Raw genomic sequence first — 47758 nt, forward strand, 5'->3', positions numbered from 1 at the left:
TGGATCACCGACCAATACGACCGCTACGTCATGGGCAACACAACCCTAGCCACCCCCCACTGACACCGCCGAGGATTTCTCCTCGCCATGGGCTCCCACCACCGGCGCCCTTCCGGCCGCGGACAGCACGATGCCCTCGGCGGACGACACCGCGAACCTGCCCACCCCACAGCTCAGGTCGGCCCAGATCGTCGTCACCCCCACCGGCGAAGCCTCAGCGAGCATCGACCATCGAAAGGACTCCGATCCCCGATGAGCGATTCGAGGTGCCCCGCCCAGCGCAGTAGGTTGGGAGCATGACCAGCCAGGACGTGACCCCCACTGACCTCGAAGGCAAGTGGCAGCGGCCGGTGCCCGTCATCGGCGACACCAGCACCGCCCGACAGCGCGCCGACGACCCCGCCGGATGGGCTTTCCCTCAGGACGCCGTGGCACACCTGGCGAGCATCATCGCCGGACGACGAGACATCCGGCGGTTCCGCCCCGACCCGGTGCCAGATGATCTCTTGTCCGCCGTTCTGGAATCTGGCCACCTCGGCCCATCAGTGGGGTTCAGCCAACCGTGGCGATTCATCGTGGTCCGCGACCCACGCACGCGAGACCGGGCCGCAGCGCTCGCTGATGCCCTACGGATCGAACAAGCCGCCGCGCTGACTCCCGAACGTGGCCAGCAGCTCCTTGACCTGAAACTTGAAGGGCTACGAGAAGCTCCCGTTGGCATCGTCGTCGCCTGCGACCGTCGTACCCCGGCGCTCGGGGTCCTCGGCCGCGCCACGTTTACCGACGCTGACATGTGGAGTTGCGCCTGCGCCGTCCAAAACATGTGGTTGACCGCCCGAGCCCACGGGCTCGGCATGGGCTGGGTCACTCTATTTCGCCCAGACGACCTGGCCGACCTGCTCGATCTACCTGACGGGGTCGACACCTTGGGATGGTTGTGTGTGGGCTGGCCTGACGAACGCCCCCCAGAACCTGGACTGCAGCGTCTCGCCTGGGGTGCCCGACGTCCCCTCGATGACATCGTGATGCATGAACGTTGGCCCGGTCCCGCCGCCGACCGGTCACCGAGCAGCCCCACCAACCATCTCCGATCCCCTGACCAGCAACACACGGTGGCCGCAACCGACGACGCCGACCAATTACTTTCTCCACCAGGATCGTTGGGCGTCCTCGACCGTGTCCTCGACCGGATCGTGTCCTGCGGTGCCGGCGACGCCAGGACCGGCACCCTCGTCCTCGTCGGCGCCGACCACCCGGTGACCACCCACGGGGTCTCCGCTTACGCCCCCACTGTGACCCGAGAGGTCATGCACGCAGCGGTGGCAGGAACTGCCATGGGCGTGGTCAGCGCTCGCGGAGCCGGACTAGACCACCTGGTCATCGACGCTGGCACTGCCCCCTCACCCGTCGAAGGGGCGGTGACATTGCCCCGCATGAACGGATCAGCCTCTGCCGGTGACCTGGTCACTCACGATGCAATGCCACGTCACCATGTCGACCTGCTGGTCGATGAAGGACGCCACCTGGGGCGGACTGTCGGCAACACAGGAATGGTTGTCCTCGGCGAAGTGGGCGTTGGCAACACCACCGTGGCAGCTGCCCTCGCGGCTGCGCTCCTCCCGATCACCCCGCACGATGCCGTCGGGCTGGGCGCAGGCGCAGATTGCGACATCGTCGACCGCAAAATCTGGGTGGTCACCGAAGCTGTGCAGCGGATGCGAGCTGCCGGTCGGCTCACTCACCCCGACCCCTTGGATGTGCTGGCCGGTGTGGGTGGACCGGAGTTCGCGGTGCTGACTGGGGTGATCCTCGGCGCTGCCGAGGTCGGCGCACCGATCGTGCTGGACGGGCTAGCCACCGGCGTACCAGCGCTGATCGCACGGCGACTCGAACCAGCCGTGCATGCCTACCTCATCGCCGGACAGCGCAGCCGCGAACGAGCCCATTCCTTGGTGCTTCAGGACCTCGGCTTAGAACCCTTGCTGGAGCTGCGACTCCGCGCCGGTGAAGGCGTCGGCGCGAGCCTGGCCTGCTCCTTGGTGTTGCAAGGCCTCCAGATCCGCCGAGATACGGCGCGCACCCACTGAGTGGCCTTCCTCCCGGCGATCAGCCGGTCACATCATCCCGAACTGTCGAGCGGTATCTAGCCCGATCTTCACCACGAAAGCAGCCATCACGAAGACCAACACCATCCGGATGAAACCGTGCCCTCGGGAGACTGCGGTGCGCGCTCCCAGATAACCGCCGAGGACGTTGGCTAGCCCCATCGGAATGGCGACCTGCCACCATACGGCGCCTTGGGGCACGAAGACCAACAACGCTGCGACGTTGGTCGCGAAGTTGGCCCCTTTGGCCAAGGCACTGGCCTGCAGAAAGGCATATCCGAGGATGCCGACAATCAAGAAGACAAAGAATGACCCGGTGCCTGGCCCCAATGCCCCGTCCCAGACCCCCACCAGCAGACCTATGGCGACTGCGCGGACCACCAGGTCCCGCCCCTGATGACGTAGCTGTTCAACCTGACCCAACGTGGGACGAAACACGGTATAACCGCCCACCAGGATCACCACGAGCAGCACTAACGGATTCAATGCCGCGCGCGGGATCCATGAGGCGATGAACGCCCCACCGGCCGCCCCAGCAAATGCCCCTATGACCAGTGGGGTTGCGGTGCGCATGTCTGGGCGTACCCGTCGTAGGTACGTCAGGGCGCTGGCTGTCGTCCCGCAGAAGGACGAGAACTTATTGGTCGCCAACAATAGGACCGGCGCCGCCTGGGGAAACGCCACGACCAGCGCTGGGAGTTGCACCAGCCCCCCGCCCCCCACGACGGCGTCCACCCATCCGGCGAAGAAGGCCGCCGTCACCAACAGCGCCATGGTCAGCACAGGAAGAGAATCCATTCGCCGTACTGTAACGAGCCCATCCTGGCCACCCTGCCCAAGGTAAATTCACATTCGCAGGACGTCGCATCGACTTTGGTGAGAGTCTGCTCAGCATTGACCGTTGCCTGCCCCCAGAGAGCCCCATGACATCCGCCGGCCTTGCCACCACGCCCGCCCCTCACCCCGTCGACGAGGTCCTGCCCGCCCCCCGGCTGGTCGTCTACGGCATCCAACATGTGCTCGCGTTCTACGCAGGCGCCGTCATCGTCCCCATCTTGCTAGCCAACGCCATCAAACTGGACACCGCACAACTCATCCACCTGATCAACGCCGACCTGTTTACCTGTGGAATTGCCTCGATCATCCAGTCTGTGGGGTTCTGGAAGGTCGGCGTACGGCTCCCCCTCATCCAAGGCGTGACTTTCACTGCGGTCTCCCCGATGATCGCGATCGGCCTAGCGGCAGGGGGCGGCACCCAAGGCCTGGTCACCATCTACGGATCGGTGATTGTGGCGGGGCTGTTCACCTTCCTCATCGCCCCCTACTTCAGCAGGTTGATCCGCTACTTCCCCCCAGTTGTCACCGGATCGGTGATCACCATCATCGGGGTGGCCCTCCTGCCAGTCGCCGCAAACGACGCGATCACAGCGATGCCCGACCCAGCCCGCAACTTCGCCCAGATCGGTGTCCCCGCCGCTCAAATCGAACTAAAAAGCTTGCTTTATGCCACCGGGACATTGCTCTCCATCGTGCTGTTGCAGCGGCTATTCAAGGGGTTTATCAGCACCATCGCGGTCCTGCTCGGCCTGGTCGGTGGCACCACGGTGGCCTTCCTGCTCGGCGATGCCCGCTTCGAGGAGGTGTCCGGAGCAGCGTGGGTCGGAGTGACCACTCCCTTCCACTTCGGAGTCCCGGCATTCTCCATCACGGCGATTCTCTCGATGATCCTGGTCATGCTGATCACTGCGGTGGAGACCACCGGCGATGTCTTCGCCACTGGCGAAATCGTTGGTAAGGACATCGAGTCCCAAGACATTGCTCGAGCCCTGCGCGCCGATGGCCTGTCCACCGCTATCGGCGGCGTCCTCAACTCCTTCCCCTACACCTGCTTCGCCGAGAACGTCGGCCTGGTCCGACTCACCAAGGTCAAGTCCCGGTGGGTGGTGGCCAGCGCCGGGGTGGTCATGATCGTGCTGGGTTTGCTCCCCAAAGCTGGCGCCCTGGTCGCCGGGATCCCCCACCCGGTGCTGGGTGGTGCCGCACTGGCCATGTTTGCCACGGTCGCTGTGGTCGGCATTCAGACCCTGACTCGCGTCGACTTCACCGACGACCGCAATATCGTCATCGTGGCAACCAGCCTTGCGCTGGCGATGCTCGTCACGGTCCAGCCGAACATCCAATATCTCTTTCCCGGCTGGGCGCAGATCATCTTCGGTTCTGGCATCACCCTGGGCAGTCTGTGCGCAATCGTGTTGAACCTGGTCTTCCACCACACCGGGCATCCGCATACCCCTGAGGAAGCGATCGCTGATGCCACGGCCCGGTCACATGAGTCAGCCCCTGGAGCCTGACGATGGTCCTCTATCGCGGCACCGTGGTGGACACTCCGCCACCTGGAGAGGGCAGCGCATTGTGGTCGTCCCCTACCACGTTGCGGGTCGAGCAGGACGGGGCGTTGCTCGTGCACGACGGGATGATCGTGGCACGTGGGCCTGCCGACGCCCTGGTCGCCGAGCATCCTGAGGATGAGGTCGTTGACTGTCGTGGCGGGTTACTCCTCCCCGGGTTCATTGACACCCATGTGCATTTCCCTCAGGTGCGGGCCCTGGGTGGGTTGGGAATGCCGTTGCTGGACTGGCTGGAACGGCGAGCGCTGCCGGAGGAAGCTCGGCTCGCTGAGGCCAGTTATGCCAGGGAAGTGGCGGAGGAGTTCTGCGAGGGTTTGGCGCGGGCTGGTACGACGAGCGCGCTGGTGTTTGGGTCACATTTCGCGTCGGCGGTAGATGAGCTGTTCACTGTTGCTGATCGCCGTGGCCTTCGGATCACCTCTGGTCTGGTGCTCGCTGATCGGGAGTTGCGTGATGACCTGTTGACCACGCCTGATCAGGCTGTCACCGATGGGTTGGCGTTGGCGCATCGGTGGGATGGTCATGGCCGGTTACGGTATGCGATTACGCCGCGGTTCGCGTATTCGTGTAGCCCGCACATGTTGGATTCGTGTGCGCAGCTGTGGGAGCAGGTTCCGTCGGCGTACCTGACCACCCATGTCAATGAGAATCCTGCGGAGATCGCTGGGGTGTTGCAGGCGCATCCTGGGTCGCCTGACTACGTCGGGGTGTACGGCGCTCACGGTCTGCTCGGTCCGCGCACGGTGTTGGCCCACGATGTGCATGTCACTGCTCGGGAATTAGATGAGTTGGCGGCGACGGGTACGGCGGTGGCGCATTGCCCGACGAGTAACGGCATGTTGGGCAGCGGGTTGTTTGATTTTCGGGGGCATGTGCAGGCGGGGGTGCCGGTGGCTTTGGGCAGTGATGTCGGCGCTGGGACGGGGTTTTGCCTGTTGAAGGAGGGGTTGCAGGCGTATCAGGTCCAGCAGTTGCGTGACCCTGGAGCTGGGGATCCGTTGACCGGAGCGGATCTGTTGCGGTTAGCCACTGCGGCTGGGGCAGACGTCCTCGGATTGGCAGACATCTGCGGGGACTTTTCGGTGGGGAAGGCGTATGACGCGGTGTGGCTGCGACCAGAGATCGGCTCCACGCTGGATGTGGGTCTGCGGCATGCTGATTCGGCGACGGACGCGTTGGCGTGGGCGTTCACGGTGGGGACCTGCACTGATATCGCTGCGGTCTGGGTGGGCGGAGATCGGTTGCGGTGACCTTACTGGCGGAGGCAGATCCGCTGTACGACCTGCTCGGGATAGACGCCGATGCACCCCCTGAGATCAGTCCCACGACCTTTTGGACCGGCTTCACCGTCGGTACCGGCGGCTTTATCAGCTTCGCCGTCGTTGGCGCTGGGTTCTCCCTATTCGTCGCTGCTAGAGGCTCGCACGATCTGGAGCGGCCCTAGCAGTGCGATCCGTCCTGACACACACCATCAGAGCAGCTTATTGGTACGTCAACACCCCCACCGACAATCAGCTGACCAGCATGTCCTCCATTGATGCCTTGGCTGGGCCCGTGTCGTACTGATTCATCGACACCACTGACGGTGGTTGTCCTATTGTGACGAGCGGGGCGTGCGCCGACCCGACCCGGCGGTGGATGCTCTCCCGGTGGGCAGGTGGTCCGCCGGATGCTGCTGGAAGGACGCCGATGGTGCATTCCTCGTCAATCCCGTACGCCGCTGACTGGGCGAGGATCGCCTGCGACGTCTTGGACACCCCGTTTCCGTACGCTGCGGGTCATGTGTCGAACGGACCGCAGGACTGTGAGGTCACTCCACCACGGTTACACCCGGTGTTTCATGGCTGCTTGGACTGGCACAGTTCGGCACATATGCAGTGGTCGTTGGTGACGCTGCTGACCGTGGCGGCCGACCAGCTCGATGACGATCTGACCGACCGGGTGGTGTCTGAGCTGACCGGCCGGGTGACTGCGGAGCAGGTCACAGTGGAAGTGGAGTATGTGCGCGCGCACCCTGGTTTTGAGCGTCCCTACGGGTGGGCGTGGGCAGCGATGTGGTGGTCGGCGTTGCAGCGTTGTCCGCTGCCGCAGGCCCGGGGATGGGCGCTGGCGGCGGCGCCACTGGCGGAGCTGGTGTGGGAGTCGGTGCCGGCCTGGCTGGACCGGCAAACCTATCCGGTACGTCATGGGGGGCATGCGAATTCAGCGTTTGCGGTGATGTTGTTGTCGCGGGCTGCACGACAGGCTGACCGAGGCGACATCGTGGACCGGTTGGCGCGGGCTGCCCGGGAGTGGTTTGTCGAGGACACCGACTATGACACCCGTTTCGAGCCGAGTGGGCACGATTTCTTGTCCCCAGCGCTGACTGAGGCGGCATGTTTAGCTGAGGTGCTTCCCCGGGATGAATTCACGGCCTGGTTGGCGGCCTTCCTCCCCGGGTTGGGCGCGGACCGGCACCGGAATCTCCTCCAGGCCCCCACGGTGACAGATGGCGCTGACGGGCAGCAGGCCCACTTGTATGGGTTGGCTTTGTCCCGGGCGTGGCAGTTGCGGATGGTGGCGCCGTCGCTGCCGGAGTCTGCCGCGCAGGTGGTGTTGGCTGCGGCGCAGCAGCAGGAGGCGTCGACGGCGCCGGTGATCACTGGTGGTGACTTCATGGCGACACACTGGCTGGTGTCATTTGCGCTGTTGGCGCAGCTGGCGCAGTGATCGGGACACGCCGGTACGGCGACGGGCCGGGCGCCCTCCTGGCAGGAGCGGCGCCCGGCCCAATGAATCGACGGGAAGTACGGCGGTCAGGCGCCGTGAATCTCAGCAATGACCGCGTCGACGAGGCCGTCCACCGCGACCTCGGTGCGCTCGCCGCTGCGGCGGTCTTTGATTTCGGCGACGCCCTTTTCTAGGCCTTTACCGATGACCACGATGGTGGGCACTCCGATGAGTTCGGCGTCTTTGAACTTCACGCCGGGGCTGACCTTGCGGCGGTCGTCGAAGAGCACGTCCACGCCACGGGCTGCCAGGGCGTCGGCGACGTCCTGCGCGGCAAGGAAGACCGCTTCGTCTTTGCCGGTGGCAACAATATGCACGTCAGCAGGGGTGAGGGTGCGCGGCCAGCACAGGCCGATCTCATCGACAGTGTTTTCAGCGACGGCGGCGACCGCCCGCGACACGCCCACACCGTAGGAGCCCATGGTGACGGTGACGAGTTTGCCGTTTTCGTCGAGGACTTTCAGGCCGAGCGCGTCGGCGTACTTGCGGCCGAGCTGGAAGATATGTCCCATCTCGATGCCGCGGGCGGTGCGCAGCACTCCTTGACTGTCGGGGCTGGGGTCGCCGTCCCGGATCTCGGCGGCCTGCACGATGCCGTCGGCGGTGAAGTCGCGCCCCAGGACAACGTTGATGGCGTGGTGGTCGACCTGGTCGCCGCCGGTGACCCAGGCGGAGCCGGGCGCGACGGACGGGTCGAGCAGGTAGCGGATCCGGCGGGGATCGTCGTCGGCGAGGCTGGCGTTGGGGCCGAGGGGGTCGGTGCCGATGTATCCCTTGACCAGCGAGGGGTACGCCGCGAAGTCGGCTTCGGTGAAGTCGTCGAGTTCGAGCGGAGCGACTTGCGCTTCGAGTCGCTTCGGGTCGATCTGGCGGTCACCGGGCAGGCCCACCACCAGCGGCGTGCGGGTGCCGTCGCCGGCGCGCAACATGACCACGACGTGTTTGAGGGTGTCCGCCGCGCTCCAGGGGCGCCCGTCAGTGCGGGGATGGGTGGCGTTGAGGCAGGCGACGAGGGCATCGATGGACGGCGCATTTGGGGTGGACACCAGCTGTCGGGCAGGAGTAGTGGCGACCACCTCCGCGGGCAACGCGGCGGCCTGCGGGATCACTACCGCTTCCACGTTCGCGGCGTAGTCGCTGCCCTCGCAGCGCACGAAGGTGTCTTCACCGTTGGGGTCGACAGCGAGGAACTCCTCGCTGGCTGAACCGCCCATCGCGCCCGACATGGCTCGCACGATGACGTAGTCGAAGCCGAGCCGGTCGAAGATCCGGATGTACGCCGCACGGTGGGCGTCGTAACTGGCTTGGAGCCCCTCATCGGTGACGTCGAAGCTGTAGGAGTCCTTCATGACGAACTCGCGTCCGCGCAGCAGGCCCGCGCGGGGGCGCGCCTCGTCACGGTACTTCGTTTGAATCTGGTAGAGAGAGAGCGGCAGGTCTTTGTAGGAGGAGTAGAGGTCTTTCACCGCGAGGGTGAACATCTCTTCGTGGGTGGGACCGAGCAGCATGTCGGTGCCCTTGCGGTCCTTGAGTCGAAACAGGTTGTCGCCGTAATCGACCCACCTGCCTGTGGCTTCGTAGGGCTCACGGGGCAGCAATGCGGGGAAATGCAACTCCTGGGCGCCGATGGCATCCATCTCTTCGCGCACGATCATTTCGACCTTGCGCAGCACGCGCAGCCCCAACGGCAGCCAGGTGTAAACGCCGGGCGCGACGCGACGAATATACCCAGCACGCACGAGCATCCGGTGCCCGGGGAGTTCAGCGTCGGCCGGGTCCTCGCGCAAGGTCCGCAGGAACAGGCTCGACATGCGCAGGACGGTCACGGGTTCTCCTCGGCAGGTTCGTGGTGTGCGCTCGCCAGGATATCGGCCCGGCCAGCGCGGCAGCCATCGCATTATCCCTTCGGCTCGACGTCAGTGAGGGGTGTGGCCGGGTTCACGTGTGGCGTTACGAGGGTCGCTGCAAACGGGTTTTTACTCTGAGAGGCGTGGGCGGGGGCTGGCTCGGGGTCGTCTCTGGTCGTCGGGAGGGCGGCATGTCAGTACGTCGGAGTGCTCAACGGTGGGGTCCGGGTGGACGTCGTATCGCGGGAGCGGTCATTGTGGCGGTGATCTGGGCGGGAACGAGTGGTTGCGGTCGTGACGAGAACGTCGTGGTGGACCCGGCGACCGAGGCCGCATTGTTGTCCATCTCGACGATTCCCTCGGAGCTGGCTCAAGCGGAGCAGCGAGTGACCGCAGATTGCCTGCGCGATCATGGTTTTTCCGCGGTGGAATCGTTTGAAGTCCCAGGCGGAGACTCCGCGAATCTGGCCGGAATTGTCGGTCTACGGGATGTGGAGGTCGCCCGCACAGAGGGGTACGCCGAGATTGCGGTCCGCCATGACGCCGCTCCGGCCACAACTGGCGAAAGCCCAACAGACTCGGCGTATGAGACGGCATTCGCCGGTCGCCCTGGCCACGATGTCACCATCGAACTTTCTGGGGGTACAACCATCGGCGCTGCCGACGAAGGCTGTCTCGCGGAGGGCAGGAAAAAGATCTACGGCTCAGTCAAGACCTACCTGTGGATCACCAATATCTCCCAGGACATCAGAACAGCTGTCGGTGACATCAGAACCTCGCCGAGGATGATGGCTGCCAACGTGTCATATTTGACATGCATGACCCATAAAGGGGTCAGCACGACCGGGCTAAGCAATACCTTAGATATTGCTCGAGAGAAATTCGCCTCATCGCGAGCAGCCCACGAACCTCCCGGCGCTGAAGAAATTTCCATGGCGATCGCCGACGCCGAATGTCAACAGTCAGCGGAACTGGCGAAAGTGGCTAATGAGGCGATCGTTCATCAGGGCGCCCAGTGGATCCAGGATCACGAGAAACAGATCCTAGATATCGCCGCTGCCCGCAAAGAAGCCCTGGCTCGAGCCAAGTCGACGCTCAACCGCACCTGACGCCGTGAACGGTGACGCACATCACAGCCCTTGGAGCACCACCCCCCCGAAGATGGATATGTTTTCCATGACCATAGTAGTCACATGGTCATGGACAGTCATCCCATGTCACCTTCAGGAGAAAAACATGCCAGCCTCTTTCATTAAGAAAATGAGCGTCACAGCAGCAACTATCGCCATGGGTGCATCCCTGGCAAGTTTTGCGCCATCTGCATTTGCAGGGGAGAACCAGTGTGGCGCAGGCGCATTTTGCGCCTGGGAGCACAAGAACTACGGAGGAACCTTCCTCTTGAGCACCCACGACACATCCGGCAGCAACATCAGCGTCGCCAGAGACATGGCCTCAAGTGGGATCAATAGAGACGATCAATATAAATTCTCAGGGGTTAGTGACGGAACTCCTTGGGACTCGACGGTTTTCACTTGGGGTGCATTGACGAGAGTCTCACTGCTCACAGGTAGCGCCAATGACACGATCGACTGGTTCTATGCCCACCGCTAAACTCCTCTTCTTCCTGGTTGCCGCCGCAGCACTGTGCAGCTGCGGCGGCAACCAGGAACTTCATGTCGATGATGCAACTAAAGCGGCCCTTCTCTCTGTTGCTCAAAAGCCACCTGAATTAGATACTGCCGTGAAAAATGTCACAAAAGAATGCATGAAAAAGAAGGGGTTCAGCTACGACCCTCCCGCCATTCCTCAGGACTCAGCAGATGCGAACCTCGGGGGAATTATCGGACTTAGGGGATTGGATCAGGCACGCCAGAATGGCTTTGGAGACATTGCCATCATCAGGGATCCCCCACCGCCGGAGGACTCACTGAAACCTGAGGATAAAGCCCTCAATGAAGCCCTTGAAGGTGACTATGGCGACTCCGAGAGCATCACTCTCTCCAATGGAATTGTGCTTGATTCTCCGAAAAATGGTTGTGCCGCCGAAGCAAAAAGAGCAGTCTTTGGATCAGTCACAAATCACCTCTGGATGGATAACATAGAACAGGACGTGAAACAGGCAGTCGGTGAGATAAGGAACGATTCTAGGATCTCCCAAGCTAGTATCAAATACGCGTCGTGCATGCGACAAAAAGGCGTCGATGTCAACACCCTGAAAGATACGATGCGGCGCGCCGAGGAAAAGTTCCAGCACAGCAGAAGGCTGGGCGATCCACCCAGCGCTGAGGAGATCTCACTCGCCGTGACGGACGCTGAGTGTCAGCAGCAGGCGGAGCTGGCGAAGGTCACCAATGACCTGGTCATCAGCAAAGGAGCACAGTGGATCAAGGAGCACGAGAAACAGATCATGGAACTCGCGCAGGTCAGGAAGGAATCTTTGGCCCGAGCCAAGACGATCCTAAACCGCAGCTGACGCCACCGCAGCGACACCGCCCGTGGCGGGTCGCGATGATGACAGCGTTGATCACCCTGGTCGTTGTCGCGACGGTGGCGGCTGTGGTGCTCGCCGCCTTGGGAGTCATCGCAGCCGACGAGCAACAAGGAAGCCCGGCGCCTCAGGCCAGACTCACCGAAAAAGTGACTCTGGGACAGGTGCGCCAAACCGTCAACGGCACCGCCACCGTCACCCGGCAACATCGCCTTGAGCTCAACGTCCCTGCGTCTGCCGAGCAGGGAAGCGTGGTCACCGCCACCAGACTGCGTCGCGGCGAAACCTACGGTGCAGGCTCACTGCTGATGGCCATCTCCGACCGGCCGTTGATTGTGCTGCCTGGCTCGTTCCCCATGTACCGTGACCTGACACCTGGCAGTGAAGGCGCCGATGTCGATCAACTCCAGCACGGTCTACAGGGCCTCGGATACGCCATCGCCGATCCCCCTGGCCGGTACGGCACATCCACCCAGCAGGCCGTCGCTGACCTTTACCGCAGCCTCGACCACGCCCCTCACGGCCATCCACGCACCGCTAAAGACGTGCGGGTGCCTCGCGGAGAGATCGTTTTCTCCCCCGCGCTGCCCCTCGTCGTCACCGACCCCTGCCCTGATGTCGGCGCTGCGGTAGCCCCTGGACAACCGATCTGTGCCCTCAGTGCTGGCGCGGCAGCACTCACCGCCGAAATCCCCGCCGAAACGGTCAAAGATCTCCCGGCGCACGCCACTGTCACCATCTGGACCCCTGGCGGCGACCGTCGTACTGGCACAGTGAAAGACCCCTCCCCCGCCGCCAGCAACCTCACCGGCACCCCCGGACCCGGGGCCAGCAAAGGCAGCGCACCCACCGCCACCCCAGCCCCACGGGACCGATCCGACAGCGAACGCCGCGCCGTGGAACTTTCCGGGACGATTCCCACCGCCTGGACGGACGGCCGTCGGCTCCACGCCGAATTTGTCCTGGCTCAATCCCCAGAGAAAGCCCTCGTCATCCCGGCCGGAGCAGTCCGCGATGACCACCGCGTCCTCGTCGTTGGCAAAGACGGCGATCGGGTCGTCGATGTCACTGTCGGAGTGTGTGCCCTGGGACGATGCGCCATCACACCTCGCGGGGACCTCACCGCCACCGACTCCGTCATCCTGGTGGCACCATGACCGCCCCCTCTGTGCTGGACGCGTCATCATCGAGAACGGCCGTCGTCCGGATGCGCGGTGTCAGTCGGTGCTTCCCCCCAGATGTCATGGCGTTGCGGGACATCGACCTGGACATCATCGACGGGGAAACCCTCGCCGTGGTCGGCTCCAGCGGCTCAGGCAAATCGACGCTGCTCAACCTACTTGGGCTCCTCGACGTCCCCACCAGCGGCACCTACCATCTCGCGGGTCAGGACGTGCATGCGCTCCCCGCCGGTCAACGCGCCCGCTACCGGGCCAACACCCTCGGCTTCGTCTTCCAAGCCTTCCACCTGGTCACCCACCTCACCGTCGAAGAGAATGTGCTGCTCGCCGCCAGGATGCAGCCTCGTGACCGCCGTCGATCCGCCGCCGCCCACGGCCGACGTCTGCTGAGCGAGCTCGGCCTCGCCCATCGCGCACACGCCTTCCCAGCCACCTTGTCCGGCGGCGAAAGGCAACGCACCGCCGTCGCCCGCGCCTTATGCACCCGACCAGCACTGCTGCTCTGCGACGAGCCCACCGGCAACCTCGACCAACGCAGCGGCGCCCGCGTCATCGACTGTTTGCTCCACGCCCGCGAGCGCCACGGCACCACTGTGGTCGTCGTGACCCACGACTCGCAGGTCGCGGCCCGCATGGAACGACAGATCCATCTTGAGGACGGGCAGGTGATGGCATGGTGACCGATGCCATCACTGCAGTGGTCCGTCGATTCCGGCATGCCCTGTTTTCGATGATCTCCGTGGCTGTGGGGATCCTCGCTGTGGTCACCACTCTCGGTCTGTCCCAGTCAGCCTCAGACAACATCACCGCCACGCTGCGTGACGTGGAAGGTCACCAAGTGGTCCTGCGGATGCCACCGCGCGCATGGGAGATCCCCGAGACCGAATTGCTCACCCGACTTCACCAGTTGCCCCAGGTGCAGCAGGTGGGCACTTTTACCCCGTTAGAGGCCCGCACCAGCACCTCTGTGGAGGTGCGTAGCCTGCGGGGCCGCGCCGACACCCCCCGGTTTGTCGTCGCCACCGCGGCCGGTTTGCACGCCCAAGGCGTGGTGGTGCGTCACGGCGACCTGTCTGGGCTTGCCGCGGACCGTGGCGATGTCATCGCTGTGGGCCCCCAGGTCGCCCGCGCATTGCGCAGTGACCCCGGAGAGGGCCACGACCGCATCGATATTGGCCCGTTGTCCGCACGGCTCGGCGCGATCATTGAGGACAGCGGACCCCGCTCGATGCTGTCCACGTCGATCGTCCTCAGCCCCTCCTTGGCGGGCCGGTTGGGTCTGCTCGAACGTGGCCAGCGGTCACTCATCGTGCTCAGCGACCTCAATCATCGAGAAGCCGACCTCAAACTCGCTGCGGACCCAGCCCGTCCCGAGGACGTCACCGTCACCATCCCTGCCGCGTTGCGCGGTGTCACCGCCCGTATCGACGCTGACACCACCGCTCTCATCCTCACTCTCGCGGGGGTGTCCCTGTTGGCTTCCGGGATGGGAGTGGCCACCACGATGCTGGCAGCGGTCTGGGAACGACGTTCCGAAATCGGCGTACGCCGGGCGTTGGGGGCCTCCCGGGTCAGAATCGCCGGGCAATTCATGACTGAGGGAATGATCCTGACCACTATCGGGTCAGCGCTGGGATGGACACTCGGGGTGCTGATCACCGCTGCGCTGGCTCGACATCACGGCTGGGTGCTGGGATTTCCGCCATGGGTGTTTGCGCTACCGGTTTTAGGACCCCTCGTCGGTGTGGTCTTTGGTGCCTACCCGGCGTGGCGAGCCGCGCAGGTCGAGCCAGCCGAACTCCTACGTAGCCTGTGACGGCCAGGGCTGGTGGCATCAGGGCCAGGCGAATCCGGTCTGGTCCCTGACAGCTCTCAGAACAGAATCGTCGAATAGGTGCCGACAGTCCGGAAACCTACGCGCGCATACGTCCGCAACGCCGCGGTGTTGTAGTCGTTGACATACAAGCTCACCCAGTCGACTTCCCGCCTGGCTAACTGGACGACCTGGGCCATGGCTGGTGCGGCTAGCCCCTGGCCGCGGTACTGCGGGTCGACCCACACTCCCTGGATCTGGCCGGCGCCCACCCCGACCGATCCCAGGTCAGCTTTGAAGATCACCCGACCTTGCGCGACTAAAACGTAGGAACGGCGTCGCACCACCAGTGAGCGCACCGCATGCCGGTAGCCCACCTCGCCGACCCGGTCGACGTACGGCGCATATCCGATCTCCTCGGTGAACATCGCCGCCGCTGCGGGGACGAGCAGGTCAAGTTCGTGGTCCGTGGCGTGACGCACCCGCAGGTCTGGGGCGATCCCGAGCGGGTCTGTCGGTCCCATCACCTGCAGCGGTTGGCGAGGACGGACCTCTAACGGCGGCCGCCACCATGAGGCCAGCCGCTCCCAGATCGCCGACACCTGCTCAGCCGGACCGAAGATGGAAGAGAACTGGTGCTGATGGCGACGCCACCGGTCGGCGAACGCCGCAGCAGCCTGAGCGTCGCATCCCACCGGGATCAGGTTGGCGGTGGACCAACTCAACGCGCTTAACCGGCCCTCTGGGTAATACCCCCAGAGGGCGCCACGAGTGCGGTCCAGGTCGACCTCGTCCATCCGGGCAGCGACATAACAGTTAGCGACCGGATCTTGGGCGCAAATCTCCAGCGCCGCGACCCGGTCGGCTTCCCCGACCGGGCGGACGACCTTGCTACCGAATGGCCTCATGACCGCCCGGCGTACCTTGTCCAGGTCACCCGCCAACCACGACCGTGGGACCAGATGCGTCTCCATCCACGGGGGTGCCCATCTCTTCAGCCAGCTTCATTGCCTCCTCAATCAGCGTCTCCACGATCGCCGATTCTGGGACCGTCTTGACGACCTCGCCCCGCACAAAAATCTTGCCCTTGCCGTTGCCCGAGGCAACGCCGAGGTCGGCTTCACGGGCCTCGCCCGGACCGTTGACGACGCATCCCATCACCGCCACCCGCAGAGGCACGGTCATGCCCTCCAATCCTGCGGTGACTTGTTCGGCCAAGGTATAGACATCAACTTGAGCCCGACCGCAGCTGGGACACGACACAATCTCCAGCTTGCGTGGTTTCAGCCCCAAGGACTGCAAGATCTGATTGCCGACCTTGACTTCCTCCACTGGCGGCGCTGACAAGGACACCCGAATGGTGTCGCCAATACCCTGCGCGAGCAAATGCCCAAAAGCCACTGAAGACTTAATGGTCCCCTGGAATGCTGGACCCGCCTCGGTCACCCCCAGGTGCAGCGGCCAGTCTCCGCGCGCAGCGAGAAGCTGATACGCCTTCACCATCGTGACCACGTCATGGTGCTTCACCGAAATCTTGATGTCGTGGAACCCGTGCTCCTCGAACAGACCGGCCTCCCAGACCGCCGACTCCACGAGGGCTTCCGGGGTTGGCCCGCCGTACTTGGCGTAGAGACGCTGGTCCAGGCTGCCTGCGTTGACTCCGATCCGGATCGAGGTGCCATGGTCCTTCGCCGCTTGGGCGATTTCCTTGACCTTGTCATCGAACTGGCGGATGTTGCCTGGGTTGACTCGGACTGCCGCGCAGCCCGCTTCGATCGCAGCAAACACATATTTGGGCTGGAAATGAATATCAGCGATGACCGGGATCTGGGAACGCGTGGCAATCTGGGCCAGAGCATCCGCATCATCCTGGCTCGGACAGGCCACCCTGACGATGTCACAGCCAGCGGCGGTGAGTTCAGCGATCTGCTGCAACGTCGCATTCACGTCAGAGGTCACTGTGGTGGTCATCGACTGCACCGAGACAGGGGCGTCACCACCCACCGCGACGGGTCCTACCTGGATCTTGCGGGAGCGGCGCCGCGGCGAGAGCGTGGGTGCTGGCGCGGACGGCATACCGAGAGCGACGGTCATATGTCCAGTATTCCAGCCCTGATGGTGCACCTGCGCCGGGGCGCAGGTGCACGCACGATCACAGCTTGATCGGTTTGACCAGGTCGGCGTAGATCAACAGGACAGACATCCCGATCAGCACCACAGTCATCGCGTAGGACAGCGGCATCCCCTTGGCCACGTCGACATATCCCGGGTCGGGCGCGCCACGCAACCGAGCAAAACCCCGCTTCAAGGCCTCCCAGAGTGCCCCGGCAATCTGGCCGCCATCCAGGGGCATCAACGGGATCAAGTTGAACACGAAAAGAGCGATGTTCAGACTCGCTAGGAGCATCAGCAAGATCACCAGCAGCTCGGCAGGGCCAGACAGCTTGACCCCCATGAACGACATAGTGCTGGCGACGTCCCCAGCAACGCGCCCGACTCCCACGACCGACATGGGGCTGTTAGTGTCCCGTGGCGCCGATCCGAATGCGGCGTCCCACACCTGCACCAGTTTTTGCGGGAGCCGCAAGACCACGCTGGCGGTTTGGACGACACCATCAGCAACGATCTGAGGGGCTTTGGTGATGGATTGCCGCTCCAGAGCAGTGTTCTGCCCCGTGGACGTCCCGATATAGCCGGCAGTAGTCAACACATAACTGCCGTCATCCTTCCGCTTAGCCTGACCCTTCTCGTCGAGTTCAGGGACTTGATTGGCCATGGGAGTGATCGTGAGCTTCAACTCCTGGTCTCCACGTCGTACGACGAAGGGGACCGGCTTGTCGGCCTGCGGGCGGATGAGCCGGGACACGTCAGCAGAGGATCGCACCGTCGTCCCGTCGATGGCGACGATGACGTCTTCCGGGCGGAGCCCCGCTTTGGCGGCGGGAGATTGTGGGTCGCCAGCACCGCAGGTCGAGGTGTCAGTGGCCGACAACGGCTTCACGCATTGCACCACCCCGCCGACCTTCGCGCCGTCCACCGGCACTTGCTGGCCATACAACGTGGTGATCCCGGTGATGATCACCGTCGCGACCACCAGGTTCATCATCGGACCACCCAACATCACCGACAGCTTGCGCCAGGTGGAGAGTTTGTAGAAGACCCGGTTCTCATCCCCAGGACCGATCTCCTCCATGGAATAGGCCCGTGCATCGTCGATCAGCGCTGTCAACCGCCCAGTGCTTGACCCACGCAGCAGTCCATCAGGGTCACCTGGCTTGGGAGGGAGCATGCCGATCATCCGTACGTAGCCTCCCAACGGGATGGCTTTGAAACCGTACTGGGTGTCACCGATCTGGCGGCTCCACAAGGTCGGGCCGAACCCGATCATGTACTGCGAACAACGCACCCCGGCCAGTTTTGCTGGAATGAGGTGACCGAGTTCATGCAGAGCGATGGACAGGCCGATGCCGAAGGCGATGAACAACACGCCGAGGACATACATCAGCACGCTGAGGGTCCTTCCGTGGGGTTACGGGGTCAGAGGTGCCACTCAGGCACCCAGGAGGTGATGGACTCGAGCCCGGGCCCAGTCCTCCGCCGCCAACACCTGGGCAACGTCGAGGCTGGACGTGTCGCTCCCGGTCGAGGTGACCGATGTCGACAAGGTGGGATTGGCCGGCGCCTGCGCCCAGTCGTCAACGACCCGGGCCACAGTTTCGACGATAGCGGTGAAGCGCAACCGCCCGTCATGGAAGGCCTCGACGCACTCTTCGTTGGCGGCGTTGTAGACGGCAGGGAAAGTCCCGCCCTCCTGACCGCAGTGCCGAGCCAACGCCACCGCGGGAAAAGCCACATCGTCCAAGGGGTCGAACTGCCAGGTCTGCGCCTGAGTCCAGTCGCAGCCTGGGGCAGCGCCAGGGACCCGCTCCGGCCAGGCGAGGCCGAGAGCGATCGGGATCAGCATCGACGGCGGGCTGACTTGAGCCACCGTGGACCCGTCGGTGAATTCCACCATCGAATGCACCACCGACTGCGGGTGGACGACGACGTCAATCCGTTCAAACGGGATGTCGAAGAGCAAATGCGCCTCAATGACCTCTAGGCCTTTGTTGACCAGGGTCGCCGAGTTCGTGGTGACCACCTTTCCCATATCCCAGGTGGGGTGAGCCAGCGCCTGGGCGGGGGTGACCTGGTGCAGGTCGTCCCGAGAACAGCCCCGGAAAGGGCCGCCGCTGGCTGTGAGGACCAGACGGCGGACCTCGTGGTCGCTCCCGGCCCGCAGGCACTGGGCAATCGCGGAGTGTTCGGAGTCAACCGGGACGATCTGGCCAGGACGTGCTGCTGCTTTGACCAAAGGACCCCCAACGATGAGGGATTCTTTGTTAGCCAAGGCCAAACTGGACCCTGCTCGCAGGGCGGCCAAGGTGGGAGCGAGCCCGATGGAGCCGGTGATGCCATTGAGGACAACGTCGCAGCTCAATCCGGCGATGACGGTGGCTGCCGTGGGTCCGGTGTGGAGTTCGGGGGTGTAGTCGTCTCGTCCAGCCTCCGCGGCGGCGTGAGCGATGGCTGCTGCGAGGTCGTCGATGTCGGCGCGAGCAGCCCCCACGGCGGAGACATCGAAAGCCACCGCCTGTTGGGCGAGAGTCGTCAGGTCACGGCCGCCCGCGCAGAGCCCGGTCACCCGGAACCGCTGGGGGTTGCGGGTGATGACGTCCAGGGCTTGGGTGCCAATGGAGCCGGTAGAACCGAGAATCACCACATCCCGTCGAGCGGTGGATCGGTGTTGTTCGCTGGGAGTCACCGTCAGATTGTCCCGCACCCTGTGGACGTCTCGGACGGGCGGTACGCCGACGACGGACTCAGCAGGTCGGCCACCCACCTGCCCAGCCCGTCAATCTGTCGACGGCGCAGTATCGCTGAGGCGGCAGATCTCCCTACCTGCATCGCAAACATCTACCCCCGTCGTCGCGTCAGCGAGGCTTCACAGGGCCATACCGACGTACGTCGTCTCGAGATACTCAGCGATCCCTTCAGGCCCGCCTTCTCGGCCCAACCCGGACTGTTTGACCCCACCGAAGGGCGCCGCGGGGTTGGACACCACTCCGGCGTTGATCCCGACCATCCCATACTCCAGCGCTTCGGCGACCCGCAACGCTCGGGACAGATCCTGAGTGAAGACATAGCTCATCAAGCCATACTCCGTGTCGTTGGCGCGGCTGATCGCTTCATCCTCGGTGTCGAAGGCGACGATCGGTGCCACCGGTCCGAAGGTCTCCTCCCGCAAGATACGGGCGTTCTCGGGGACGTCAACGAGAACCGTCGGCGGATAGAAGTGCCCCGGACCGTCCCCGGGAGTCCCGCCGCACAAGATCCGTGCTCCCCCGTCTCGGGCGTCATCAACGAGTTCTTGGACTGTGGACACTGCGGTCGCGTCGATGAGCGGGCCGACGTCAGTGCCCTCCTCAGCTCCCGGACCCACAGTGAGGGCGGACATCTTCTCGGTCAGCCGTTGGGCGAACTCCTCAACAACCGATGTGTGCACGAAGATCCGGTTCGCTGCGGTGCAGGCCTCCCCCATGTTGCGCATCTTGGCCAGGAGGCTCTGTTCGACAGCGCGGTCAAGGTCAGCGTCCGGGAAGACCAGCAACGGCGCGTTGCCACCCAACTCCATCGAGACCCGCAGCACGCTGTCCGCGCTCTGTCGGATCAGGGTGCGTCCCACGTCAGTAGACCCGGTGAAGGTGAGCTTGCGTAGCCGACCATCCTCAAGCAGACCAGTGACCACCTGACGAGTCGTGGAGGTGGGAATGACGTTGAGGACCCCAGCTGGCAAGCCAACCTCGTCGAACACCTGCGCCAGCGCCAACATCGTCAACGGGGTGGCGGACGCAGGTTTGATCACGCAGGTGCATCCAGCGGCCAACGCCGGACCAATTTTGCGGGTGCCCATCGCCAGCGGGAAGTTCCACGGCGTGATCATCAAGGTCGGACCGACCGGTCGACGCAGGGTGAGCAGCCGAGACCCTCCAGCTGGTGCTGGCGAATAGTCCCCCCGGATCCGGACGGCTTCTTCAGCAAACCAGCGAAGGAATTCCGCACCGTAGGCGACCTCACCTCGGGATTCCGCCAAGGGTTTTCCCATCTCCGCGGTCATCAGCGCAGCAAAATCTTCGGTGCGTTCCACCACACGCTCGTAGGCCGCACGCAACAGGTCGCTCCGTTCCCGAGATGAGGTCGCGGCCCACGCAGCTTGGGCGGCGCAAGCGGCATCGAGGGCGGCGCGGGCATCGGACTCGGTGGCGTCGGCCACCCGAGCGATCACGGCACCGGTGGCGGGGTCATACACCGGCAAGGTGCCGCCCTGGGTGGCCTCCCGGAAAGCTCCGTCGACGTACAGTCCGGTGGGGGTGATGGCGAGCAGATCGGTCAGGGTGGCGGCTGTGGTCATGCCCCCCATCTTGGCCCCCTGCTCAATCCCCGGGACAGGCGCCCCTGGGAGTACGCTGAGCGAACGCCCGTCCGGCGTCGGTCGGCGATACAGCCGCGCCACCGGCTTGCGGGCGTCCCGTACCGTCGACTGACAGGGATGGCTCATGAGCAAGGACGGCCTCAGCATCGGCTACCGCATCGGCTGGCGGTTACGCCGGATCGCGATGACCCTGTTTGGGCCAGCCCAGTTAGGTGACGACGACCCCACAGCCAAGCTGTACGCCGAACGCGAGGCAAAGATTGCCGCCGCCCAGGCCAAACGGGTCGAGAAGCACTGACCTGACTAGACAGTCACCGGTCGGCGCGGATCGACGGCAATGGTCGTCGAGCCCGCCACCGACCAGCAGCTCTGAAGAGACCTGCCAGCAACAACGCTGCTAAAGCGAGACTGACTCCAATCACGTTCGCTTCAGCGGGGATCCCCCGCAAGGCCGTGACATAGACGTATCGGGGAAAGGTCATCGCGTCGCCACCGACGAAGGTGGCCAAAACCACATCGTCCATGCTGATCGCAAACGCCAGCAGCGCTGCCCCGGCGATCCCAGGGATCGCCAACGGCAATGTCACATGGCGCATGGTCGCCCACGGTCCGGCATATAAATCCGCAGCAGCTTCTACCAGCCGCGGGTCGAGGGCTTCTAGCCGCGCTCGCACCGCCACCACCACGAATGACAACGCCAACATGACGTGCGCCGTGATGATCGACACGTCACCGAGGCGAATCCCGAAAGTCGACAATCCCTGCACAAACACCGTGAGTAGTCCCGCTCCCAGCACCACATCTGGTGTCGCCATCGGCAAGAGCAGCAGCACATCCCACAGGCCACGCCACCGCACTCGGGAACGGACCAGGGCGAGCGCCATCATGGTGCCCAGGACGGTGGCCATGATGGTGGAGATCAGGCCGATCCGCAGGCTGGTCCCGAGGGCGTCGCAGATCCCTGCCGGACCGCAGGGGTTCGCCCAGTGCGCCAATGTCGGTGACCCTTGTGGATTCCACACCAGGTTGCTGCGGTTGTAGGCGTTGAGCGAAAACACCGCGGTGTAGACCACCGGCACCGCCAGCATCACCAACACCGCACCGGCCAGGATCTGCACGAGGTGGTCTGCGAGGTGGCGGCGGATCTGACGGGCACGTCGCCAGCGAGGAGGGGTGGGGATCATGTCAGCTCCCGGGTGCCGTAGCGTCGCAGGTAGACCGTCACCAGGGCGAGGACGAGCAACAGCAAGACCATGGAGGTCGCAGCGGCAATCGGATAGCCACCGACGACACGCAGCATCTGTGATTCCACGGCATTGCCTGCCATCCGGGTGCCCTCCGACCCGAGGAGCTCTGCGTTGACGTAGTCACCGAGTGCAGGGATGAAGGTCAACAAGATTCCGGCGCTGACGCCGGGGAAAGCCATCGGCAAGGTCACTCGAGTCAAGGTGGCGACCGATCCGCCGTAGAGATCCCGAGATGCTTCGACGACCCGGGGGTCGAGACGCTCGAACGCGGCATAGAGCGGGACAATCATGAACGGCAGATAGTTGTAGGCCAGCCCAGCGATGACAGCGACAGCCGTTTCGGTCAGGTGTCCACCGGGCAGCAATCCGAGAGCAGACAGCGCTCTGGCGACCGGCGCGTCATCGGCGAGGATCTGCCGCCAGGCCAGGGTGCGCAGCAGGAAAGCCACCGCAAACGGAGCGAAGGTGGCCACCATCAACAGTCCCCGATATTGACCGGCGCGAAACGCCAGCACATAGGCGACTGGCAGGGCCGCCACGAAGGCGAGCACCGTAGCCGCTGCGGCGTACACCACTGATCGTCCCAGGTGCGCTGAGAACTGGAACCATGCTGCGCCGTAGTTACTGATGTTGATGTCACGGTAGTAATAGCCAGGAAACCCTGGGTACGGCGATTGCAAGCTCACCGAGGCCAGCTGGATCAGCGGAAACACGAAAAACACCGCCAACCACAGCAGTCCGGGCAGCAGCACGAGATAACCGACCCGCGACGTGAGGTCACGGCTCACGAGGACGCCGCCACGGAGTCCTGCGCGGCCATCCCGGAGTCCAGCCCCTCGGCTGCACTGGCCTCGGTGAGGGCCGCGTCACCGGTGCCCAGCCCGTCGAATGGTTCTGCAGGACGGGCCACTGCGAAAGTGTGCGCAGCGTCAAAGACGAGATGCACCACGTCACCGGGCGCGAAGGCCCGAGTGCGGCCATCGTTCCCGGCGAGGACCTGACACTGCCCCAGACCCTCGACAGTGAGCCGATAGGAGATTCCTGGGCCGGTGTACGTCGCCTCAGCCACCAGGGCTGGTCCGATCAGGTCGATCCCGTACGGCGAATCGCCGTGCCCGGGAACAGCTCCATCGAGGTCGGCGCTCTCTGATGGGTCGGGCAACGGACCGGGACGCACCAGCACCCGTTCGGGGCGGATCCCGATACAGGCGGGCAGACCAGCCCGGGCTTCCGGAGAGACTCGGGACAGTGGGACCCTGGCTTGGCCAGAGGCACCTAGGCTAAACCTGGCCACAGCGCCATTCCCGCTGCCTGTCACTCCGACCAGGTGCGCTGGAGCGAGCAGCGCGCGGCCAAGGAAGGTCGCGACAAATGCGGTCTGTGGCGATTCGTACACCTCCTGGGGTGTGCCGTATTGCTCCATTCGTCCCCCGCGCATCACGGCGACGTGGTCGGCCAGACTCAGGGCTTCTTCCTGGTCGTGGGTGACATGCAGGAACGTCGTACCGGTACGGTGCTGCAGATTTTTCAGCACGTCCTGCATGGCTCGGCGCAGCCGCAGATCCAAGGCACCCAATGGCTCGTCGAGGAGGAGCACTGCTGGGTCGTTGACCAGGGCGCGAGCCAGGGCGACCCGTTGCTGCTCACCCCCGGAGAGCTCCGCAGGCCGACGCCGCGACAGGCTGGCCATCTCTACCAGTTCCAGGGCGGACATCGCTGTGGCGCGGGCGTTTTTGACGCGACGCCGACGCGGACCAAACATCACATTCGCCAGCACATCCAGGTGCGGGAAGAGCGCATAGCTCTGAAAGACCGTGTTGACCGGACGCTCGTGGGGCCGCAATTCGGTCAGGTCATGGCCGCCCAGCAGCACCCGTCCCCCACTGGGGTGTTCAAATCCGGCGACCATCCGCAACGTGCTGGTTTTGCCGCAGCCTGACGGGCCGAGTAGGGCGACATACTTCCCCGCGGGGACATGGAGGTCGAGGGCGTCGACGGCGAGTGTCCCGCCGTACTTTTTGCTGACCTGTTCCAGTCGCAGGTCGGAGTCGATCGGACGCTCCATCAGTTGCCCACCACCTTGGCCCATAGAGCGCTGAACTCGGCATCTTCCGCCGCGCTCAACGCACGGAATTCACGTGCGTTCTTTGCCAAGAACTCCGCATCTGGGAAAACCAGCGGATTCTTGGCCAGCTCCGGATCGGTCCGCTCAGCCACGGCCTGAGCTCCTTGCACCGGGCAGACATAGCCGACGGCAGCGGCGACCTTCGCTGCGACCTCGGGGGTGTAGTAATGGTCGAGCAGTTTCGCTGCGGCCCGTCGGTGCGGGGAGGTGATCGGAATCACCGCGTTATCGCTCCACAGGATGCCTCCCGACTCAGGCATGACGAACTCCCATTCGTCACTGCCGGTCTCGGTGCGCAGGGTCGAGATGTCCCCGCTCCAGACCATGCCGGCAAGGGCGTTGCCTGACTTGAGATCGTCCAGGTAGGAGTTGCCGCGGATTCGACGTACCTGACCGTCAGCAATCTGGCGCCGGACCACATCGGCGGCACGCTCAAGTTGTTCGCGAGTGAAGTCTCGCTGTGGGTTGACTCCTTGGGCGAGCATGATGAGCCCGAGGGTGTCGCGCATTTCGGAGAGGAGCACGACTTTGCCCGCGAGGTCCTTGGACCACAGGTCGTCGACAGTGCGGAGTTCCCGACCGACTTTGCCTTTGTGGTAGCCGATCCCGGCAAACCCGGACTGCCAGACAAGGCTGCGGCGGCGTCCCGGGTCGAAGCTGACGTCTTTTAACGGTTCGAGCAGGTTGGCGGCGTGCGGGATCCGGATCAGATCGAGCGGGGCGAGCAGGTCGTCGCGGATGAGTCGATTGACCATCCAGTCGGAGAAGACAGCGAGGTCACGGTTGATGTCCTGCCCGGCTCGCAATCGGGGCACGATCGCATTGGCATAGGTGTCGTTGTCGTCGATTTCTTCGACGAGTTCGACGGTGATGCCGGTGGCTTTGGTGAAGGCCGCCAAGGTCGCCGAACGGCCGTCAGCATCGTGGTCGATGTACTGCGTCCAGCTGGCGAAGCGCACGATCTTGTCGGTAGCTGAAATATCGGTCGGCAGGGCACGACCAGTGGCGCCTGCCCCCGGAGGCGCCGGTGGAGCACATCCGGCAAGAGCTGCCAGCGAGGCTGCCCCACCCAGCACTGAAGCACCCGATAGGAATCGGCGCCGGCTCAATCCGGTGCGGGAAAGGGCGATGAGGGCCCGCACGACACTGGAGTCGGCGGGCCCGTCGGCAGCCCAGACGGGATCTGTCCCGTCGGGAGGCTGAAGCTCGGGAGATGCAGGCACGAGGAGAATTGTGCCCTGTCATGGGGCCTGTTGTCGTATGCGGCCGGTCACCGATGGCTCCGGTGGCGGCCGGAGGTCCCCAGCACACCGTACGTTGCCTCATGAAAGGTTGGTACGGCGGGCTCAGTGACCAGTGGCTGAACCTCGGGGAAACCCTAGGGTGTTGAGGTGACCACCGGTGTGGTCAGCGGCCTAACGCCCAGGTCAGGATCAGATCTGTCATGGCAAAACTGGGCAGCATCCAGGCAGCCATGATGCTGACCAGGCGAGCTGAGACGCGCTCTGTGGGACGCGGTGCCCGTCCAGGGCGGACGATGACATCGTCAGCTCGAGCGAAGTCCCGGGTCCATCGCACTGCACACAGGATCATCAACGACCAACCCAGCGCCGCCAAAGGGATCGGTGGCGCTGCTGCCAGCAGCGGCCCACCCCACAGCAGCAGCCCAACCTGTACGGCAGTGAAGAGGACAATGATGGCTACTGCCGTGCGGAGGTGAGTGAGGATCCACTCCATGGAGAACACCGCAGCGCACAGCAGCGCCACCAGGGCCAGGGCGATCAGAATCTGAGCCACCCGCACATGGACAGCCCCGTGGACCAGCAGCGCCTTGTCTGACCACAGAGCCAGCTGAAATCCCATGACTGCGCCGATAGCGACAAGCACATCTCGACGTCTCATCTGACGTCGCGGGCCTGGGTGATCCTCGACGCACAACTGGGCGGCATACTCCCGGGGGTCGCCAAAGGCCTGCGCGGCATTCTGCCCGGAGTCAGCGCAATGCGATTCGACCTGCTCAAGATGGTCGCCGATCCGGCTCCCGGGGACCTCTTTCATGCGTAGCGCCAGGAGGAGGGCTTCCATCCATTCCGGGTCGACATGGGGGTAGTTCTCCCGCAGGGATGCGGTGCTACCGATCATCATCGCTGTCCTTCCCCGATGAGACGCCTGGTGACGTCGGTGAATTCATGCCATTGGCCACGCCGGTGGGTGAGTATCGCGTAGCCGGCCTCGTTGAGGAGGTAATACTTGCGTCCCGGGCCCGATTCCCCTGTCCGCCATTGGGCGTCGACCAGGCCGGCTTTTTCCAAGCGGTTGAGCAGGGGGTAGAGGGTGCCGCCCTTGATCTGACCGAGACCGGCAGCTTCCAAGCTCCCCGCGATCGCATAGCCATAGGTAGGTCCGGAGGCCAACGCTGCCAACACACAGACTTCCAGGACGCCTCGAAGCCATTCGGCGGGCCAGGGGTCAATCTGGGAAGTCCTGGGTGCGCCCATAGCTCAGATCGTACGGCGAGCTAGACAGTCTGTCTATCTACTGGGGTGAGAGTCCCACCCTGACAAGCTTTCTCACAGACGTCCTTCGCTCAAGGCCCCCACCCCAGCATCCCCTCGCCGCGAGCGCATCGCCACAGCTCAGCCCGCGACACACAGATGCGCCGGCGCGGGACCCCTACAATCCCGCGCCGGCGCTCCCCTGTGTACGCCGAACCCTTCGTGCTCGGCGTCTCACGGCGCCGCATCGTCGACCCCCTACAGTCGACGGAGACACCGTGGTCCATCGCCGCTCCGTTGCGGCAGTCATCACAGGGGCATCAGCTCGCCAGCACCCGATCCGATCCCCATCGGAGATTCTTGAGTCGCGATGACCCACGCCGCCGTACGACGGACGTCAACTCCGATGGTGAGAGATCAGGGGTGAGCGTTCAGCCCCCAACATCGATCTAGTCTGACAAACCGAGAGGTCTCAAACGGTTACGAATTCGACACAGGACGGACACGACTTCGCATGCACTGCCTGATGGTCCGTTCAGAGCTGATCGCCGGCGCGTCCGGGTCCCATGGAACCCGGACTCTTACGCCGTGCTGGCAGCCAACTGTCCACAGGCACCGTCGATCTCACTTCCCCGAGTGTCTCGCACCGTCGTCGGCACCCCGTGAGCCCGCACTCGCTCGACGAACTGTTGCTCAACCCCCGGACGTGACGCCGTCCACTTCGACCCTGGGGTGGGATTCAGCGGGATCGGGTTGACATGCACCCAGCCTTCTCCGCGCTCGGTCAACTTGCGCCCCAGCAGATCTGCCCGCCATGACTGGTCATTGACCCCGCGGATCAACGCATACTCGATCGAGACCCGGCGACCGGTGGCATCGAAATACCGGCGCGCCGCATCCAACGCCTCGTCGACCTTGTACCGGTTGTTGATCGGGACCAACTCGTCCCGCAGTTCGTCGTCTGGGGCATGCAGTGACAAGGCTAAGGTCACCGGAATCCCCTCCTGCGCCAGGCGATCGATCCCCGGGACCAAGCCCACCGTCGACATGGTGATCCCCCGCGCCGACATCCCCAAACCCTCAGGCACCGGATCGACCAATCGACGAATCGCCGCCACCGCGCGACGGTAATTCACCAGGGCTTCCCCCATCCCCATGAACACCACATTGCTGACTCGCAGAGCGGACGCGGTATCCCCTGCGTTTTCGTCGGCGCCACCCAACTCACCGGCCCGCAACATTCTCGCTCCAGCCACCACCTGCTCGACGATCTCAGCGGTGGATAAGTTGCGAGTGAACCCCTCCTGACCAGTAGCGCAGAACGGACAGTTCATTCCGCATCCCGCCTGACTGGAGATGCACATCGTGACCCGCCCCGGATACCTCATCAGCACCGACTCCACCAACGCCCCGTCATGCAGTCGCCAGACCAGCTTGCGCGTCGCGCCACCGTCAGCCGACAACGACCGCACCGGCGTCATCAATGACGGCAGCATCGCCGCAACGAACTCCGCCCGGCCCGACTGAGGCAGATCTGTCATTTCGGCAGGGTCAGTCACCCAATGACCGAAATAATGCGTCGACAACTGCTTCGCCCGGAATCCCTGGTGACCCAACGCTTTCACTGCTGCCACCCGACCAGCGAGATCCATGTCAGCCAGATGGGTCGGCGGCATCGGGTTGCCGGGCTCCGACATCGTGATCTGCCCCGGCCCTGGACGGCGACGCACCAAGGTCACCGGCCGCGCCGTCGACTGAGCAGCTCCGGCAAGGCCCTGCCCATCCGGCACCGCATTGCCGATGGGAGAAGACACAGGGCCGACCACGTTCTCAGGGTTCTGGGAAGCATTCATGATGCCTTCAGTCTCTCAGTGACCGGCCCGTCCGGCCTATTCTGGCCTGACCCGCAGAAAGGGGACCTGATGGGATGGCGTGAGTTCTTCGACCGCGCCTTCCGCGCCACCACCAGAAAACCACGACCGACGCCGTGGGATAGCCCGTCGCGCCCCAAACCCGCCGTACCACCTGCCACCGAGGACACCGCCGCCCGGCGGGAAGACCCGCCAGAGCAGGAAGTCAACACCTTGGTGGCCCCCCTGGCCACGGCCCATCCCCTGCGCGACCTGGACCCCGCAGCACTGCGGGCAGCGCTGCGGCTGCGGCTTGTCGACCTCGACAGCCTCACCCGCGTCGAAGGGCTCCCCCACCTCCGAGCGATCGCCCCGGGGCTTGTCGAAGTCCTCACCATTGACTTACCCCACGTGGTGATCACTCCCACCGCAGCCGACCTGGCCCGGCTCGGACCTATCCCCGCTCAGATCACCTTGGGGCGAAAGCATCTTCACCGCCTCCTGGATGAAGATCTCAGCGTTCACCATGTCAGCCCCGAAGATGGACTGAGCTTCACTGTCGTCCGCGGTGAGGACTACTGCTTCTCCAGCGTCGCGCTCATCTTGCCCACCCTGATCCACGCCGTCGCCCCCGAACTTGAGCTGTCCCGGGGCTTATTCGTCGCCGTGCCAGATCGCCATCATGTGGCTTTCCGAGAGATCGCTGGGCTCGAATCTGTCATGTCCCTGGGGCCGATGGCCACCTTCACCCGACATGGGTACGACGCCCGAGACGACGCCGTCAGCCCGGAGGTCTACTGGGCACGCAACCCACGACTGGACCAATGGACCCCCCTGACCGTCCAAGTGGAAGACGGCATTCACATCCATGTCCCTGCCGAGGTCACCGCCTACATCGAAGACGATTGACCGGTGAGCTTGATACGGAAGATCATCCCCGGCTAGGCAGCGATGACACTCATCATCCACCACGCGGCTGGAGCCACCACTAGCAAGCTGTCGATACGGTCCATGATGCCGCCATGCCCTGGCAAGATCCGGCCCAAATCCTTGATCCCCAAGTCCCGTTTGATCATCGATTCGACCAAGTCACCCAGTGTGGCCAGCCACACCACCACGAATCCCATCGCAGCCCCAGCCCACCATGGGGCTCCAAATGCCAACGGCACTGACACCGTACCGACACCCACGCAGGCCACCATCGATCCGAGGAAACCCTCCCAGGATTTCTTCGGACTGACCGTCGGTGCCATCGGGTGCCGTCCCGCCACCACGCCCACGGCATATCCCCCGATATCACTGGCGATGCTGATCAGCACAAACACCACAATCCGACGTACCCCGTCCGGTTGAGCGACCATCAAAGCAGTGAAGGCTGCTTGGAACGGTGCATAGCCCACCACGAACGCTCCCGCGCTGACATCTCGGGCAGCTCCGTCCAAACCGTGCGCCGCTCGCCACATCACTAACAGCAGGATCGTGGCGGGCATCGTCAGCAAAAGCGCGCCCGCCCCGCCGATATACGCAGCAGGACCCATGACGGCGGTGGCCACGAGGCAGGGAACGAAAGGAACGTTCACCTGTCCTGCCGCAAAGCCACGTCGTAACTCATCCACGCCGACCATGAGGAACACCGTGCTCAGCAGCACCCACCCCCACGGCACCACCAGCAGACTGGCCACGATTAAGGCGCCCAGGAAAACTCCGACACCGATCGCGGCAGGAAGGTTGCGCCCCGCTGCCGGGGTGGGACCGGTGGACACCACCGGCGTGGGTTCGCTCATTGCTGCTGACTCATCTGTCGTGGTGGGGGCCACCGTCGCGGCCCCCACAGGGACACGCACCATCGACGTGCGAACGCTCAGACTTCGAGCAGTTCGGCTTCTTTACCCTTGAGCAAGGTGTCGACCAGCTCAGTGTGCTTCTTGGTCATGGCCTCGAGATCTTTCTCAGCGCGCGACCCCTCATCTTCGCCGATCTCGCCTTCCTTGACCAGCTTGTCGATCCTGTCCTTCGCATGCCGCCGGACGTTACGGATCGAGATCTTGGCGTCCTCCCCCTTCCGGTGCGCCATCTTGATGTACTCCTTACGACGTTCCTGAGTGAGTTCAGGGAAGACACACCGGATGGATTGGCCGTCGTTGCTGGGGTTCACCCCCAGTTCAGAGTCCCGAATGGCTTTCTCAACCGCCTGCATTGAGCTCTTATCGAACGGGGTGATCAGCATGGTGCGGGCTTCGGGGGTCTGGAAGCTCGCCAGCTGCTGCATCGGGGTAGGGGCGCCGTAGTAGTCGACCAGGAGCTTGGTGAACATCCCCGCGCTGGCGCGGCCGGTCCGAATCCCGGCGAAATCCTCCTTCGCGACCTCGATGGCCTTCTCCATCTTTTCCTCGGCCTCGAACATGATCTCGTCCAGCATCGGCTGCTCCTGTCGTTCATCACACCGGGGACACCGGCGGCCGCGTCTCACGCGGATATGGGCTCATCGTGTCAGACTCCGGAGCGACCGGAGCGACATAGGGACCGGGTGGGCCCCGGGAGGACGACCTGCGTGGCGAGCTCACTCAGCTCGCCTTCGAGGTCCTCAGTCGGCGTACACCCTGGTGCCAATGCCCTCCCCGGACACGGCACGTCTGATGGTCTGTTCGCCCTGCATGCCGAAGACCACCATCGGGAGTTTGTTTTCCATGCACAAACTGAACGCCGCAGCGTCCACGACCTTCAGGCCGTTGGCCAGGGCCTCGGCATAAGACACTGACGACAGCCGTCGGGCCTCCGGATTAATGCGCGGATCGGAGTCATATACACCGTCAACCCCGTTTTTGCTCATCAGTACGGCATCGCAGTGACATTCGAGCGCGCGCTGGGCAGAGACCGTGTCGGTGGAAAAATACGGCATCCCAGCGCCAGCTCCAAAGATCACAATCCGCCCCTTCTCCAGGTGACGCATCGCCCGACGAGGGATGTATGGTTCAGCGACCTGCCCCATGGTGATGGCGGTCTGAACGCGAGTATCGATGCCCTGTTTCTCCAGGAAATCTTGCAGCGCTAGGCAGTTCATGACCGTGCCCAGCATCCCGATGTAGTCCGCCCGAGCACGATCCATTCCGCGTTGCTGAAGTTCAGCGCCGCGGAAGAAGTTGCCACCGCCGACCACGATCGCTACTTCAACACCGGTCCGTGCTGCGTCGGCAATCTGCTTGGCGATGCTCTTGACGATGTCGGGGTCAACGCCCAGTTGTCCTCCGCCGAAAGCCTCCCCGGAAAGCTTGAGCAGGACCCTGCGATAGGGACGGTCAGGGTCGCTCTCCGAACTGGATGTCGTCATCTCAGCATGCCTCCCTCGTGGGGCCAACGCGGTCGCTCGATCCTCCCATAACCGCAGGGCACTGCGCCAAGCGACGCGACCGAGCGGACACCGTTCATCCGAGTCATCACGCCCCGGTGGGCTGTTGCGGGGTGTCCTGACGAGGCTTCCGGGGGATTTACGGTGGAGGTCTGCACCAGTTCTTCAGGAGGATACGTGACCCGCGAGCCCAGTCAGTGGGAGAAGATCGTCGCCGACAACCCACAGCATTCAACGTGGTACGTCGAGCGATTCCGTGAGATGTCCCGTCAGGGCAACGACCTCGACGGGGAGGCCCGTTTCATCGACGCGATGATGCCCCGTGGGGCCCGGATTCTTGATGCTGGGTGCGGCCCTGGCCGAGTGGGAGGTCGATTGCATGAGTTGGGTCATGAGGTCGTCGGCGTCGATGTTGACCCGGTGCTGATCGATGCCGCTCAGCAGGATCATCCTGGGCCGCGATGGCTGGTCGGTGACTTGGCCGCTCTTGACTTGCCTGATCAGGGGATCGACGGCGGTTTCGATGCGATCGTGTGTGCTGGGAACGTGATGACCTTCCTCGCCCCCAGCAGCAGGGTCGAGGTGTTACGACGATTCCGGGCACATCTGGCTCCGCACGGTCGAGCTGCGGTGGGTTTTGGCGCAGGTCGGGGTTATTCGTTTGCTGAATTTCGCTCGGACCTGGCGACAGCAGGCCTGGTGGAGGAGCTATCCCTGTCGACCTGGGATCTGCGACCTGCCCAGGACCAGTCTGGATTCTTGGTCGCGGTGTTACGCCCAGCATGACTCATAGCAACGACGGAGCCCGCCACCTTTGGTGAGGTGGCGGGCTCCGTCGTGTCCGGGTCGGGGATGGTCAGCCCCGACGTCAGATTCAGGCCTGGCCGACGCGCAGTCGGGCGAAGCCCTTGCCTTCAGTGCTGGCCTCGGCGAGGACCTGCTTGACCGTCTTCTTCTGGTCCTTGGCGAACTTCTGCTCGAGCAGAACGTTCTCGGCGAAGAATCCGTTGACCCGGCCTTCGACGATGCGCGGCAGTGCTGCTTCCGGCTTGCCCTCTTCCTTGGCAGTGGCCTCAGCGATACGCCGTTCGTTCTCGACGGTCTCCGCGGGGATCTCTTCCCGGGTGAAGACGGACGGGGAGAAAGCGGCGATGTGCATCGCCACGTCCTTGGCCACGGCCTCGTCACCGTCGAACGCGAAGAGCACACCGATCTGCGCAGGCAGGTCGGGGCTGGTCTTGTGCAGGTAGGAGGCAACCTTGGGGCCTTCGATGCGAGCCATGTGGCGCACCTCGATCTTCTCGCCGATGGTGGCGTTGGCCTCGTCGAGCATCTCCTTGACCGACTTGCCGTCGAGCTCACTGGCCAGCAGGTCGTCCACGGAGGCGGCACCGGTAGCAACGGCCTGGTCGAGCACCTGCTGAGCCAAAGCAATGAACTTCTCACCCTTGGCCACGAAGTCGGTCTCGCAGTTGACCTCGACCATGGTGCCGACGCCGTCAGCAACATGCGCGGTGACCAAACCGTTGCTGGCCGAACGGCCTTCACGCTTGGTCACACCCTTGAGTCCCTTGACGCGCAGGATCTCGGTGGCCTTGGCGGTGTCGCCGCCAGCCTCCTCCAGCGCCTTCTTGACGTCCATCATCCCGGCGCCGGTGGCTTCGCGCAGCGCCTTGATGTCAGCGGCGGTGTAATTCGCCATGCGATATCCCTATCTGTTCGATATCTGATCGATGAGCAGGATGCAGCAGGACCGCTCAGGCCTGAGCCTCGGCGTCTTCCTGGGGGGCCTCGGCAGCGGCTTCGTCGGCGGGAGCGGCTTCGGCAGCGGCGTCACCAGTCTCTTCAGCAGGAGCAGCGTCGGCAGGGGCAGCGTCGCCAGCGAGCAGCTCGCGCTCCCACTCCGCCATCGGCTCAGCTTCGGTGGCGGCACCCTCACCGGTCGCGCCCTGGCTGCGGGCCATCAAACCGTCGGCGACGGCGTCAGCAACGACCCGGGTCAGCAGGGTGACCGAACGGATCGCGTCATCGTTGCCGGGGATCTTGTAGTCGACCTCGTCGGGGTCGCAGTTGGTGTCGAGGATGGCGATCACGGGGAGCTTGAGCTTGCGCGCCTCAGTGACGGCCAGGTGCTCCTTCTTGGTGTCGACGATCCAGACCGCAGAAGGCACCTTCTGCATGTCACGAATACCACCGAGGGTCTTCTCGAGCTTCTCCTTCTCACGACGCAGAACGAGGAGTTCCTTCTTGGTGCGGCCGCTGCCAGCCACATCATCGAAGTCGATCTCCTCAAGTTCCTTCAGGCGCGAGAGGCGCTTGGAGACGGTGTTGAAGTTGGTGAGCATGCCACCAAGCCAGCGCTGGTTGACATAAGGCATCCCGACCCGGGTTGCCTGCTCGGCGATGGGCTCCTGGGCCTGCTTCTTGGTCCCGACGAACAGGATCGTGCCGCCGTGAGCCACGGTCGCCTTGACGAACTCGTAGGCGTCGTTGATGTAGGTCAGAGACTGCTGCAGGTCAATGATGTAGATGCCGTTGCGCTCCGTCATGATGAAGCGCTTCATCTTCGGGTTCCAACGACGGGTCTGGTGTCCGAAGTGGACACCGCTCTCCAGGAGCTGGCGCATTGTGACGACGGCCATGCCGAGGTCCACCTCTCATGAGTTCCAGTTATCCATGCCCCGCAGGATGCGGGATCATGCCTGGCGCCCACGACCCACCACCACCGAACCACCCGTCTAGATCGGGGCGAATCGGACTGCGGCGGTAAGCCCCCAGGTCTCCGTGAATGTTCCGCACCGGCGGACCGATCCACATCGACGCCGGAAATATGGGCGCGCGAATTCCGCCTCGTCTGCACGAGGCGGTGCGTCCATGGTACGGCGGGGCCATACGCTGCAGGAAATCCACCCCCTGGCTTCCATCCATACCCTGGCCGTTGAACAGGAGAGAGACATCTCCTCGCTACAGTTGGCCCCCATGAACAGGCCCTTGGTACGCCGTATGCAGGATTTCGACACGACGGTGTTCGCCGTGATGAGCGCTCTGGCCGCCCAGACCGGAGCCATCAACCTGGGGCAAGGTTTCCCAGACGAAGACGGCCCCGCACCGGTCTTGCGGCGTGCGATGACCGCGATCGAGGACGGAATCAACCAGTACCCGCCGTTGCGCGGCTCCCAGGTGCTGCGAGAAGCGGTAGCTGCCCACCAGCACCGTTTTTATGGCCTGGACTGTGACCCTGACCAGGAAATCATGGTCACCGCTGGCGCCACTGAGGCGATGACCTGTTCGCTTCTGGCTTTGTGCGAGCCTCACGACGAAGTTGTCGTCATTGAGCCGTATTACGACGCCTACGCTGCCGCAATCGCCCTGGCGGGCGCCCAGCGGGTAGGGGTGGCGCTGACGCTGCCTGACCTGACCGTGGACCTTGAGGCGTTACGAGCCGCAGTGGGACCACGCACCCGGGCGATCGTGCTCAACACCCCACACAACCCCACCGGGAAGGTGTTCAGCCAAGCTGAGCTGGCAGGTATCGCCAAGATCGCCTTAGACCACGACTGCTACATCCTGGTCGACGAAGTTTACGAACACCTGGTTTATGACGGCGCCCGTCATCATTGTCTGGCTGCCGTCGTCGCTGCCGATCCCGCGCTGGCGGCGCTCCGCTCGCGGATCCTGACGATTTCCTCTGCGGGGAAAACCTTCTCCGTGACGGGATGGAAGGTGGGATGGCTCAGCGGAGCACCTGAGGTGATCGCTGCTGTCGCCACGGTCAAGCAGTACGTCACGTTTTCCGGTGGAGCACCTTTCCAACCTGCTATCGCTGCTGGGCTAGCCCAGGAAGACTCCGTCTTCGAAGAGTTCGCTGACAGTTTGCGGCGTCGACGCGATCTCCTCGCTGAAGGCCTCGACGCTGCGGGCATGACCGTGCTCGGTGGCCAAGGCACGTATTTCCTCCTTGCTGACGCGACTGACATCGGCGGCGTTGACGCCGACCGGTTCTGCCGGGAGCTTCCCGAGCGCTGCGGAGTGGTGGCGATCCCAGTGTCGGCGTTCTGCGACGATCCGACTACCGCTCCCGGCTTGATCCGGTTTGCCTACTGCAAACGGGAAGAGGTCCTCGTTGAGGCGGTACGCCGGCTGTCGGCCTTGCGTCGTTGAGATGAAGACATGCCCGGTGGAGCTGGTCGAAACCTAGGGCGATCCACAACAGGTGACGGCCTGCCCTGCTGTCCACAGGGCCGAGATTCTGACCGCGATGACTGGTCCTAGGGGACAATCCTGGACCGATGATCGGACTCGCTCGGCGCCATCGCACCGTCCGCATACTCAGCGTGACCGGGCTGATGCTCTCCCTGGCAGTGATTGCCGTTGACGCATCAGCGACGACCGCACGGTATAGCGGTGCAGCGCCATCCCTCGACCCGGCCGTCACGTCGGCACCGGCACCGCCGATGCCGACTGCTGCCTCCACCCAACGAGCGCCGCAGCCAGCGGCTATGGCGCCGAAGACCGGCCGCTGGGCTTGGCCGTTATCTCCTCGTCCCGCAGTGGCTCGCCGCTTCGACCCGCCCGCGCAACGATGGCTTCCCGGGCATCGCGGACTGGACTTGGTGGGTACTCTCGGCGCCCAGGTCCGGGCACCCGCCGATGGCACGGTGGCCTTCGCTGGCTCCGTCGCTGGTCGACTGGTGCTGTCCATCGACCACGACGGCGGGCTCCGGTCGACGTATGAACCGGTGGACAGCACCCTCAGCGTGGGCACACGGGTCTCCCGTGGCGACCCGATTGGAACGCTCACCGGCGAGGATTCTCACTGCCCGCCGCGCAGTTGCCTACACCTGGGAGTGCGACAGGGCGAGGACTACCTTGACCCGCTCCCGTTCTTCGCGGTCGTCCCGGTCTTGCTTCCGTTACGGTGATGGCCCCCACCTGAGTAGGCGCCGCACTCACATCGGTTGCCCTGGCACCGCCCAGGGATAGGCCTGGCAGCCCTGCAAACCCAGGGTCTGCTGCAGCATCACCGGTGCCTGCTGTCCCGCCCCTGGACAGGTCTGGTGACCATGACCGATGGCGTGACCGACCTCGTGGTTGATCATGTAGATGCGGTAATGGGCTACATCATCAGGATAAAACTGGACTCCTTCGGTCCACCGGCGCGTATTCAACGCCACTCGATCCCCGTTCCGGCAGCTGACCTGACCCTCCGTTGTCATCGGCGCACACATCTGGTCCACGGTCTGCGGACTGGCCAGCGTGATCCGGAAATCGATGTGTTCCCCGTCCTCCGCATGCTCCGGAGAGACATTGACGAAATGCACATCGTCCTGGGTCTCCCAGCCACGTCGATCAGTGAGGACCTCCCGCACGATCCGGGTGAATTCCTGCTCGTCGACCCCGGCCTCTTCCTCCGCTTCCACGGTGTACCGGTACGTTTTTCCCCCATGCGAACTGTCTTGTCCTGGCACTGAGAGGATCTTTGTCTTCCCAGTCCCTTTCTCCGGGACCTCTGGGTGATCAGTCCCCCGGGACATCACCTGGCCGCCTGGCGACGGTGCCACCCCGACACGATCCGCTCCCGGGTGATCCTCTGCGGCTTGATGCACCGTGGTGGTGGTGTTGGCCTCCGCAGTTCCGCCGTCGTCAATCAACCGGGGCATGACCAATGTCACCGCCACCAAGGTCGCCGACACCACGGCCAACGTCCGGGCTGCCCGATTCCAGCTCGGCCGCGCCGCCCCCGACGTCGGCTGACCACGGTGATCTTCGACGCGCGGCCCAGACATCACTGGCCGATCAGGCGCGGGGATGTGCTTGCTCATAGGCGCTCCTGAGTCGTTCCGCAGAGACATGCGTGTAGATCTGGGTCGTCCCTAAGCTGCTGTGCCCCAACAGCTCTTGCACCGCCCGCAGGTCAGCGCCCCCCTCCAGCACATGAGTAGCTGCGCTGTGCCTCAACCCATGCGGGCTGATCGTGGGCGCTCCTGGGACACAGGTCACCAGGTCACGCACCACCCGACGTACCTCCCGCTGGTCAACACGCCCCCCACGCCTCCCCACGAACAAGGCTGCCCCGGAACGCACCCCGACGAGTCGTGGACGGCCCCGATCCACCCACGCCCGCACCGCCTGACGTGCCGGGAGACCAAACGGGACAACCCGTTGTTTGTCTCCCTTACCCCGCACCCGTGCGATCCGTTCCGCCAGATCTACGTCGTCCACGTCCAGCCCGACCAGTTCACCGACACGAACTCCGGAGGCATAGAGCAACTCCACCATCGCCCGGTCACGCAACCTGATCGGATCGTCCTCGGCACAGTTCTGGTCAGCGACCGACATCATCTGCGCCGCCTGCTCGACCTTCAACACCGACGGCAACGTGCGGTGCCGACGAGGCGAAACCAACCTCGCCGCCGGATCAACCTCAACGCGACCGGTGCGACGACACCAGTCATAAAACGCCCGCACCGCCGCAGTACGCCGGGCCAACGTCCCTCGGGACGCCCCTCGAGCTGACAGGTCCGCCAGCCAGGCGCGCAGGTCAGTCACCGACAGTTCGTCCGGCCCACCCGACCCATGATCCTGTACGTACGTCGCTAACGAGACCAGGTCACCGACATACGCGCGGATCGTGTGCTCGGATGCTCCCTGGACCAACCGCACATACCTAGCAAACTCCTCGACCTCCCGAGACCACCCCTCGTGCTGCACGGGATAACGCTCTCCGATGAGATCCCAGAGGGCAAGTGTGGCACGCCGTGATCCACCACGAATTCACACTGACCCCACCCGTACTCCTCACCCAACCCGTCGACGCCACCCCCACCCATCACGTTCAGCCAGACCAGCCAGGTCCAACCGACCCAACGCCGACCGCGCCTGTGCCTGATCCACCCCAGCGACCGCCGCGATCGACTCCACCGACCCCCCAACCCGCACCGGCAGCGCATCACGCACCCGAGCCGCCACCGGATCCAAGTCGTCCTCGACTGTGCGAGGGCCACGACGCACCGGTGCCAGATCCACCCCGAAAGAACCCGCCTCCTCCGCCACCTCATCTGCATCAGTGACCAAGACCGCCATCCCCTGCCGGATCATCTCGTGACAGCCAGCCGACTGAGACGAAGACACCGGCCCCGGCACCGCCATCACCACCCGATGCAGATCAGCAGCAACCCCAGCAGTATGTCGAGATCCTGAACGCAGTCCGGCCTCCACCACCAACGTTCCCGTCGTGCACGCCGCAATCAACCGGTTACGCAACAAAAACCGTTGCCGCATCGGCGCCGCCCCAGGAGGGACCTCACTGACCACCGCCCCCACTCGAGCGATCTCCTCCAGCAACGCCGTGTGCGCCACCGGATACGCCCGGTCCACTCCACCGGCCAACACCGCCACCGTCGGAGCTCCCACTGCCAACGCTCCCCGATGCGCAGCAACATCAATCCCAAACGCCGCTCCACTGACCACAGTGAAACCTCGCCTCCCCAGCCCAGCCGCCACATCCGCAGCGACATGCTGGCCGTACGGCGTACACGCCCGCGCTCCCACAATCGCCACGCTGCGCTCGCAGGCCTCAGCCAAGGACAACGGTCCTCGCACCCACAACGCGATGGGTGGATGTGCCAGATCATCCACCCCCACCGGCCACTCCTGATCCCCAGGTACCACCACTCGCGCACCAACCCGCGCCGCCCGGTCAAGGTCGGCACTGAGGTCTGCCTTGACCAGCCGGCCAGCGAAACGTCCACCTGGCATCCCCTCCGGAATGCCCGGCACCTGAGCCAGCGCCCCTACCGCACCGTACGCTGCGATCAGAGCACCGGCCCGTGGGTCACCCGGTTCGGCGATCCGCGACCACAACGCTCGCGCCGTACGGTCATCTTGAGGACATGCACCCCAGGACGACGGCCAGGCGGGAAGAGCGCTATCCAGCCCCGGGAGAACCGCTTCGCTCCCCCGGGTCATATCGCCACCGCCCCGTGCGCTCGCAGAGTCAACGCCGTCCCTACATCGTCACGGCGCGGCACCCCACCACCAGCAAGGTCCCGTACCGTTTGCGCCAGCCGTAACACCCGGTCATACCCTCGTAAGGTCAGCACCCCACGGTCCAACGCTCGATCCAGGTCCACGCGTGCCGACGATGGCGTCGCATCAGGCCCTCGACGGAGCGCTGATCCTGGGACGTGTGCGTTCACCTGCCATGGCGTCCCGGCGTACCGCACACGTTGAACCTCACGGGCCTGAGCAACCCGTGCAGCGACCACCGCGCTGGACTCCCCTGGCCCGCTACTCAGCCCCGCTAAGGTCACCGCGGGAACCTGCAACTGCAGATCCACCCGGTCCAGCAACGGACCGACCAGACGCCCCAAGTAATCTCGACGAGCTCGCGGATGGCAGGTGCAGTCCCTCCCCTTGCCGTGTCCCTTGCCACACGGGCAAGGGTTAGCCGCCAACACCAGTTGGAATTGGGCAGGGAAACACACCGACTCTCGGGCCCGAGCCACCACCACTCGTCCTGACTCCACCGGCTGGCGCAAGGCCTGCAACACCTGCGGACGAAACTCCGGCGCCTCGTCCAGGAACAACACCCCTCGGTGCGCCTGCGAAATTAATCCCGGACGCACCGCGCCGCTGCCCCCACCCACAATCGCGGCCATTGAGGCCCCATGATGCGGGGCGACAAACGGGGCCCGGTCCACCAGGATCCCCGAAGGCAAGGTCCCCAACACCGAATGAATGGAGGTCACCTCCAAAGCGTCAGCCCGCGTTAACGGCGGCAAGAGCGACGGCAACCGTTCAGCAAGCATGGTCTTGCCAGCACCTGGCGGACCCACCAGAAACAGGTGGTGACCACCCGCAGCCGCGATTTCCAACGCCAGCCGTGCCTCTTCTTGCCCGGCGACATCTGCCAGATCCGGTGGCACAGGAGGCGCCGCTACCGCAGCTGCACCATGGCGAGGCAGATCAGGCAGGGCGTCGGGTATTTCCCAGGGTGAGGGACCCTCTAGCGTGGACTGACACTGTCCGCTGGCGGCTATGGCATCAGCCCGATGGCCTGCCACTACTTGGCCCAACGACCAGGCCGGCAAAACCTCAACATCAGGCACGAGCGACGCTTCCTGCATATTTGCCGCCGGAACTACCACCCGCCGTACTCCAGCCCGGGCTGCGGCTAACACCAACGGCAAGACGCCCCGAACCGGTCGCACTGTCCCATCCAGCCCCAACTCTCCCAGATGCACGACGCCAGCCACCTGGGCCGGAGGAAGGCTACGCGCTGCCGCCAACGCCGCCACCGCGATGGCCAAGTCCAACCCCGACCCTGACTTCGGCAAGGATGCCGGCGACAGATTCACCACGATCTTGCGAGTCGGGAGATTGACCCCGGAATGCGCTGCAGCGGACCGAATCCGATCGGCAGCCTGACGGCACGCGGCGTCCGGGAGCCCCACGATCAAAAATGTCGGCAAACCCGTCGCCACATCTGCTTCGGCCTCGACTACTGCCCCGTCCATGCCGGTCAATACCACCGCACCGGTACGCCCCAAGGTCATGCCAGTGCCCCGCGAAGATGCTCCACGACTGGCGCCCCGGCATAAGGCAAAACCACCCCAACCACATCCACCCGGATCTCACTGGTCGCTCTAGCCTCCAGCGGATGGGCCTGCACCCACCATCCTGCTAGTCGCCGCAACCGAGCCGCTTTACGCCAGGTAATGGCTTCGACCGGTGACCCATACGTCGTCGTCCGACGAGTTTTGACCTCACAGACCACCAGACAGGACCCGTCGTGAGCGACCAGGTCGATCTCCCCGTCAGCGCATCGCCAGTTGCGATCCACGATCACCATGCCCTGTGCCTGCAGATGTCGCGCAGCCACACGTTCGCCGTACGCCCCCAGTGCCACCTTGCGTTTGTCCGGATGCGGACCCACCGACCCGACATCAACCCTGCCAGACCCCGATGCCAGGAGATCCGAACTCTTCAACCTCGTCATGCCGGGCAGCATGCCCGCTCCACCCGCACTCCCGAGGTGGCGGCTGTGGACAACAGTCCATCAGCCCATCAATGACACAGGTTGTGGATAACCCCCTGAGCCCAGTCAGGCCGTGATCAGGACCGAGTCAGCGGCCAAAACCCTCGTTGCCCGGAACCTGAAGATCAGATTTGGCAAGTTCTTCGATATTGACATCTTTGAAGGTCACCACGCGCACATTCTTGACAAACCGCGCCGGTCGGTAGACATCCCACACCCACGCATCGCTCATTGTGACGTCGAAATACACCTCGCCGCCGTCGCTACGAACCTTCACATCGACCGAGTTACACAGGTAAAACCGCCGTTCGGTCTCCACTACATGACTGAACAAGCCGACTACATCGCGATACTCCCGATAGAGCTGCAGCTCCATCTCGGTCTCGTACTTCTCCAGGTCCTCAGCGCCCATCGGGCCTCACCTCCACCGGACCATCATGGACCATCGTCGACGTTGCCAAGACCACGGGCTCAACGGTCGACCGTCCTGACCCGTGCGGCGTACCCCGTCCTCCGGTGAGATTCCAGGACTGTCGATGCTCTGTGCTTGGTCCGAACTCGCGCAACGCCGCCAGGTGAGCGGGCGAAGCATAACCCTTGTTGATGTCCCAGTGGTACGCCGGATGGGCGTCGGCACGCTCCACCATCACCGCGTCTCGCTCTACCTTGGCCAAGACGCTCGCTGCCGCTACCGAAGCGCACGACAGATCCGCCTTGATCTGAGTGTGGACAGTCGGGGCGGCAGGCTGCTCGTCCAGCAACGCCAACAGCCCGACTTCGGCTGGATTGGTGAGCCAATCGTGCTTGCCATCCAGGATCACCACGTCCGCCTCAAGGTGGCAGGCCTGTAAGGCTCGACGACCTGCCGCGCGCAACGCCGCGATAATGCCCCATTCGTCAATTTCAGCAGCTGAAGCATGTCCGACCCCCCACGACGAGGCCCACGCATGGATCGGCTCCACCAGCGCTGTACGACGAGCGGGGGTTAACAACTTCGAATCTCGGACTCCCGGCGGAGCGCTCCCCACCTCCTGGGTCACACAGACCACTCCGACAGTGACCGGACCGGCGAGGGCCCCTCGCCCGACCTCGTCCATTCCCGCGACTACCCGATGACCCGCGCGGTGCAACGCGCGTTCTTGCCGCAAGGTTGGCGGATGACTCGATCTGCTGGCGCCCCTCCTCGGGGGCGTCGCCGGTTGCTGCCCGGCCGTCATGGCGTCCCGGCAGCAACCGGTCCTGGGCGACTCTCTCCCATGGCTTGCACCTTCGGAGGCGGAACATTGGCAAACACAGATTCCGGCGCATCCAGGCCGCTGAATCGGCCCACCGGCCAGACAACGGCCATCGCCTTTCCCACAACCTTGTCGATCGGCACACTGCCGTAATACCCCGTGTGATCCCGAGAGCCGCTAGCTCCACTCGAAGCCTGGCCTTGTTCGGGCAAGCCCGGCGTCCCAGGCGGACCATCGGGGTCGGTGTCGTTGTACCGGCTGTCCCTGGAATTGGAACGGTGATCCCCCATCACCCAGACTTTGCCTTCCGGGACGCGAATGTCGAAATCGATGGTGCTCGCCTTATCTCCGGGGAAAACATATGGTTCGGTGATTTCCACCCCGTTGACCTCTAACTTCCCGGACTTCGAACAGCACTTCACGTGGTCACCAGGTAGTCCGATCACCCGTTTGATCAGATGGTTATCTTCCTGGCTCGGCAAGACCCCCACCCAGGCAAGAGCATCCTTCACCTTCTGCCCCACCCCATCCTGACGAGGAACCGTTGGCAGGTCGATGAGCCAGCGTCCCGGATCTTCAAAAACCACCACATCGCCACGGGAGAGCGAGAACGGTCCGGGGGTCAGTTTGCTGACGATGACCCGATCGTCACGGATGAGGGTGTCATTCATCGAGTCTGAAGGGATCCAGAACGGCTGCACCAGAAAAGTCTTGACCACTGAGGACAAAACCAGGGCAAGAACGATCACCAGGGCCGTCTCCCGGACGGCGTGCCAGAGTCGTTGTCCAGCGGTCGGGGTCGGGGCCTCTGGAGAGGAAGCCGCCGTCCTGTGCGGGTGATCTGGGGAGTCGTCCAGAGCACCTGTCGGTCCGGATCCGGAGCTGCCGACGCCGGCCCCTCGGGGGGCCTTCTCGGCAGCGTTCGGCCGGTGCGGTGACGGTTGGCCCGCGCCGTTGCTGTCGTTCATCGTTGTCCTGACATCGCTCTCCTGACGCGTGACGGCGATCACGCGCCCTGCTGTGTCCACGCCAACGTCCCCGACGTCTCCTCGCCGCTGCCCGCCGAGATCGCTGTGTCAGCCGCCGCCAGGATTTCCGGCCCGTGAGAACGGCCAATAGCGGAAGACTACGGGACCAATCACGTCGGACTCGCTGACAGTACCCCCGCCAGGAGAGCCCATATGGAATCTGGAGTCACCCGAATGGGAACGATGATCTCCCATCAGCCAGAGCCGACCAGGGGGCACCACAACGTCGAACGCTTGGGTGCTGGCGGCATCCCCTGGATAGAGATATGGCTCGTTCAACGGGCTGCCATTGACCATGACGCTGCCTTTACCGTCACAGCTGACCCGGTCTCCTCCGACGCCGATCACCCGTTTGACATAGACATTCGCTGGATCATGTCCATCGAGCTTGCCAAACAGCGCCTCGACCAAGCCGGTGGAGACACCAGGCACGGGCCCCCAGGTGGTCCCTCCGTCAAACACCACTACATCGCCCCGATGCACGTCGCCAGCGCGCCACTTAGCCACCACGACTCGATCCCCTGGGATCAGCGTGCCTTCCATGGACCCAGACGGGATGCCATAGAGACCCAAGAGGAAGGCTCGCACCACCAGGACCACTGCAAAAGTCACGGCCACCACGGGCCACGATGAAGAGCGCCGTGATGATGAGTGGCGCGCCTCCGCCGTGACCGTGGTGGCCGTGGTGTTCTGTTGCTCGTTCAGGGCACTGGTCCCGTTTCTGCCTGAGAACGCCGTAGCGCCCTGGGCTGTCGTCAGATCGTTGCTCAGCGCCCGGTGTTGTCGCGCTTCTCGCGGATCTTGGCAGCCTTGCCGCGCAGGCCTCGCAGGTAGTACAGCTTGGCGCGACGCACGTCACCGCGGGTGACGACCTCGATCTTTTCGACGACCGGGGTGTGCACCGGGAAGGTCCGCTCCACTCCGACGCCGAAGCTGACCTTACGGACGGTGTAGGTCTCACCCACGCCCTTGCCATGGCGACGGATCACGACGCCCTGGAAAATCTGAACACGAGAACGGGTGCCTTCCACGACCCGTACGTGAACCTTCACGGTGTCACCCGCGCGGAAGGCGGGGATGTCAGTCCGCAGGCTAGCGGCATCGACGGCGTCGAGCTTGTGCATGTCGCATTCGCTTTCTCGCACTGCCACGGGTCAGGCGTCTGTTCGGCTCCGAGATCAGGCAACCTGTGTCTCGGAAGTGTTGACGTCACCATCTGCGTCACTGGGCCGCATGCGCCATCACCTGAGCGATGGCTGCACATCCCCCCGTGGTGGGGGCCTTGCTACAAGGCATGAGACGCGACCACTTATTGTGCCAGAGCACGCACCGGTCCTGAAATCGAGGTCTGGTCTCGTGCGGAACTCCCACGAGTTAGAGGTCATCCTCCGAGAGGGCCCGTTCCAACGCGACCGTGCCTGGGTACGGCGATGCCACCCGGCTCCGCCGAAATCCCGCCTTACGGTAAAACCGCAGATTGCGAGAACTGTTCGCTCCGGTGACCAACCACGCGGTGGTGGCCTGCGTGGGTGCGCTGCGCACCACATGGGCGAGCAATTCCTGGCCCAGCCCACGGCCGTGCAGATCTGGCGCCACCATCAATCGGCCGATTTCCCAGAATCGCCCACGGTCAGATCCGACGTTCTCCTCCAGGGGCTCTGACAGGTCAGGTGCGCCTCGCCACGACCGACCCCGGACTGAACCCACCAGACGCCCCGACTGAGGATCGCGCACCACCCAGGTATGCCAGGGGGATCCAGGCGCCACGGTCGCCTTCATCGCATCCATATCCTCAGTTAACGGAGGAATATCAAAGGTGCCAGCGGTCCGTCCTTCATCGAGCCAGCAGGCGCGGGTCAAGACGAACAGTTCGGCGGCATCGGCAGGAGTGGCAGGCACGATCTGCAGCGGCTGTTTACCACCTCCAGCAAGGGTGGCTGACGACGGCAACAGATCAGGTCGACGGGTTGCGGTACGGGCTAGACGCTGGTCATGACGCCACGCAGCGATGCGCTGATGATCCCCGGATAGCAACACCTGAGGCACCTGATGACCTCGCCAGGTGGCAGGTTTGGTGTACACCGGGTACTCGAGCAACCCACCAGTATGGGACTCCTCAGTCAGAGATTCCTCGTTGCCGATCACTCCGGGCAACAATCGAGCGATCGCTTCGATCATCGCCAGGACTGCCACCTCCCCACCGTTGAGGACGTAATCACCCAGAGAGAGAATCCTGACCCGCTCCGGACCTAACTGGCTCCGGGCTTCGTCGTACACCCGCTCGTCAATGCCCTCGTACCGCCCACAGGCAAAGGCCAACCACGGCACACCCGCCAGTTCGTACGCCGTTGTCTGCGTGAAGGGCTCGCCACCAGGCCCGGGAACAATCAACGTGGGCAGCTGCCCGCCAGCAGAACCCACCAGCTCGTCAAGGGCTTCGCCCCAGGGCTGCGGAGTCATCACCATGCCAGCGCCACCCCCGTACGGCGTGTCATCGACGGTGTGATGCCGATCATGCGTGAACCGCCGGAGGTCATGGCTATGCACCTCCAGAAGCCCCTCTCGTCGAGCCTTCCCGATGAGGGACAATTCCAGCGGAGCGAGATAGTCCGGAAAGATCGAGAAGACGTCAATTCGCACGGGAAAGGTCACCGCCCCAATCCCAGGTCGAACAACCCTTCGGGGGCATCAATCACCACGTGACCAGCTGGCACATCCACCACCGGAACGAGGGCCTCCACGAAGGGAACCAAACCTCGACGACCATCAGTAAGACGCACATCAAGGCGGTCCTGTGCAGCGCCCATATCTAATCCCATGACTTCCCCGATCACCTCGCCGGAGACATCCTTGACCTGGAGTCCCACCAGTTCAGCCTCATACCAACCGTCAGTGTTGTCCTCCTCGACGGCAAAACGGAGTCGGCCGCCACGCAGCGCCTCCGCGGCGCTCCGGTCAGCGCAACCCTCAAAGGACAACAACCAAATCCCGTTGTGTACTCGGGCAGACGCCACGGTCAATTGATCCAGACCGGCCGGAGCGGCTGGGGCATCTGCGCCGTCCCAGGTGAAAACCGCCCCAGGACGAAACCGCTCTTCAGGATGATCAGTGTGGAGGCGCACCGTCACCTCGCCGCGCAGTCCATGTGCCTTCCCGATACGAGCCACCACGGTGTCCCTAGCCACGAGAGGTCTCCTTCATTGATGACCGTCACGAGCGGACGCCCCGATCGTGACGACGGATCCGATAACGCTGATCAATGCCGACGCTCGGACCAGCAATGACACAGACGGCGGGGGCACGACATCAT

General features: G+C 64.0%; 48 protein-coding genes. 15 read left to right on the top strand and 33 right to left on the bottom strand.

What is annotated here, in order from left to right:
- Positions 1 to 45 precede the first annotated feature (45 nt).
- Entirely contained in the window at positions 46 to 225 is a 180-nt protein-coding gene (locus KEM60_RS03135; protein WP_219106060.1) for a hypothetical protein, read from the bottom strand.
- Positions 226 to 296: 71 nt separating this feature from the next.
- On the opposite strand from KEM60_RS03135, the gene bluB reads away from it, so the two are divergent.
- The gene (bluB, locus tag KEM60_RS03140; protein WP_219106061.1) at positions 297 to 2087 is read left to right on the top strand and encodes a 5,6-dimethylbenzimidazole synthase; all 1791 of its coding nucleotides are present in this window, start codon (positions 297 to 299) and stop codon (positions 2085 to 2087) included.
- Between the two features lie 27 nt (positions 2088 to 2114).
- Here bluB and KEM60_RS03145 read toward each other — a convergent pair whose 3' ends face one another.
- Positions 2115 to 2903, bottom strand: a complete 789-nt coding sequence (locus tag KEM60_RS03145) for a TSUP family transporter (RefSeq protein ID WP_219106062.1) — start codon at positions 2901 to 2903, stop codon at positions 2115 to 2117.
- Between the two features lie 125 nt (positions 2904 to 3028).
- On the opposite strand from KEM60_RS03145, the gene KEM60_RS03150 reads away from it, so the two are divergent.
- Positions 3029 to 4456 carry a nucleobase:cation symporter-2 family protein gene (locus tag KEM60_RS03150; protein ID WP_219106063.1) on the top strand — a complete coding sequence of 476 codons (1428 nt, stop codon included), beginning with the start codon at positions 3029 to 3031 and terminating at the stop codon, positions 4454 to 4456.
- Positions 4457 to 4458: 2 nt separating this feature from the next.
- The gene (locus tag KEM60_RS03155; RefSeq protein ID WP_219106064.1) at positions 4459 to 5763 is read left to right on the top strand and encodes a guanine deaminase; all 1305 of its coding nucleotides are present in this window, start codon (positions 4459 to 4461) and stop codon (positions 5761 to 5763) included.
- A gap of 261 nt (positions 5764 to 6024) precedes the next feature.
- On the opposite strand, the gene KEM60_RS03160 is transcribed toward KEM60_RS03155, so the two are convergent.
- Positions 6025 to 6270, bottom strand: coding sequence for a hypothetical protein (locus tag KEM60_RS03160; RefSeq protein ID WP_219106065.1), 246 nt, complete (start codon positions 6268 to 6270; stop codon positions 6025 to 6027).
- Between KEM60_RS03160 and KEM60_RS03165 the strand changes: the two genes are divergently transcribed.
- A complete protein-coding gene (locus tag KEM60_RS03165) occupies positions 6263 to 7222 on the top strand; it encodes a DUF2891 family protein (RefSeq protein WP_219106066.1) in 960 nt (319 codons plus the stop codon). The two genes, KEM60_RS03160 and KEM60_RS03165, sit on opposite strands and share 8 nt — an antisense overlap.
- Before the next feature lie 86 nt (positions 7223 to 7308).
- Here KEM60_RS03165 and KEM60_RS03170 read toward each other — a convergent pair whose 3' ends face one another.
- Complete coding sequence (locus KEM60_RS03170; RefSeq protein ID WP_219106547.1) at positions 7309 to 9093, bottom strand: proline--tRNA ligase; 1785 nt, start codon at positions 9091 to 9093, stop codon at positions 7309 to 7311.
- Between the two features lie 179 nt (positions 9094 to 9272).
- Here KEM60_RS03170 and KEM60_RS03175 point away from each other — a divergent pair, with 179 nt between their 5' ends.
- The 6 genes from KEM60_RS03175 (at position 9273) to KEM60_RS03200 (ending at position 14614) form a co-directional block, all read left to right on the top strand.
- Positions 9273 to 10238, top strand: coding sequence for a hypothetical protein (locus KEM60_RS03175; protein WP_219106067.1), 966 nt, complete (start codon positions 9273 to 9275; stop codon positions 10236 to 10238).
- Positions 10239 to 10365: 127 nt separating this feature from the next.
- Positions 10366 to 10740, top strand: coding sequence for a peptidase inhibitor family I36 protein (locus KEM60_RS03180; RefSeq protein ID WP_219106068.1), 375 nt, complete (start codon positions 10366 to 10368; stop codon positions 10738 to 10740).
- Positions 10727 to 11602, top strand: a complete 876-nt coding sequence (locus tag KEM60_RS03185) for a hypothetical protein (RefSeq protein WP_219106069.1) — start codon at positions 10727 to 10729, stop codon at positions 11600 to 11602. The genes KEM60_RS03180 and KEM60_RS03185 overlap by 14 nt, the downstream gene beginning before the upstream one ends.
- A gap of 38 nt (positions 11603 to 11640) precedes the next feature.
- Positions 11641 to 12774 (top strand): peptidoglycan-binding domain-containing protein, encoded by a 1134-nt coding sequence (locus tag KEM60_RS03190; protein ID WP_219106070.1) that lies wholly within the window; start codon positions 11641 to 11643, stop codon positions 12772 to 12774.
- The gene (locus tag KEM60_RS03195) at positions 12771 to 13478 is read left to right on the top strand and encodes an ABC transporter ATP-binding protein (RefSeq protein WP_219106071.1); all 708 of its coding nucleotides are present in this window, start codon (positions 12771 to 12773) and stop codon (positions 13476 to 13478) included. Before KEM60_RS03190 ends, KEM60_RS03195 begins: the two co-directional genes overlap by 4 nt.
- Positions 13472 to 14614 (top strand): ABC transporter permease, encoded by a 1143-nt coding sequence (locus KEM60_RS03200; protein ID WP_219106072.1) that lies wholly within the window; start codon positions 13472 to 13474, stop codon positions 14612 to 14614. Before KEM60_RS03195 ends, KEM60_RS03200 begins: the two co-directional genes overlap by 7 nt.
- Positions 14615 to 14670: 56 nt before the next feature.
- Here KEM60_RS03200 and KEM60_RS03205 read toward each other — a convergent pair whose 3' ends face one another.
- From KEM60_RS03205 to KEM60_RS03225, 5 genes are all read right to left on the bottom strand, one after another.
- Complete coding sequence (locus tag KEM60_RS03205; protein ID WP_255574186.1) at positions 14671 to 15585, bottom strand: DUF4081 domain-containing GNAT family N-acetyltransferase; 915 nt, start codon at positions 15583 to 15585, stop codon at positions 14671 to 14673.
- Positions 15545 to 16705: a flavodoxin-dependent (E)-4-hydroxy-3-methylbut-2-enyl-diphosphate synthase gene (gene ispG, locus KEM60_RS03210; protein ID WP_219106073.1), complete on the bottom strand. Its 1161-nt coding sequence runs from the start codon at positions 16703 to 16705 to the stop codon at positions 15545 to 15547. Before ispG ends, KEM60_RS03205 begins: the two co-directional genes overlap by 41 nt.
- Before the next feature lie 58 nt (positions 16706 to 16763).
- Positions 16764 to 18113 (bottom strand): RIP metalloprotease, encoded by a 1350-nt coding sequence (locus KEM60_RS03215; RefSeq protein ID WP_219106549.1) that lies wholly within the window; start codon positions 18111 to 18113, stop codon positions 16764 to 16766.
- 48 nt (positions 18114 to 18161) lie between these two features.
- Complete coding sequence (gene dxr / locus KEM60_RS03220; protein WP_370626300.1) at positions 18162 to 19421, bottom strand: 1-deoxy-D-xylulose-5-phosphate reductoisomerase; 1260 nt, start codon at positions 19419 to 19421, stop codon at positions 18162 to 18164.
- A 174-nt stretch (positions 19422 to 19595) separates the two neighbouring features.
- Positions 19596 to 21062: an NAD-dependent succinate-semialdehyde dehydrogenase gene (locus KEM60_RS03225; protein WP_219106075.1), complete on the bottom strand. Its 1467-nt coding sequence runs from the start codon at positions 21060 to 21062 to the stop codon at positions 19596 to 19598.
- Positions 21063 to 21207: 145 nt separating this feature from the next.
- On the opposite strand from KEM60_RS03225, the gene KEM60_RS03230 reads away from it, so the two are divergent.
- A complete protein-coding gene (locus KEM60_RS03230; RefSeq protein ID WP_219106076.1) occupies positions 21208 to 21381 on the top strand; it encodes a hypothetical protein in 174 nt (57 codons plus the stop codon).
- A 13-nt stretch (positions 21382 to 21394) separates the two neighbouring features.
- Here KEM60_RS03230 and KEM60_RS03235 read toward each other — a convergent pair whose 3' ends face one another.
- From KEM60_RS03235 to rlmN, 7 genes are all read right to left on the bottom strand, one after another.
- Entirely contained in the window at positions 21395 to 22267 is an 873-nt protein-coding gene (locus KEM60_RS03235; protein WP_219106077.1) for an ABC transporter permease, read from the bottom strand.
- Positions 22264 to 23118, bottom strand: coding sequence for an ABC transporter permease (locus KEM60_RS03240; RefSeq protein WP_219106078.1), 855 nt, complete (start codon positions 23116 to 23118; stop codon positions 22264 to 22266). Before KEM60_RS03240 ends, KEM60_RS03235 begins: the two co-directional genes overlap by 4 nt.
- Positions 23115 to 24395 carry an ABC transporter ATP-binding protein gene (locus KEM60_RS03245; protein WP_219106079.1) on the bottom strand — a complete coding sequence of 427 codons (1281 nt, stop codon included), beginning with the start codon at positions 24393 to 24395 and terminating at the stop codon, positions 23115 to 23117. The genes KEM60_RS03240 and KEM60_RS03245 overlap by 4 nt, the downstream gene beginning before the upstream one ends.
- A complete protein-coding gene (locus KEM60_RS03250) occupies positions 24395 to 25678 on the bottom strand; it encodes a spermidine/putrescine ABC transporter substrate-binding protein (protein ID WP_255574187.1) in 1284 nt (427 codons plus the stop codon). The genes KEM60_RS03245 and KEM60_RS03250 overlap by 1 nt, the downstream gene beginning before the upstream one ends.
- A 184-nt stretch (positions 25679 to 25862) precedes the next feature.
- Positions 25863 to 26600 (bottom strand): hypothetical protein, encoded by a 738-nt coding sequence (locus tag KEM60_RS03255; RefSeq protein WP_219106080.1) that lies wholly within the window; start codon positions 26598 to 26600, stop codon positions 25863 to 25865.
- A complete protein-coding gene (locus KEM60_RS03260) occupies positions 26597 to 26953 on the bottom strand; it encodes a PadR family transcriptional regulator (protein WP_219106081.1) in 357 nt (118 codons plus the stop codon). Before KEM60_RS03260 ends, KEM60_RS03255 begins: the two co-directional genes overlap by 4 nt.
- 578 nt (positions 26954 to 27531) lie before the next feature.
- Positions 27532 to 28647, bottom strand: coding sequence for a 23S rRNA (adenine(2503)-C(2))-methyltransferase RlmN (rlmN, locus tag KEM60_RS03265; RefSeq protein WP_219106551.1), 1116 nt, complete (start codon positions 28645 to 28647; stop codon positions 27532 to 27534).
- A 174-nt stretch (positions 28648 to 28821) separates the two neighbouring features.
- Here rlmN and KEM60_RS03270 point away from each other — a divergent pair, with 174 nt between their 5' ends.
- Positions 28822 to 29709: a hypothetical protein gene (locus KEM60_RS03270; protein ID WP_219106082.1), complete on the top strand. Its 888-nt coding sequence runs from the start codon at positions 28822 to 28824 to the stop codon at positions 29707 to 29709.
- A gap of 32 nt (positions 29710 to 29741) precedes the next feature.
- Here KEM60_RS03270 and KEM60_RS03275 read toward each other — a convergent pair whose 3' ends face one another.
- From KEM60_RS03275 to pyrH, 3 genes are all read right to left on the bottom strand, one after another.
- Positions 29742 to 30647: a phosphatidate cytidylyltransferase gene (locus KEM60_RS03275; protein WP_255574188.1), complete on the bottom strand. Its 906-nt coding sequence runs from the start codon at positions 30645 to 30647 to the stop codon at positions 29742 to 29744.
- A 14-nt stretch (positions 30648 to 30661) separates the two neighbouring features.
- The gene (gene frr, locus KEM60_RS03280) at positions 30662 to 31219 is read right to left on the bottom strand and encodes a ribosome recycling factor (protein WP_219106083.1); all 558 of its coding nucleotides are present in this window, start codon (positions 31217 to 31219) and stop codon (positions 30662 to 30664) included.
- Between the two features lie 165 nt (positions 31220 to 31384).
- Positions 31385 to 32128: a UMP kinase gene (gene pyrH / locus KEM60_RS03285; RefSeq protein ID WP_219106084.1), complete on the bottom strand. Its 744-nt coding sequence runs from the start codon at positions 32126 to 32128 to the stop codon at positions 31385 to 31387.
- Between the two features lie 195 nt (positions 32129 to 32323).
- On the opposite strand from pyrH, the gene KEM60_RS03290 reads away from it, so the two are divergent.
- Entirely contained in the window at positions 32324 to 32932 is a 609-nt protein-coding gene (locus tag KEM60_RS03290; RefSeq protein WP_255574189.1) for a bifunctional 2-polyprenyl-6-hydroxyphenol methylase/3-demethylubiquinol 3-O-methyltransferase UbiG, read from the top strand.
- A gap of 88 nt (positions 32933 to 33020) precedes the next feature.
- Here the strand turns inward: KEM60_RS03290 and tsf are convergent, their stop codons facing one another.
- On the bottom strand, positions 33021 to 33848 hold the full coding sequence (gene tsf / locus KEM60_RS03295; RefSeq protein WP_219106085.1) for a translation elongation factor Ts: 828 nt from the start codon (positions 33846 to 33848) through the stop codon (positions 33021 to 33023).
- Positions 33849 to 33903: 55 nt separating this feature from the next.
- On the bottom strand, positions 33904 to 34788 hold the full coding sequence (gene rpsB, locus KEM60_RS03300; RefSeq protein ID WP_219106086.1) for a 30S ribosomal protein S2: 885 nt from the start codon (positions 34786 to 34788) through the stop codon (positions 33904 to 33906).
- A 337-nt stretch (positions 34789 to 35125) separates the two neighbouring features.
- On the opposite strand from rpsB, the gene KEM60_RS03305 reads away from it, so the two are divergent.
- A complete protein-coding gene (locus KEM60_RS03305; protein ID WP_219106087.1) occupies positions 35126 to 36307 on the top strand; it encodes an aminotransferase class I/II-fold pyridoxal phosphate-dependent enzyme in 1182 nt (393 codons plus the stop codon).
- A gap of 128 nt (positions 36308 to 36435) precedes the next feature.
- On the top strand, positions 36436 to 37068 hold the full coding sequence (locus KEM60_RS03310) for a murein hydrolase activator EnvC (protein WP_219106088.1): 633 nt from the start codon (positions 36436 to 36438) through the stop codon (positions 37066 to 37068).
- A 27-nt stretch (positions 37069 to 37095) separates the two neighbouring features.
- On the opposite strand, the gene KEM60_RS03315 is transcribed toward KEM60_RS03310, so the two are convergent.
- From KEM60_RS03315 to rimM, 12 genes are all read right to left on the bottom strand, one after another.
- The gene (locus KEM60_RS03315) at positions 37096 to 37968 is read right to left on the bottom strand and encodes a DUF3152 domain-containing protein (protein WP_255574190.1); all 873 of its coding nucleotides are present in this window, start codon (positions 37966 to 37968) and stop codon (positions 37096 to 37098) included.
- Positions 37943 to 38857, bottom strand: a complete 915-nt coding sequence (locus KEM60_RS03320; protein ID WP_255574191.1) for a tyrosine recombinase XerC — start codon at positions 38855 to 38857, stop codon at positions 37943 to 37945. Before KEM60_RS03320 ends, KEM60_RS03315 begins: the two co-directional genes overlap by 26 nt.
- Before the next feature lie 87 nt (positions 38858 to 38944).
- Positions 38945 to 40114, bottom strand: coding sequence for a DNA-processing protein DprA (gene dprA, locus KEM60_RS03325; protein ID WP_219106089.1), 1170 nt, complete (start codon positions 40112 to 40114; stop codon positions 38945 to 38947).
- A complete protein-coding gene (locus KEM60_RS03330) occupies positions 40111 to 41703 on the bottom strand; it encodes a YifB family Mg chelatase-like AAA ATPase (RefSeq protein WP_219106090.1) in 1593 nt (530 codons plus the stop codon). The genes dprA and KEM60_RS03330 overlap by 4 nt, the downstream gene beginning before the upstream one ends.
- On the bottom strand, positions 41700 to 42146 hold the full coding sequence (locus KEM60_RS03335) for a YraN family protein (protein WP_219106091.1): 447 nt from the start codon (positions 42144 to 42146) through the stop codon (positions 41700 to 41702). Before KEM60_RS03335 ends, KEM60_RS03330 begins: the two co-directional genes overlap by 4 nt.
- A 127-nt stretch (positions 42147 to 42273) precedes the next feature.
- On the bottom strand, positions 42274 to 42597 hold the full coding sequence (locus tag KEM60_RS03340) for a DUF2469 domain-containing protein (protein WP_219106092.1): 324 nt from the start codon (positions 42595 to 42597) through the stop codon (positions 42274 to 42276).
- Complete coding sequence (locus KEM60_RS03345) at positions 42587 to 43402, bottom strand: ribonuclease HII (protein WP_219106093.1); 816 nt, start codon at positions 43400 to 43402, stop codon at positions 42587 to 42589. The genes KEM60_RS03340 and KEM60_RS03345 overlap by 11 nt, the downstream gene beginning before the upstream one ends.
- On the bottom strand, positions 43399 to 44388 hold the full coding sequence (gene lepB, locus KEM60_RS03350; protein WP_219106094.1) for a signal peptidase I: 990 nt from the start codon (positions 44386 to 44388) through the stop codon (positions 43399 to 43401). The genes KEM60_RS03345 and lepB (KEM60_RS03350) overlap by 4 nt, the downstream gene beginning before the upstream one ends.
- Positions 44389 to 44496: 108 nt before the next feature.
- Entirely contained in the window at positions 44497 to 45066 is a 570-nt protein-coding gene (gene lepB, locus KEM60_RS03355) for a signal peptidase I (RefSeq protein ID WP_255574192.1), read from the bottom strand.
- Between the two features lie 149 nt (positions 45067 to 45215).
- Entirely contained in the window at positions 45216 to 45572 is a 357-nt protein-coding gene (rplS, locus tag KEM60_RS03360) for a 50S ribosomal protein L19 (RefSeq protein ID WP_219106095.1), read from the bottom strand.
- A gap of 250 nt (positions 45573 to 45822) precedes the next feature.
- Positions 45823 to 47088 (bottom strand): tRNA (guanosine(37)-N1)-methyltransferase TrmD, encoded by a 1266-nt coding sequence (trmD, locus tag KEM60_RS03365; RefSeq protein WP_219106557.1) that lies wholly within the window; start codon positions 47086 to 47088, stop codon positions 45823 to 45825.
- A gap of 8 nt (positions 47089 to 47096) precedes the next feature.
- Positions 47097 to 47633, bottom strand: a complete 537-nt coding sequence (gene rimM, locus KEM60_RS03370) for a ribosome maturation factor RimM (RefSeq protein WP_219106096.1) — start codon at positions 47631 to 47633, stop codon at positions 47097 to 47099.
- Between the last annotated feature and the right edge of the window lie 125 nt (positions 47634 to 47758).

This window comes from Austwickia sp. TVS 96-490-7B (assembly GCF_019331795.1).
In the GTDB taxonomy this organism is placed as follows: Bacteria; Actinomycetota; Actinomycetes; order Actinomycetales; family Dermatophilaceae; genus Austwickia.

What these genes read in the sequence shown, in the direction of transcription:
- KEM60_RS03135 (WP_219106060.1), bottom strand. Translation starts at nt 225, where the DNA reads ATGCTCGCTGAGGCTTCGCCGGTGGGGGTGACGACGATCTGGGCCGAC.
- bluB (WP_219106061.1), top strand. Translation starts at nt 297, where the DNA reads ATGACCAGCCAGGACGTGACCCCCACTGACCTCGAAGGCAAGTGGCAG.
- KEM60_RS03145 (WP_219106062.1), bottom strand. Translation starts at nt 2,903, where the DNA reads ATGGATTCTCTTCCTGTGCTGACCATGGCGCTGTTGGTGACGGCGGCC.
- KEM60_RS03150 (WP_219106063.1), top strand. Translation starts at nt 3,029, where the DNA reads ATGACATCCGCCGGCCTTGCCACCACGCCCGCCCCTCACCCCGTCGAC.
- KEM60_RS03155 (WP_219106064.1), top strand. Translation starts at nt 4,459, where the DNA reads ATGGTCCTCTATCGCGGCACCGTGGTGGACACTCCGCCACCTGGAGAG.
- KEM60_RS03170 (WP_219106547.1), bottom strand. Translation starts at nt 9,093, where the DNA reads ATGTCGAGCCTGTTCCTGCGGACCTTGCGCGAGGACCCGGCCGACGCT.
- KEM60_RS03180 (WP_219106068.1), top strand. Translation starts at nt 10,366, where the DNA reads ATGCCAGCCTCTTTCATTAAGAAAATGAGCGTCACAGCAGCAACTATC.
- KEM60_RS03185 (WP_219106069.1), top strand. Translation starts at nt 10,727, where the DNA reads ATGCCCACCGCTAAACTCCTCTTCTTCCTGGTTGCCGCCGCAGCACTG.
- KEM60_RS03190 (WP_219106070.1), top strand. Translation starts at nt 11,641, where the DNA reads ATGACAGCGTTGATCACCCTGGTCGTTGTCGCGACGGTGGCGGCTGTG.
- KEM60_RS03195 (WP_219106071.1), top strand. Translation starts at nt 12,771, where the DNA reads ATGACCGCCCCCTCTGTGCTGGACGCGTCATCATCGAGAACGGCCGTC.
- KEM60_RS03200 (WP_219106072.1), top strand. Translation starts at nt 13,472, where the DNA reads ATGGTGACCGATGCCATCACTGCAGTGGTCCGTCGATTCCGGCATGCC.
- KEM60_RS03205 (WP_255574186.1), bottom strand. Translation starts at nt 15,585, where the DNA reads ATGGAGACGCATCTGGTCCCACGGTCGTGGTTGGCGGGTGACCTGGAC.
- ispG (WP_219106073.1), bottom strand. Translation starts at nt 16,705, where the DNA reads ATGACCGTCGCTCTCGGTATGCCGTCCGCGCCAGCACCCACGCTCTCG.
- KEM60_RS03215 (WP_219106549.1), bottom strand. Translation starts at nt 18,113, where the DNA reads ATGTATGTCCTCGGCGTGTTGTTCATCGCCTTCGGCATCGGCCTGTCC.
- KEM60_RS03225 (WP_219106075.1), bottom strand. Translation starts at nt 21,062, where the DNA reads ATGACCACAGCCGCCACCCTGACCGATCTGCTCGCCATCACCCCCACC.
- KEM60_RS03230 (WP_219106076.1), top strand. Translation starts at nt 21,208, where the DNA reads ATGAGCAAGGACGGCCTCAGCATCGGCTACCGCATCGGCTGGCGGTTA.
- KEM60_RS03235 (WP_219106077.1), bottom strand. Translation starts at nt 22,267, where the DNA reads ATGATCCCCACCCCTCCTCGCTGGCGACGTGCCCGTCAGATCCGCCGC.
- KEM60_RS03245 (WP_219106079.1), bottom strand. Translation starts at nt 24,395, where the DNA reads ATGGAGCGTCCGATCGACTCCGACCTGCGACTGGAACAGGTCAGCAAA.
- KEM60_RS03255 (WP_219106080.1), bottom strand. Translation starts at nt 26,600, where the DNA reads ATGATGATCGGTAGCACCGCATCCCTGCGGGAGAACTACCCCCATGTC.
- KEM60_RS03260 (WP_219106081.1), bottom strand. Translation starts at nt 26,953, where the DNA reads ATGGGCGCACCCAGGACTTCCCAGATTGACCCCTGGCCCGCCGAATGG.
- rlmN (WP_219106551.1), bottom strand. Translation starts at nt 28,647, where the DNA reads ATGTCGGAGCCCGGCAACCCGATGCCGCCGACCCATCTGGCTGACATG.
- KEM60_RS03275 (WP_255574188.1), bottom strand. Translation starts at nt 30,647, where the DNA reads ATGGTGCGTGTCCCTGTGGGGGCCGCGACGGTGGCCCCCACCACGACA.
- frr (WP_219106083.1), bottom strand. Translation starts at nt 31,219, where the DNA reads ATGCTGGACGAGATCATGTTCGAGGCCGAGGAAAAGATGGAGAAGGCC.
- pyrH (WP_219106084.1), bottom strand. Translation starts at nt 32,128, where the DNA reads ATGACGACATCCAGTTCGGAGAGCGACCCTGACCGTCCCTATCGCAGG.
- tsf (WP_219106085.1), bottom strand. Translation starts at nt 33,848, where the DNA reads ATGGCGAATTACACCGCCGCTGACATCAAGGCGCTGCGCGAAGCCACC.
- rpsB (WP_219106086.1), bottom strand. Translation starts at nt 34,788, where the DNA reads ATGGCCGTCGTCACAATGCGCCAGCTCCTGGAGAGCGGTGTCCACTTC.
- KEM60_RS03305 (WP_219106087.1), top strand. Translation starts at nt 35,126, where the DNA reads ATGAACAGGCCCTTGGTACGCCGTATGCAGGATTTCGACACGACGGTG.
- KEM60_RS03310 (WP_219106088.1), top strand. Translation starts at nt 36,436, where the DNA reads ATGATCGGACTCGCTCGGCGCCATCGCACCGTCCGCATACTCAGCGTG.
- KEM60_RS03315 (WP_255574190.1), bottom strand. Translation starts at nt 37,968, where the DNA reads ATGAGCAAGCACATCCCCGCGCCTGATCGGCCAGTGATGTCTGGGCCG.
- dprA (WP_219106089.1), bottom strand. Translation starts at nt 40,114, where the DNA reads ATGACCCGGGGGAGCGAAGCGGTTCTCCCGGGGCTGGATAGCGCTCTT.
- KEM60_RS03330 (WP_219106090.1), bottom strand. Translation starts at nt 41,703, where the DNA reads ATGACCTTGGGGCGTACCGGTGCGGTGGTATTGACCGGCATGGACGGG.
- KEM60_RS03335 (WP_219106091.1), bottom strand. Translation starts at nt 42,146, where the DNA reads ATGACGAGGTTGAAGAGTTCGGATCTCCTGGCATCGGGGTCTGGCAGG.
- KEM60_RS03340 (WP_219106092.1), bottom strand. Translation starts at nt 42,597, where the DNA reads ATGGGCGCTGAGGACCTGGAGAAGTACGAGACCGAGATGGAGCTGCAG.
- KEM60_RS03345 (WP_219106093.1), bottom strand. Translation starts at nt 43,402, where the DNA reads ATGACGGCCGGGCAGCAACCGGCGACGCCCCCGAGGAGGGGCGCCAGC.
- lepB (WP_219106094.1), bottom strand. Translation starts at nt 44,388, where the DNA reads ATGAACGACAGCAACGGCGCGGGCCAACCGTCACCGCACCGGCCGAAC.
- rplS (WP_219106095.1), bottom strand. Translation starts at nt 45,572, where the DNA reads ATGCACAAGCTCGACGCCGTCGATGCCGCTAGCCTGCGGACTGACATC.